The sequence below is a fragment of the Rhodococcus sp. NPDC056960 genome, assembly GCF_042674125.1.
Lineage (GTDB): Bacteria > Actinomycetota > Actinomycetes > Mycobacteriales > Mycobacteriaceae > Rhodococcus_F.
Map to the genome: position 1 here is coordinate 226504 of NZ_JBHURF010000011.1, position 57671 is coordinate 284174.

Genomic DNA, 57671 nt, shown 5'->3' on the forward strand with positions numbered 1-57671 from the left:
GGCCCCGGCGTCGATCACCTGTGCAGTGCCGGTGACGTACCGCCCGTCGTCGGAGGCCAGGTAGACAACAGCGTTGCTCACATCGATGGGGTCGAGGAAGGGAACCGGAAGTGCGTGCATGGCCTGCAGTGCCGGGAGCGCGTCGGCCTGGGTGGCACCGGCTTTGCCACCTGCGAACATCTGGTTGTACGCGGGGTTGTTGATCATCAGGGTGTTCACGTTGGTCGGGTTGATCGAATTGACGCGGATCCGAAACGGCGCCAGTTCCCCCGACAACGTCCGCATCAGCCCGTTCACCCCGTGCTTCGATGCCGAGTAGTGTCCGACGTTCAGTTCGGCGGTGAGGCCGGAGATGGAGCTGATCAGGATCATCGAGCCGCCGTTGCCGCCTTCGAGCAGAGGTGGGACCGTGGCCTTGATGGTCTTCCAGACACCGGTCAGATTCACATCGATCTGATCCTGGAACTGGCCCTCGGTCAGTTCCCACATCGGTGCGACACCATTGAGAGTGCCCGCGTTCGCAACGACCACGTCGAGACCGCCGAGCTCCGAAACGCCCTCCTGTACCGCCTTTTCAAGGCTTGGAAGGTCACGGACATCGACCGACCGGGCGACGATGCGTCGACCGAGTCCCTCGACGAGGGTCACCGTCTCGTCGAGATCGTCGGGGGTCGACATCGGATAGGGGACGGTGTCTATCTGACTGCACAGGTCGAGCGCAATGATGTCAGCGCCCTCCTCGGCAAGACGTCGGACGTGGGACCGACCTTGTCCCCGCGCGGCACCGGTGACGAGCGCAATTTTTCCTGCTAGACGTGACACTGGGTCCTCTGCTTTCGAGTCGCATTCGGATGTGGGGTGGTTCGCGCGAGCCGCGTAACCCCGGAAACGAAAACCGCCGCCGCGGGCGAAAACCCACGGCGGCGATCGAAGGAACTACTGGTGCTGCTCGTTCGCGCGTGCTTCGCGGTACTCGTCCGCACGCTCATCGGTGATGTGCGGCAGTGGCGGGAAGTCGAGCCATCCCGGCACGAACGGGCTTGCGAGGTCGCGGTCGGTCGGAACCTCGACGAGCACGGGGGCCTTGGCATCGAACGCCCGCTTGAATGTCGGCTCCAGGTCGGCGGGAGAGTCGACGCGGAAGGACTCGAGTCCGAAGGACTTGCCGAGATCCTTGAAGCTCGGGCTGTACGGCGTTCCGTCGGGACGATTGAACTCGGTGCCGATCATGCGGTCCGTGGCGTTCCGCTGCCCACCACGGATCGAGATGTAGCCCGAATTGTCCTGCACCACGAACACGACGGGGATGTCGTGCTGGATCGCCACACCGATCTCCTGCGCCGTCATGAGGAAGTCACCGTCGCCGGTGATGCAGGCGACCTGACGTTCGGGCGCAGCAAGCTTCGCGCCGAGCGCGGCCGGCACCGGCCAGCCCATCGCGGAGAAGCCGCCGGTTGTGAGATGGGTGCGGGGCTCGTACACCGGGAAGGTCTGCTTGACCGCGCCCTGCGTGTTGCCCGAACCGACGAGCACGATGCCGTCGCGGTCCATGACGTTGCGCAGTGCACCGAGCGGACGCTGGAGCGTGAACGGGAAGCGGTCCGATTCACGGCGGGCGGAGAGCTGCTCCTCCCAGTCGGCCTTACGCTCCGCGATCTCGGCCACGTACTCGGAGCGAGCCGGGGTGGACGAGGGGAGGCTGTCGACGATCGCGGCAACCGTGGGCTTCGCGTCGGCGACGATACCGACCTCCGCGGGGTATATCTTGCCGATCTCGTGGGGGTCGATGTCGATGTGGATGAGCTTCGCCGGTGGGAAGGAGAAGGACTTTCCACGGCTGTAGCTCGAGGCGGACCAGTCGGTGAAGCGGCAACCGATGGAGATGACGACATCGGCATTGGCAGCGAGGTAGTTGCCGTGGATCGTGCCCGTCTGGCCGACGCTGCCGACGAACAGCCGGTGATCCTCGGGGAAGGCGCTCTTGCCGTTCCAGGTCGTTGCTACCGGGATGTTCTGGGCCTCGGCGAGCGCGAGGACCTCGTCGGTCGCGTTTGCACTGATGGCGCCGCCGCCCACGACGATGACAGGCCGCTCGGCGCCGGCGAGGAGCGCGGCCGCTCGGCTGACGGCCTCGGGATCGGGGTACTGCAGACCGACGGGAAGCCGGCGCTCGAGATCATGGAAAGACACGTCAGCGGTCTCGGCGTGCAGATCCCACGGCACCTCGATGTGCGCAGGACCACGACGACCGGTCAGCATCGCACTGAACGCGCGGTGCATGATGAACGGCAGATCCTCGATGCTGTTCGCGACCCAGCTACGCTTCGAGACGGCCTCGGCGACCTGCGGGAAGCCGTTGTCCTTCTGACGGTCGAGTTCCTGCAGCACGCCGCGGCCGCGCATGTGGCGCGGCGGACCGCCGGTGATGACGAGAACGCTGGTCGAGTCGCTGTAAGCGGTGGCGAGACCCAGAACGGTGTTGGATGCGCCTGCGCCGATGGATGTCACAGCCGCCATCGGCTGACCCGAGGCACGGTAGAAGCCGTCGGCGAGATGCACGGCGCTCTGCTCGTGGTACGTCTGGATGAAAGGAATCTTCGATTCCTCTTCGTTGAAGGCATCCATGAGCCCCCAAATTCCATGGCCGGGGATGCCCGCGACGTAGGGCACCCCGTACTGCTTCAGAATTCGGCCGATGACTTGTCCGCCGTTGAGCCTAGGCATTGAAAATCCTCTCTAGTGGGTAGTTCCGCACCGTTGTCGGCGGCACAGGGGTCCCTTCGCTTGCATCTATTCGGCGGAATTCCGTGCCGGGCGCCGCAGGCGGTGACCGGTGCGGACGCCGGTCCGGGGCGACGCACCGCAGCGCGGATGCGCGTCCTGTCGACATCAGTTCAGTGATGTGACCACCTTCACGGGTAAGTGTGCACCGGCGTAGATTGCATTTAGAAGATGCACCGTGTGCAACAGTTGCAGTGGCTTGTTCACAGTCTGTCCAGCGAAGGTAGCGACGCCGATGACCATGACCGTTCACGCAGCCCTCGGCCTCGAGGTGTTTCGCCGTACGAATCTGAAGGTGTACGCGGGAGATGCTGCGCTGAACCGGGTGATCCGCTGGGTCCATCCCACAGAGGTCCCGGACATAGCCCGGTTCCTGAGCGGCGGCGAGATGCTCCTCACTGCGGGTCTCGGTATCGGCGCTTCGCCAGACCGGCAGCGGCAGTACATCGAGGAGGTTGCAAAAGCGGGGGCGGCGGTCCTGGTGATCGAGCTCAGCGGCCGGGCATTCGACCACATGCCCGAGGCGCTGATCGAAACCGCACAGAGGATGAACTTCCCGCTTGTGGGACTTGATGGTGAAGTTCCTTTCGTGGAGGTCTCCGCTCAGGTCCACGAGTCCATCGTCGACCAAAGAGTGGTGGACCTCACGGCGTACGAGCGACTGAACGCGGCATTCATGCAGCTGCTCCTGGCGGGCCGCGACTATGTCCATTTCACGGATACCCTTGCGCGCGAAGTGCAGTGCCCGGTCGTGCTCGAGGATTCGACGCGGCAGGTGATCGCCTACTCGGGCATAACAGATGTTGCGGACCGGATGCTGTCGGACTGGGAGCGTCACTCGCGGATAGAACATGATCAGCCCGGCACCGGCAGCTCGAACGAGGCGGGAAACTGTACGCGTCGTGCCGTTGTGCTCCGTGGTGAACGGTGGGGGTGGCTCCACGTCCTCCACGAGGGAGCGACTTTGGCGGGGACCGGTACGTACGCCTTGGATCGCACAGCAGACGGGATCGCCATTGCCCTTCTCGGTATCCGCGAGAGCGGCGCCAAAGCCGCCCAGCGGCAGAACGCCCTGGTGAGCCGGCTGCTTCTCGGAGACATCTCCGGCGGCATGTTCGTGCAGCGTGCGCTCCGCATCGGCCGTGACCTCCGTGATCGCGCCCTTATCGCAGTCCTCGTTCTCAAAGAGACGCCGCTGGGAGCGACGAGTGAAGACGCGATGGACGACTTCTGTCGAACACTTCACGTCCCGGCCGTGGTGGCCGATCTCGGCGAACACACGTTGGCGGTCATGGGCCTGACGAGGCCCGATGTGGAGAAACAGATCGTCGATCGACTGACGGAGCTGGGAGTCAGTGCTGGCATCAGCAGGCAGGTCGAACCTCCGCAGCTGCCGACCGCGATCGAACAAGCGCGAAGCGCGGTGTCGGTGGCGTCGGCGCGCCCGGACAAGGCGGTACACCGATTCGACGATCTGGGGGTGCTACGTCTGCTCGCCTCGCTCGCGCAAGGATCCGAACTGGCCCGCTACATCGAGGACGAGCTCGGACCCCTGCTCAAGCACGACGCCAAGGGTGTGAACCCGTTGCTGCCCACGCTGCGAACGTATCTTGCGTGCGACGGCAACAAGTCCCAGGCAGCGCAGCTACTGTTCGTGCAGCGTCGCACCCTGTATTACCGTCTCGACCGAATCACGGAGCTGCTCGGACGCTCGCTGGACGACACGGACGCTCGCCAGGCACTGATCTTCGCCGTCCGCGGGCACGATCTGCTGCACAGGCAGGATCGATCGACGTTCGAGTGATGTCGGACGCATTCCATTCGCCGAGGCTGACATGGGTAGCCTCGGCTAACTAGGCTGATTCGCGACCTGCGCGGACCGGATTCTGTTGCACGCACTGTGCAACCCAGGTGCCTACCTCTGCTCAGAATGCCCCTCTGAACAGCATTGATGCCGCACTAGATTCAATTCTCGACCCACAATTCTGGGCGACGGCAGATGGTTTCAGGGAGACATGTATGTCGAATGCGATTACAGCACTGCAGTCACAGGTCATCACCGATCCACCGGACATCCTCGAGTTCGACATCGCGATCATCGGATCGGGAATGGGCGGCGGAACGCTCGCCTACGCGCTCAAGGACTCAGGAGCGAAGGTTCTCATCGTCGAGCAGGGAGATTTCCTGCCTGTCGAGCGTGAAAACTGGTCGGCAGAAGCAGTTCACGCCGAAGGGCGCTACAAGAACTCGGCCGCGTGGCACGACAGGACAACAGGCAACTACTTCGTACCGGGCAACTACCACTACGTGGGTGGCAGTACGAAGCTGTACGGCGCGACGCTTCCCCGATTTCGGGAGTGCGATTTCGGGGAGATCGAGCACCCCGACGGTATCTCGCCGGCATGGCCGTTCACCTACGACGAACTCGAACCGCACTACGGCGAAGCCGAGCGGATGTTCTGGGTGCACAGCAACAAAGGCGAGGACCCGACAGACCCTTGGCGATCAACGGATTACCCGTTTCCCGGCCTCCCGCACGAGGGCGCCATGGCGAGGCTGGTCGACAGTGCGAGGCAACAGGGTCTGCATCCGTTCGCGGCCCCGCAGTCGGTCGACTGGAGGCCGGGCGGACCCTGTGTCCTGTGCGACACGTGCGACTCGTTCGCCTGCATGGTTGACGCCAAGGGTGATGCGGACGTCGCGGCCGTCCGCCCGGCCCTGCAAAGCGGAAACGTCCAGTTGCTGACCAACGCTGAGGTCACCCGTCTCGACACGGACGCCGGTGGGCGTACCGTCACCCACGCGCGGATCACCCACAACGGCAGGAACATCGCGGTCAAGGCCGGACGATTCGTGATCGCTTGTGGCGCAGCCAATACCGCGTCGCTGTTGCTCCGCTCGGCATCGAGTGCCCACCCGAACGGGCTGGCCAACACATCCGATCAAGTCGGCCGCAACTACATGGCCCACGTGACGACCTTCTTCCTGGCCATCGACCCGCGCCGAAAGAACGAGGCGGTGTACCAGAAGACGATCGGGATCAACGACTGGTACGAAGCCGGGCCCACGACCCGCTACCCGCTCGGAAACGTGCAAGGTCTCGGCAAGCTGCGGGGCCCGATGGCCAAGCGGGGCAAGCCCTGGGTGCCCATGCCGATCCTCGAGGAGGTCACCAAGTACACCCTCGACCTCTTCATCCAGACCGAGGACCTACCGCTGCCCGAGAACCGCTTGACCGTCAACAGTCGGGGACAGGTCGAGGTCGAGCGCAGGGAGACGAACCTCTCCGCCCACCACGAACTCATCAAGCGGATGAAGAAGGTCGTTCGCAAGGCCGGCTTTCCGGTCGTCCTCACTCAGAGTCTCGGAGTCGAAGCCACCTCCCACCAGTGCGGAACGGCACGGATGGGGCACGACCCAGCCACCAGCGTCGTCGACGAAAACCTGAAAGCGCACGACCTGGACAATCTCTGGATCGCCGACAGTTCCACATTTCCATCGTCGGCAGCGGTCAACCCGGCGCTCACCGTGGCGGCACTTTCCCTTCGACTCGGGCGTTCCGGTCAGCTCGCCCCCAGTAAGGAGCAGTACTCACCGGCCACGACAAGTTCCGCGTCAGCGATCTCCCGGGATCACTAAATCCCTCGACCACACAGCCAAATCCTCACAAGGAGACACGGAATGACGTCCACGATCGCCAGTACTGCAGCAACAGTGGATCCTGCGCTGGCGCCGCTCTTCGAGCCGATCACTCTCGGGAAAGTGGAGATCCGCAACCGCGTGGTCATGACGGGGCATGGAACCGGTATGGCGAAGAATCACTTGCCCTCCGACCAGCACGTCGCCTACTACCGCGAGCGCGCCAAAGGTGGCGCGGGACTGATCGGCATGGCATTCCCGCAGGTCCACCCGTCGTCGCAAAACGTCCCGAACGAGGTACGCGCGTACTACCCGGAAGTGGTCCCCGGCCTGCGCAAGATCGCGGACGCCGTACACGAGTACGGGGCGCGCATCGTCATGCAGCTCGGACACACCGGCCGGCAGAGCAGCTCGACCTGGACAGGCCGCGCGCTCATCGGACCCTCCAACACCCCGTGTCCGTTCAACCTCGAGATGCCGAAAGAAGCAGAGGTCGAGGACATCGACGAGATCGTCGCGGGCCACGCGCTCAGCGCCCGTCATGCCAAGCAGGCCGGCATCGATGGTGTCGAGATCCACTCCGGCTACGGCGGATACCTGTTGGCCTCGTTCCTCTCGCCCTTCTCCAACCAGCGCACCGACGAGTACGGTGGGTCGCTAGAGAACCGGATGCGGTTCCTGCTCCGGGTCATCGAAGCAGTACGCGAAGAGGTCGGACCCGACTACCTCGTGGGCATGAACCTGCAAGGCAGCGATTTCAGTCCCGGTGGACTCGAGATCGACGATGCGAAGAAGATCGCCCTCGCGTGCACCGCAACCGGCGCCATCGACTACATCATCGTCAAAGGGGCGACCTACCTGGAAGCCCACCAGAATGTCCCCGACATGCAGCACCCCAAGCGCATCTGGGAAAGCCTCGCCGCCGCGGTCAAGGAAGTGGTCGACGTTCCGGTGATCGCCGTCGGCCGCGTCAACGTGCCCGAGGACGCTGTCGACATCATCAACCAGGGGCACGCCGACATGGTCGCCATGACCCGTCAGCAGATCGCCGATCCGGACACGGTGAACAAGATGAGGGAAGGCCGCATCGACGAGATCCGTCGGTGCATCGGCTGCAACCAGGGGTGCATCGACCGCCTGTTCAAGCCCACACACAGTTCGTGCGTTCACAACCCCGCCGCGGGGTTCGAACGGGAACTGGGTTCCGACACGTTGGTTCAGGCGACGATCCGGCGCCGCGTCGTCGTCATCGGCGCCGGCCCCGCCGGCATGAAGGCAGCCGAGGCATCCGCACGTCAGGGCCACGAGGTCATCCTCATCGAACGACGCCCCGTCACCGGCGGCCAGTTGCGGATCGCGGACAAGATCAAGGGACGCGGCGAGATCGGATTGGTGATCGACCACCTCGACGTCATGATCCGCAAGCACGGCGTCGACCTTCGCCTCGGGTGGGCGGTAACGGCTGAAGAAGTGCTGGCGCTGGCACCGGACCACATCGTCGTCGCGACCGGGTCGGCTCCCGCCGACGACATCGTCGGCAACCTCTCTCTCGGCATCAAGTCCACGCCGGGACTCGACCAGGACCACGTGCTGTCGGTGTGGGACGTGCTCGAAGATTCCGCGCCCGTCGGCAACCATGTCGCGGTGGTCGACGACGGCGAAGGCGGCTGGAAGGGAATCGGCCTGGCCCTGCAGTTCGCGGAGGAAGGACGTGAGGTGGAGTTGCTGACGGTATTGCCGTTCGCCGGGTCGAAGCTGGGTCCGTTCAGCGCCAATCTCGCGGTGCCGCGCATCCACGACGCGGGCATCAAGACACACCCGTTCACCAGCCTCACCGCCGTCGAGGGATCGACCCTGCAGATCAACGAAAAGGGGCGAGAGGAGACACTCCACGACATCGACACGGTTGTTCTCGCCGGTTGGCACCGACCCGTCAACGACCTGTACTTCGCACTGAAGAACAGCGGGGTGCCAGTCGAACGCATCGGTGACGCGGTGGCGAGCCGAACGATGCTCGAGGCGGTCCACGAGGGTGAGCGCGCTGCACGCCGTGTCGGCGTGCTCGCCTGACAGCGGTCGGGCGGCGAGCCGCGACTGCCGGTCCGGCCCGGGCGCGGACGGACCGGCAGCAGCCCGCGCTCCGATCTCCAATTGAAACCAGAATCGAAACGGAATCATGGCTCCAGTCACACAGACGATTTCTCCAGCCCTTCGCAGGGCGCGCGTCTCAGTGTTCGCGCTCTTCATCGTCTTCGGGCTGGCCGTGTCCACGTGGGCGGTCCACATACCCTCGATTCAGCAGCAGACGGGCATCTCCACGGCGATACTGGGAACGATGCTGCTCGTGCTCGGGGCGGGGGCCCTCGTCGGCATGCAGATCACGGGACCGATGATCACCCGGTTCGGCGGCGGCACCACGGGGGTCGTCGCCGGGGCGGCGATGTCGATCCTGTTGGTCGGACCCATGCTGGCGACCGACGAGACCGAACTGCTCGTCGGTCTGACGCTCTTCGGGCTCGCCATGGGCGGCACGGACGTGTCCATGAATGCTCAGGCGGTGGTGGTCGAGCAGGACTACGAGCGGTCGATAATGTCGGCGTTCCATGCGGTCTTCTCGGTCGGCAGTGTCATCGGATCCCTGATCGGGGCGGCGACGCTTGCCGTCGAATGGAGCATGACCACCACAGCGGTCGTGATGTCCGGGACGTGCCTGTTGATCACACTGGCGGTAGCGACGCACCTGGTCCGATTCAGCCGTCCCACCCGGCCGGTGGACGAGACGGGTTCCACTCCTGTCCGCACCCGTACCGTGCAACGCCGTCTCGTCGTCCTCGGCGCACTAGCCTTCCTGCTGTTCCTCTCCGAGGGCGCCGCAATGGACTGGAGCAGCGTCCATGCGCAGGAGCACCTGGGTGCGTCCGAGGCGGTCGGGGCACTGACGTTCGGCGCATTCGTGACGATGATGACGGTGGGCCGGTTCAGCGCCGACCGTGTCGCCCAGCGCCGGGGCGGGCAGTGGGTGGTGCGTGTCGGATGCGCGGTCGGATGCGTCGGGATGGGAATCGTCCTACTCTCGCCCGTCGTGCCCCTGACAATGGTCGGCTGGGCGATCTTCGGACTCGGACTGTCGGGAAGTGTTCCCCAGGTTCTGTCCACCGCCGGCAACCTCGACGGAACGTCGGGAACCGACTTCTCCCGCGTCGTCGGCCTCGGGTATGGAGCACTGCTCGCCGGGCCGGCGCTGATCGGATGGTTGGCCGAGCACGTACCGATCAACACCACCATGCTGATTCCGCTGTGCGCCATCGCGATCTGCTGCGCAGCGGCCGGGAACATCGGCCGCTAGGGGTGTCCGCTCCATTGTCCGAATTATCCAACGGATCCGCCCGTTCGGCAGCGCTCGGCGCGGTGGTGCTGAGTGGAGTGTCTTTCCAGAGTGGTGCTGCAGTCGGCGCGCTGATCATGCCGACGGTCGGATTCGTGGGTGTAGTGGCGATCCGCATGATGGTGGCTGCGCCTGTACTGCTGCTCGTGGGGCGTCCGCGACTTCGAGAGTTCTCGCGGAGACAGCTGATTCAAGTCATCGCACTGGGTGTGGTGATGGCAACGATGAGCCTGACCCTCTTCGCCTCGATCGAACGCATTGGTCTGGGACTCGCAGTAACAATCGAGTTTCTCGGACCGCTCACGGTCTCGCTCGTCGCATCCCGACGCACGCGAGATGCGCTTGGTGCTCTCGTCGTCGCCGCTGCCGTGGTACTGCTGGCGGGCGCCGACGGGCGTGTCGACCTCGTTGGAATACTTCTCGCATTCAGCGCCGCGACATGCTGGGCCACCGCAATCACCCTCAACGGATCGGTAGGCAAATCGATTCCCGGAAACGCGGGACCAGCAGTAGCCATGACCGTGGGCGCCGTCTTCGTCGTTCCCGTGGGCCTGGCAGCCACCGGAGCCAACTTTCTCGACGTGCACGTGCTCTGGGCGGGTGCCGGCACTGCCCTTCTGGCATCGGTGTTTCCGCCCTTGTTGGAACTGTTTGCAATCCGGCGGCTCAGCCGCGCCGCGTACGGCACCTCGATGGCGCTGTATCCGGCAGTCGCGGCACTGTGTGGGTGGGCCATCTTGGACGAAAGTCTCAGCATCGTCAAGTGGTGCGCGGTGTCGACGATCTGCCTGGTCAGTGCTCTCGCGACAAACCCGGCCTCCGGGCAGGGCAAACAACGGACTATGCCAGACACGAACTCCCGCTCGACGCCGGCATCGAGTGCATGATGCGGCAGAGTTGCGCGTCTAACTGTTATATCTATTGCACCACAGAGTGATTGGAGAAGAGTATGGTCAGCTCACAGCCTGCAGGCGTACCGACACTGCGGTCGGTCGACCACGTGGCGTTCACCGTCCCCGTTCTCGCCGACGCGGTGGCGTTCTTCGTGGACCACTTCGGCGGTGAACTGGTCTATGAGGACGGGCCGTTCGCCGACGCTGCGTCGGACGGGATGTACAGACGTCTGCACGTGGATCCGAAGGCGGTCTGTCGGATCGCGATGGTTCGGATCGGCCTGCACATGAATATCGAGCTCTTCGAATACGATGCCCCGGAACAGGCTCCGGCGCCGCCCAGGAACAGTGATATCGGTGGACACCATCTGGCCTTCTATGTCGACGACATCGATCTGAGCTACGAGTATGTGAAGTCCATTCCGGGCGTCGAGGTGATGGAGGGACCGAACGGTGTCGACGAACGGGCCCCAGTCGCGGGTCAGCGGTGGTTCTATTTCCGGACACCCTGGGGCATGCAGATGGAACTGACCACCTGTTCGACCGGAGGGTTCTACGAGGGACTTCCTGGTTCACGCATGGCGCCGCCGGCGGACCGCTGGCGGTAGCAACTGTCGCGGAACGATGGGGGCCGGGAGCATGGCTCGCGGTGCGCTCCCGGCCCCGTTCCCGAACTCAGCGTCCGCGGTGCTCCCGGAGAACTTCCACCACCAGTGCGTGGTCCTCTTCTTCGGCGAGCCCGGAGACGCCCACCGCGCCGACCAACGATCCCTGGACTCTCAGCGGCACCGCGCCGCCCGCGACAGCGAATTTGCTGCGGTCGTAGCCGTTGTCGGCATAATAGTCGCCACCAACTGCACGCTGAGCGCAGCCGATCGCGTACGAGGCAGCGTTGTGTCGGCGCACGACTCGGAACTTGCGGTCAAGCCAGTCGTCGTTGTTGGCGGACGACCCGGGCAATGCCGCGTGGAACACTCGCTGTTCTCCGAAAACGACGGCGATGGCGACCGGATGGTGTCGTTCGCGAGAGATATCCATGAGACGCCCTCCGACCGCCCACGCATCGTCGTATCCAAAACGCTCGAACGAGAGCCCGTCAACCTCTGCCATCACATTCGCGTGGATCAATTTCCACTGAGTTTCGGACTGAATCGTGTTCTTGATCAATGCTTACAGCCTTTCTCGACTGACTTTTCGGACGGCAGCGAAGCCTGACGCGGTGCCATATGGCGGACGCCCTCGGACAATGGCCGCGAAGACGATACAGCGTGGCCGGCATTCTCGACGAGGCTGAGAACATACCACCAAAGTGAGAGTTGCGCTCGACAATTCGGACGACTCGGCCGCCTGTGCGGAAGCGATTCTCTCGGTGTGACAACCCGGACAATGGGTGAAGTGCGGCGCCCGCGAATTGCACGGATTGGGTATGCCGAAGGTGCCGATGGCAGTGCGAGATTGAACAAGTGACACCCGTCATATTCGTCAGCATCGGTGAATCGCACCCGGTCCTGTGCCGTGAGCACAAGTAGGCGACGCCACCGCACAGGGCGGGTGCCGGCACACGGATCAATCGGTGTCGGATCCCGCCGGCCCTCAACTAACACCGCATCCATCCATGAGGAGCAAGATGTCAACAAGTAGTTCAGGACAGCCGCTGTCCGGTGATGACGCGCATCTGCGCGTGCTGGGTTACGAAGAGAATTTCGACCGCAAGATCGGAATGTGGTCGAACTTCGCCCTCGGATTCCTCTACCTGTCACCGCTCGTGGCGGTGTTGTCCATGTTCACTCAGGCCCTCACCACTGCAGGTCCACCGTCGATTATCTGGCTGCTCGTCGCCGCCGGTGGCCAGCTGCTCGTCGCCATGGTGTTCGGCGAGATCGTCTCCCAGTTCCCCATCGCGGGCGGGCTGTACCAGTGGGCCCGCCGACTGTGGAACGGGAAATACGCCTGGATCCTCTCGTGGATCTACATCTCCGGGGTCGTGGTCGGATGTACTACGACGGCGATGTTCAGTGCGGACTTCGTCCTCGCACTGTTCCACGGCGATTCGGACATCTCCTCTACTCCGGGTCAGAAGCTCGTGATCGCGACGATCATGGTGCTCATCGCCCTCGTACTGAATTCGACCGGAAGCAAGACGTTGGCGACGATTGCGAAGGTGGGTCTGGCGGCGGAACTCGCGGGGATCATCCTGGTCGGACTCTTCCTTCTGATCTTCCATCGCGAGAACGACTTCTCGGTTCTCTTCGACACCATGGGCGCCGGCGACGGTGACTACTTCAACGCATTCGTCACCGCGGCGATCATCGGGTTGGTCCTCTACTACGGGTTCGAGGCCTGCGGGGAGGTCGCTGAGGAAACACCGAATCCGAGCCGCATGATTCCCCGTTCGATGATGTTGACCGTAATTCTGGGTGGCGCCGCGGCCCTCTTCTCCTTCGTCGGCTACATCCTGGCGGCACCGAATCTGCAGGGAATCGTTGACGGGGAGGTTGCCAACCCGATCACCGCAATCTTGAACGACACCCTCGGAACGTTCGGCACCAAGGTCTTCCTCGTCGTGGCACTGACGTCCTTCCTCGCGTGCGTGATGGGTCAGCAGGCGGCAGGTAGCCGGTTGATCTTCTCCTTCGCTCGCGACGACATGTTCCCGGGAAGCCGCGTATTCAAGAAGATCTCCGCGCGCAAGGTGCCCGTCAACGCCACCATCGCCGTCGCCGGACTCCCGATCGTCCTGTTCTTCCTGCTGTACTTCATCCCCGATGCATTGTTCCGCGTGGCGGCATTCCAGATGCTCGCCGGCTACTTCGCGTTCCAGATGGTGGTGTTCGCCGCGTTGCGTGCGAGAACCAAGGGATGGAAGCCCGGCGGAAGCTGGACTCTCGGCAAGTGGGGATGGCCTGTGAGCGTCGGCGCGCTCATCTACGGTGTGGCCTCGATGATTCTTCTCGCTCGACCGAACGGCGACACCAGCCTCCCGTTCTACGATCGCTGGATCGCGCTGATCGGCTTCGTGATCGTCGCAGTCATCGGGCTCGTGTACATGACGGTCGCAAAACCGTACGAACGATCGTCGGCCCCTGAGGGCGACGCCATCGAGATCGCCAATCGTCTTCGTGGACATCATCGCAGCAGGAGCGACGAACCCGATCGCGATCAGGAACTGGTCAGAGACTGAGAGACGAGAGCGTGCCTCCGGCCCGGACATTCGGTCCGGGCCGGAGGCACGCTCGACTCATCGCCGACCGTCGAGAAGTGATGCCTGAGGGAGCGATTCCTCGGTGACGCAGATCGACTAGCGGGGTGAGGACCGGCGCGACACGACGGAGGACCCCTCCAACAGGTCGAGACCCTTGACCGCCAGCAACAAGCTCTGGCGGGTTGCCGCGTCGTCGAGTGACTTGCCGAGGATCTCCGAGATTCGCGTGAGTCGGTTGTAGAGGGTGCGGCGCTGGATGAACAGGCTCTCGGCCGCCTCGGTCTTGCGACCGTCCACCTCGAGGAACGCGCGCAGCGTAGGCAACAGGGGAGCGGAGGAGCGGGCGTCCTTCGTCAGCAGCGGACCGATCTCGTCCTCGACGTAACTCGCCAATTCCGGCCCCTGGGCAAGTGCGACCAATAACCGTTCCACTCCGAGGTCGTCGAAGTCGAGAATGGGGGTGCTCGGCAGCGATCGGGCGACCGCGGCGGCACTCTTGGCCTGCGTGACCGCTACGGGGAGCATCTGTGCTGCCACGGCACGGCTCACTCCGCCACCCTGCGCTGCGTCGCCCAGGTATCCGAGCAGGCTCTCCCGGTCGGTCTTGGCGGACGTCACGGCCACGGTGTACTCGCCCAAATCCGCGCTGATCACCGCGACGTCGTCCCGGCGGGGGAACCGGGTGCCGGTCGAGGCATCATCTCGGTGATCTTTGTTGGCAATGGCGACGAGGATGAGGCCCGAGCCGAGTTGACAGCCGAGGCGGCTCGCCTGCTCGACGAACTCGACGCCCGTCAGGTCGCCCAGCAGCAGCCGCGTGATGAGCGACGTACTACGTTGGTCGTCGCGTGCCTCACGGCTCCGATCGGTCAAGAGAGAGATCGCGACCGCGGCCGCCCCCCGTTCCACCGCGAACACCACGCCGTCGCGATCGGCGGACGCACCGAGCAGGACGTGGATCCACCCCCACGGTTGGCCGCGCATCAGTACCGGCCGGCGTACGCATTCGGCATCATCGCTGTGGAGCCCGCGCGCGTGGCGTTCCCACGCTTCGATCTCCACCCCGTTCAGGTCCCCGACGTAGGCCGTCACCCTGTTCACGATGTTCTCGAGCACGACCGCGCCACCTGTGAGACGGGACAGTGTTCGAACGATCGCGAGTGAGTCCGCCCCCATCAGCAGAAGCTCGGAGAAGGTCGACTCCACTTCTCGCTCACGCGTGAGTGCGCTCAGCCGAATGTTCGTGAGGATCTCGTGGACCTGCGCCGAGACGCCTGCGAACGGTACCTCTTGGGACAGTGCCACAATCGGAAGCCCGCACGTCGCGCCTTCCTCGATGACGGCGTCCGGGACGCGGTCGAACATCCGCCCCGACTCTTCGATGACGAGGGCAGCGGCCCCCGCTCGCGCCACGGCGCGAACGAAGACCTGCTGGAGGGCTGCGGTGTTCCCCATCCCGAGTCCGGCGGTGAGGAGGAGCTCGCCGCCGCGAAGAAAGCGCGCGATGTCCGAAATCTCCGACGAGTGCACCCAGCGGACCTCGCGATCGAGGTTGTCACCACCCGTCAGTACTCGAGCACCTGCCTTCTTCAGGAGGTCGAGTTCGAGTGCGTCGGCGACCGTGAAATCCATCTCTCACCCACATGCAAAGTGTGTAATCCAGAATGCGAACCGGCCTCGGCCTCTCGCTACGGGTTCCCGCGACGCACTCATCTAGCCATGGAAGATTCTGCGCGTCAGTCGTTTTCGGATGGCTTCGTCGCGCGGGCGGCGTAGCGCAATCCCTGCTTGGTCAGACGGCGGATGCTCGGGTCTGCGAGGTCGGCGGGCGTGTGGCCGATCGAGTGGTAGAAGACCCGTCCCGTGCCCCAGTCGCGCACCCAGGAGACAGGGCTGCGCAGTCCTTCCAGCCACGGCAGGTGCTCGCCCGTGAACACTGTTTCGGCGAGAACATGGTTGTTGGGGTCGACGTGCATGTAGTACTGCTCGGACGCGACGTCGAAGTCCTCGACATCCGCGGTGACCTCGTGGTCCCGGTCGGTGATGGTCACCCGGTACGGCTGCGGGTACGCCTCGCCCCCGGGGTGTTCGATGAAGTCGCCGCCGAGGAGGAAGTGGTACTTCAGGCTTGCCCGGAACGCGGCGGCCGCGCCGTGCCAGGCGGCGACGCCCGTTCCCGCCGCGACGGCGTCGAGCAGGTTCTTTTCCTGGGAGTCGCTGAGGTCCTCGGTGGTCAGTGCGTTGTTCCATCCGAGCACGATGAGGTCGTAGCCCGACAGGTCGCGGTCCAGAGTGAAGATGTCCTGCGACTCCTCGACGTCGAAGTCGAGTTCATCGAACAGGTCGCGGGACCAGGCCGCGATGTCGTAGGGGTAGTGCCCGGGCCAGCCGCCGTACAGGTACAGGACATTGGTCATCGTACGAACTCCTTTAGTGATACGGTTCACCTTTGGTGGTGAATCGTATCACCTCGTTGATTCGGGTCAACCCCACTTGCGCTCGTCTGGCAAATAATCCCGACGACACGCAGAAGGGCTCTCATGCAGAAATGTTCTATGCCGCAGCGTCAATGACGCTCCGGCTGGGGATCCGGTCGAGTCGCGCTGGATCAGCGGGCGATCAGCGACATTCGGTTTCGAGGTCGAGTCGGCGTTGTTCGACGACTGCCAGTGCAGCGAGGAACAGGTACACGGCCGGAACGATGACGATGGGGACACCTACGAGAACAGCGATGATTCCCAAAGCTTCCATGAGCTACTCCACCAGTGGATCGGACGGTAATCGAGGGAGAAACGCAGACGGTCGTGCCGAACGCCGACGCCGGTCCTCTACTGGGCCGCTGCGGCGATCTCCGGGGCCACCCGGAGGGCGTTGGCGGCGATGGTCAGCGCCGGATTGAGTGCGGCGGACGAGGGGAAGAATGAACCGTCCACGACCCACAGGTTGCCGATGTCGTGGCTGCGGCACGTGGGATCGAGGACGCTCGTCGATGGGTCGATCCCGGCGACCGCGGTCCCGCACATGTGCGAGTTCGTCGCGATCCCCATGCGTTCGGTAAGGATGATCGGATACCCGGCCTTCCTCACTGCCGCCGACACCCGGCGTACCAGTTCTCGATGCGGGGCAACGTTGTTGGGAGTCCAGTCGACGACGATTCGCTCGCCGTCGACGCGGACCCGATTGGTCGGGGTCGGTAGGTCTTCGGTAGTGAGGTAGATGTCGAGGCTGCGGTCGGTGACCATGCTCAGTGCCCACATCGGCGCCCACGGACGAGCGCTCTTGACGTGCGCGGCCTGAAGCTTGCCGAGCATCTGTAGGTTGCCGAGCGGGTACTCGTTCGCCGGACCTGCGACGTACCAGTCGTTGATGCCCAACGTCTTCTGCCATGCGGTCGTGTTCTTCCGCAGCGGGTTGAGGCCCATGAAGAACGTGCTGTTGTGCACCATGTAGTTTCGCCCCAGCAGACCGGACGAGTTGCCGAGGCCGTTCGGATTCTGTTCGTTCGCCGAGCGGAGCAGTAGCGCGGCCGAGTTCACCGCGCCTGCCGAAACGACGAACTGGTTCGCGACGATCCGGAGAGTACGTCCACGGAACGCTGCTTCGGCGGCGACGATTCGAGATCCGGTTGGATCGGTGAGTAGCCGTGTCACCTTTGCCTCGGTGAGCAGGCGTACCTTCTCCGACTCGAGGGCCGGGCGCAGCGCCCGGTTCTCCGCCTCGCTCTTGTGGTCGGTCTGCGACGGTGTACCGTCCGCTGCTGTTGCCTGTCGCCGTTGTTCCTGCGTCGTCAGGTTCATTGCGTTCGGTGAGTGGAACGGATGCAAACCCTGCGCGCGCAGCGACGTAGCGAACCGTTCGATCGTCGGTTCGTGCGGCAAGGGCGGCAGCGGGTACGGCGACGACCGCGGCGGTTCAGTCGGATCCTCGCCGTCGTTCCCGTGCACCTGGTACAGCCGTTCCGCCTCGGCGTAGAACGGTTCGAGGTCTTCGTAGTGGAACGGCCATTTCGGGGAGATCCCATCGTAGTGCTGGGTTTCCTCGAAGTCCGATGCGCGGAACCGGGGCAGGCTGCCACCGTAGAACTTGGTGTTGCCGCCCACCCAGTAGTAGACCCCCGGTTGGAACGACTCCCCAGTCTTCCCGTCGAACCAGGGTTCGGCCGTCTTGTAGCGGCCTGCGAGGAACATTTCGGCGGCCTGCGAGTTCTCCGCCTCGCGGGGAAGGAACCGCCCGCGCTCGACGACCAGGACGTCGACGTCACGGTCACGCAGTTCCCATGCGAGCGTGGACCCGCCCATGCCGGATCCGATGATTACCACGTCGGCGGTGACGGTGTCGGTATCGCCTACCTCGAGCACCGCACCGGTGCGGAGTGGGTCGTACGCGTCGATCTGATCGTGCCCGGTGGTTCTCACAACTGCTGTTCCTTGTCTCGGATGGCCTGAGTGCTCGTCTACCCCTCGTCCTCGATGTACGGCGGCACGAGGGAAGTCCCACCTGCGGGCCTCGGGGGCCGCCCGCTACGTCCTGCCGGAACCCGGGGTGCCCGCAACCGTCTCCTTGTTCGAGGCGTATCGAGACGAGGATCGGTGTCCGAGATGCGAGGAGCGGGAGGCATTCAATGATTAGTTAATCGTATCACTAGTAGTACGCGAGTCGATATGTTCACGGCAGCCCTTCGATGTCTGTCGACCGCCTGCCGAATCGCTACAGCGTCGACGAGGCGGACCACATATCGAGTGCAGCACTGTCTTCGGCGTACTCGTCGATGGCGGCCAGCTCGTCTGCGGTGAAAGTGGTGTGTGCTGCGGCCGCGATGTTCTCGTCGATCTGCTCGACGGTCGAAACACCGACGAGCGCGGAGGTGACGCCACCCGGGCGCAGTGCCCACGACAGGGCCATCTGTGCAAGTGACTGGTCTCGCTCACGGGCGATCCCGGACAGGGCACGAATTCTTCGCAGCATGTCGTCGGTGAGCATCTCGGACCGCAGGGTGGGACGGTTGACGGCGCGGTCCGGTCGAGTGTTGTCGACGTAGCGGTCCGACAGCAGACCCTGTGCCAGCACGCTGAATCCGATTGATCCGATCCCGTTGTCGCGCAAGACTGTCAGGAGGTCGCGTTCGACCCAGCGGTTGAGCAGCGAGTACGCGGGCTGGTGCACTACCAGTGGCGTGCCGAGTTCTCGGGCGACTTCGATCGCCTTGCCCGTCCGCGCGGCCGAGTAGGACGAAATCCCGACGTAGAGGGCTTTGCCCTGCCTGACCGCCGTGTCGAGCGCGCCGACGGTCTCCTCGACGGGGGTGTCGGGGTCGGCACGGTGGGAGTAGAAGATGTCGACGTAGTCAACGCTCATCCGTTCCAGCGACGCGTCGAGGCTGGCAAGCATGTACTTGCGAGACCCGCCATTGCCGTAGGGCCCGGGCCACATGTCCCAGCCGGCCTTGGTCGAGATGATGAGTTCGTCGCGGTAGGACTTGAAGTCCGTTCGCAGCATCCTTCCGAGGTTCTCTTCGGCCGATCCGTACGGAGGGCCGTAATTGTTGGCCAGATCGAAGTGAGTGATTCCGCGGTCGAATGCGTGCCGGAGCACCTCGCGCTGGCTGTCGAATGTCCGGTTGTCGCCGAAGTTGTACCACAGCCCCAGGGAGATTGCCGGAAGCAAGAGCCCGGTATTTCCCACCCGTCGATAGTCGAGGTGTTGGTATCGGTCTTCGGCCGCGGCATACGGCCGGTGAATGTCGGGTACGTGTGCGGCGTAATACGGTGACGGGCGGTCCACTTTGGCTCCAGCGGTGATCGGAAGCGCGGCAGGCGAGAAGATGTGTGCAATCGACAGGTAGGTGCTGCGGATAGCCGATGGGTGAGGCGGTCGACGACGCCGGATGCCCGGCCGCGGCCGATAGTTCGCTCTGCGGCCGGGCATCCGAGTGACTCGGGAGGGCTGGGGTCTCAGGACTTGACGATGAATCCAGCGTCGATCGGCAAGGCGGTAGCGGTGATGTACCGGCCGGCGTCCGAAACGAGGTACAGGATGGCCTCGCTGACATCCTTGGGCTCGATCCACGGCACGGGCAGAATGTGAGTGCCGGTGAATGCGCCCTCCACATCTGCACGGGTGGGCTTCTCGAGGTCCGGCCGGAAGAGGCCGTAAACGAAGTCGTTGTTGATCATGTTCGTGTCGACGCAGGTCGGGTTCACCGAATTGACCCGGATGTTGTACTCACCGAGTTCGCGTGCCAACGAGGTCATCAACCCGGTCACGCCGTGCTTGGATGCGGAGTACGACGAGATGTTGGCGGCGCCCTTCAGTGCCTCGGTCGACCCGGTGAAGACGACCGAGCCGCCCTCGCCTTGCTCGATCATCTTCGGCACCGCAGCCTTGATGGCGTGCCAGACGCCCGTGAGGTTGATGTCGATCATCTCTCGCCATTCGTCCTCGCCGAGTTCCCAGGTCAGACCTCCTGAGCAGATGCCGGCGTTGGGAAGGACGATGTCGACACGACCGAACTGCTCGATGCCGGCGTCGAAGGCGGCCTTGACCTGGTCGAAGTCTCGCACGTCAGCTTGGGTGACGACGATTTCCTGTCCGGTCTCCTTGATCAGGCGGACAGTCTCCTGCAGATCCTCATCCGTTGCGCCGGGGTAGGCGGTGGAGCCGAGTTTGCGGCACAGATCCAGGCCGATGATGTTCGCACCCTCGCGCGCCAGTGTGAGGGCGTGTGATCGTCCCTGCCCGCGAGCGACACCGGTGATGAAGACGACTTTTCCATCCAGCTGACCCATGGTCTTCTCTCATTCGTTTTGTTGCGAGTTGTGGTGGCGGGCGTGGGATGCCCGTGGGTAATCGAAGTCCGCTTCGACCACCTTCTGGCCCGGTTGCCTCGAAAGGCTGACTGGCGGGCCGTTATTCGGTAGTGAATCGTATCACCTAAAGGTGATTCGTCAACGGGTGTTCATTGGTTCGAGAACGGGATTGACAGGCTCACGTGTGGTGATACGCTTCACTAACGCCTGGTGAAGCGTATCACTAGGATGTGCCGGCGAGCTAGCGCAATCTACAAATGGAGTGAGAATTCTCGGATGGCGATCCATCGGCGCGCTGCTGGTTCTGCCATCCGCCGACCATCCCACTGGGCGGATCAACCGTCCTCGTTAGGAGTGACGATGTCGAAACTACTTCTGATCGACTCTTCGGCCGACCTGGACACGTCGGTGTCCAGGCAGCTGACGCAGCTGTTCGCCGAAACCTGGGCGACGGCCGATCCGGCGAACACCGTCGTCCGGCGAGACCTGCATCGGCAGCCGCCGCCGCACCTGCCGCACCCCGCACTGCACTGGGCGCCTCGTCTTCGTTCGGCGCAGCCGACGGTCGACGCGGGAGTCGAGTCGCTGCAGCGCGAGCTGATCGACGAACTCGTCAGTGCTGATGTGGTGGTGATCGGAGCGCCGATGTACAACTGGTCTTTGCCGTCGACGTTGAAAGCGTGGATGGACTACGTGCACGTTCTGGGCACGACTACTCCTTTCGATGACGAGTCTCAGCCGTTGGCGGGCAAACCCGCCGTCATCGTTTCCAGTCGCGGCGACCAGTACGGGCCCGGCACTGCCAACCCGGATGCCGATCACGCGGTCCCTCCTCTGGTGCTCCTCCTCGGGGAAGCCTTCAAGATGGAGGTCGAAGTGGTCACTGCCGAACTCACCCTTGCGGAGACCATCCCGGAGCTGAACGGCTTCGTCGCAGACGCACAGCGCAGTCTCGCTTCGGCGCGCGAATCGGTCGTCGCAGCAGCGACGAGGCTGGCGAAGAGCTGATCGATCTACCGGTTGGTGAATGAGCGGATGCTCAATCGAATATTCCTGACCCTCGCGGCGTCCCCGCGGGGGCAGTCGCAAATTGGACAGCTGTCCATATGTAACAATCGGCAATACGATGGACTCAGGCCCGAAAGTGCGTTCGGCGACCGAACGCGCACGGGTACCGAGAAACATGTTGTCGACCATCGGCAAAGAAGCGAGATAGGGGACTGCAGCTGTGGTCACGATGAAGGATGTTGCAGCGGCGGCGGGAGTCTCGCTGGCCGCTGTGTCGTACGCCTACAGCAACTCTCCGAAAGTGTCCCCGCAACGGCGAGCGCACATCTATGAGATCGCCGGCCAGATCGGCTACACGGGCCCACACATCATGGGTAGCAGCCTGCGGTCTGGACGCGTGGGAGCTGTCGGCGTCATGGTCACCGACTCGCTCGTCCACGCACTCGACGACCCGTCGTCCACACTGTTGATGAAAGGCATCGTCGAAGTCGGCGAACTCGCAGACGTGGCCTTGACGTTGCTGCCGCTCGCAGGTGGCGACCAGTTGATCACCGAGCACAAGTCGCCGGCAGTGCGCGGGTTGGTCGACGGGGTCGTCATTCACAACGTCCCGATAAGCCATCCGATGATCGACGTGCTGATCGAGCGGGGTATTCCAGCCGTGGCCATCGACTCTCCGAAGTCGAGCAAGTTGCCGTACGTGGGTATCAACGACCGCAAGGCCGGATGCGCCCAGATGTCCCATCTCCTCGAGCTCGGTCACCGCAGGATCGCGGTGATCGCGGACCGGCTTCATTACGGGGGAGGTCCGGGACCGATCCTCCCCGAGCGCGTCAAGGGTGCCACAGAACGAGTGGTCCAAGAACGACTGCTGGGATACTTCGACGCTTGCCGTGAGTACGGGATAGCGGCCGATGACCTGATCATCGAAGGAGCCGGGGGCATCGACCGGAGCAGTGGCACGCTGGCCACGGAGCGGATCCTCGCGCGCGCTCAGGTCACCGGAATCGTCGCCACATCCGACGTTCATGCGGCAGCTGCGCTCGAGGTACTCCACCGGCAACAGATCAAGGTGCCGGAAGAAATCTCCGTCATCGGATTCGACGATGCGCCGATCGCTGAAATGTGGCGTATGACCACCATTCGGCAGCCTTTGGTGGAGAAGGGGCGAAGGGCCGCATCCATGCTCCTGGAACAGATCGACGGAACCGGAACCCGCCGGCGGGTCACCCTGGACACGGAGCTCGTCGAGCGCGAGACCACAGGAAAGCCCCCTATCGGCTGATTCGGGGCGCCCCTGAAGTGTCTGGGCGCTCGGGACTCCGCCGAGTTGCACACAATGTGCATAAGTCCGTGGAGCTTCGCCCGGATTGTGTCTAGCCCTGGCACCCGGAATGGTTGAGGCTTAGGTCACAAGGTGAAACGATTATCTTCTGCCCTGATCGGATCACCCTCACGCAAGAAATCCATTCGCCATGATCCTTCCAGGCGACAACTAGCTGGAGCACATCAATGACTAGTCCTGACATTTCGCCGTCAGAGGCGAAGACCCTCGACGCTGACGAGGCGTATCTGAAATCTCTCGGATACGAGCAAACCTTCGAGCGGAAGATCAGCCTGTGGGGCAACTTCGCTCTCGGATTCGTTTACCTCTCACCGATGGTCGGTGTGGTCGCCATGTTCGGTGTGGGCCTCGCCATCGCCGGCCCGCCGGCGATCTTCTGGATCATCCTCGTCGGGATGGGGCAGTTCCTCGTCGCCTTGGTCTTCGGCGAGATCGTCTCGCAGTTCCCTCTCGCCGGCGGTATCTACCAATGGGCTCGGCGCCTGTGGGGCGGGAGGTACGCGTGGCAGATGTCGTGGCAGTACATCTGGTGCATCATGATCGCCATCGCGACCACCGCCCTGTTCGGGTCGGACTTCGTGGTCAGCCTGTTCAAGGGCACGGCAGACGAGCCGAGTGTCACGGCCACACCCACCGAAAAGCTGTGGATCACGCTCGCCATGCTCGGTATCTGCCTCCTGTTCAACTTGACCGGGACACGCACCCTGGCGCTGATCGCGAAGATCGGGCTGGCCGGCGAGCTGATCGGCATCATCGTGGTCGGGTTGTACCTGCTGGTGTTCGAACGTAAGCAGGAATTCTCCGTCTTCTTCGACAGCTTGGGCGCCGGCGGTTCCGACGGTTACATCAAAGCGTTCCTGGGTGCATCTCTCGTGGGGCTCCTCCTCTTCTATGGCTTCGAAGCGTGTGGTGAAGTCGCAGAAGAAACCCCCAACCCCGCGCGTAGCATCCCCCGCGCAATGCAGATGACCGTTGGGATCGGTGGGGCAGCGGCACTACTTGCCTACGGCGGCTTCGTCCTGGCGGCGCCCAACCTCCCGGCAATCATCTCCGGAGACGACAGCAACCCGATCCCGACGATCATGCAGGACTCCATCGGCACCGTGGGAACCAAGATCTTCCTCGTGGTCGCTCTGACTTCCTTCCTCGCCGGGGTGATGAGCCAGCAGGCCGCCGCCAGCCGGCTGGTCTTCTCGTTCGCTCGCGACGACATGTTCCCCGGTAGCCGCATCTTCAAGAAGGTGTCGGAAACCCGGCACCACCTCCCGGTGAACGCGCTTCTCGCGATCAACGTCGTGCCGGTCCTGCTGACGGTGTTCAACTACTTCTCACCCGACGGATTGCTTCGCATCGCAGCCTTCCAGGTGCTGGCCGGTTACGTCGCCTTTCAGATGGTGGTTCTGGCCGCACTGCGGGCCCGGATCCGAGGTTGGCGGCCGGCAGGCATCTGGAACCTCGGCCGCTTCGGGATGGTCATCAACGTCGCTGCGCTCGCCTACGGGATTCTCGCGTGCATCATGCTTGCCAAACCCACTGGTGCGGCCAACCTTCCATTCTTCGACCGATGGACCGCGCTGCTCGGCTTCATCATCGTTTCCGCCCTGGGCTTGACATACATGCTCATCACCAAACCTCAACTGAAATCGAATGCTCCCGAAGGTGACGCGATCGAGGTCGCGGACCGAATTCGGGTGGCCCGTCAGCACCTCACGGAGAACGCAACAGCGCGCTAGACCGGCAGCAATACGGAAGGCCTTCGCAGAGCCGGGTCGCCAGTAGCTTTCTGGGGCCCGGCTCCTTCCGTAGCGACCTCGATGAGGAGGACGTCTCCATGAGAGAGCAATTCGCCACACAGGCCGGTGCGGGATCCGGCGCAGGACGCACCGACGGACTACTGCAGTTGATTCGCGTGCTCAGGGACCACGAACTTCCCGACGACGAGGCTCGCGACCTCGCGCTGACATCCGCTGTGCGACTCCTCACCGAATCTCCGACTTCGCACAGATCCCGGAGCAACTCACGCCGGGAATTGTCCGCAGTCGCACTCGAGTCCCTGCGCACCGAACTGCAGCCCTTGCAAGTCAGCCAGCAGGTGCGCATCGATTATCTACTGGATGCAAAATCGGTAAGCACCGTCGACAGGCGAGCTGCGGGCACGGCGGGCCGCTTCGTCACTCAGGCGGTCTACCTGCTCTGTACTCAACCGCGGGTCAAGCGGTTCCACATCACGTGGTATGTCGGTACAACCCAGCTGATCGTCACCGTTCGCGATGACGGTCCCGGCGAGCTCGACGAGCATTGGCTACGAAACGAAATCGATCTCGGCGGTGTCCCCCGACCCGACCGCACCGATGTACGCTGCACACCCCGGTGGGGAACGGAAATTGTGATGACGCACATCATCGGACAACAGACGCTCAGCCGCGCGCATCTTCCGCGCGAGCATCCACTGGCCGTTCTGAACGACCGCGAGTGCGATGTGCTCAACATTGTCGCCCGAGGAGAGCGGAACAGATCCATCGCCGAGAAGCTGGGCATCAGCGAGAACACGGTTCGATTCCATGTCGCCAACATTCTCAAGAAACTGAATGTCACCAGTCGGCAGGAAGCGGCGGCGAAGCTGATCGACGTGCGATGAGCGCACTCACAGCGAGGTCGTCTCGCCTTGCCCCGCGACCGACTGGGCACCCGCACACGGTCGTTGATGAAGACGTCTCTCGTCGTCCGTTCGAGCACGGCCCGGCTGCGGGAATCGTGACGATGCCCGGCGCAGGCCGGACGTCATCCCTCATGATGGATCGATGACGAGTGCGGTGCCGCGACTGGGCGTGACGTTCATCCCGACGATCGAACCCGAGCGGCTGAGGGATTTCGCGCGGGTCGCCGAGGAGAGTGGTCTCGACGAGATCTGGCTGTGGGAGGACTGTTTCAAGGAGAGCGGCATCGCGTCGGCGGCCGCCGCGCTCGCGTGGACGGAGCGAATCCACGTCGGCGTGGGGTTGATGCCCGTCCCGTTGCGCAATGTCGCTCTCACCGCGATGGAGATCGCCACGCTCTCCCGGTTGTTCCCCGGCCGGGTGATCGCGGGCGTCGGGCACGGCGTGCAGCGTTGGATGGAGCAGGTGGGCGCCCGCGCGTCGTCGCCGATGACCCTTCTCGAGGAGTACACCGTGGCGTTGCGGGCGCTGCTCGACGGCGAGACGGTGAGCACGCAGGGGCGGTACGTCCGGCTCGACGGAGTGAAACTCGACTGGCCTCCCACCGAACGGGTTCCGTTGATGCTCGGCGGCGAGGGCCCCAAGTCGATACGCCTCGCGGCGCGTCTGGGCGACGGCAACCTGGTCACGTCCGCCGTCAGCGACGCCGACATCCGCGACACCCGCGATCTGATCGTGGAGGAGATCGGCGTCGACCGGGTGTCGTCCCATCCGATGGTCGTTCCGAAGATCGCCGCGACCGGCGACGGCGCGCAGCGGCGGGTGGACGAGGAAGTGGCGCGGTGGGAGAAACCGGTCGACGCGGGAATCGGGGTCGCGGGGGCCGCGGCTACCATCGCCGCGGAGGTGCGCAGGCTCGCCGGGCTCGGCGCGACCTCCGTGGCGATCGCGCCGACCGAGGACGAACCGGATCTGCTGGGATTCGTCGAGTTCCTCGGCCGCAGTGTCCGCCCCCTCCTCCCCACGTGAGTGGGAAAGAGTGCCGGAGCACGCTTTCCCACTCACATGGTCAGGGGGCGGTCGGCCAGGTGTCGGACAGGGTGTAGCCGGTGGGGAACGGGTCGGCCGGGTCGAGCCCCACCTGGCTGAGTTCGGTGATGTACGCCTGACCGCTCACGCGGGGGACCACGGCGTCGTACGTTCCGACCTTCGTCAGTCTGTCGATCCGGCTCTCGAAGCGACTGCCGATCACCGATTCGTGCACGAACTTCTCCCCGACCTCGACGAGGCCCTTCGCCTTCAGCACCGCCAGCCGAGCGGACGTGCCGGTGCCGCAGGGCGAGCGGTCTAGCCGGCCGGGGGAGACGACCACGGCGTTCCGGGCGGTCAGCACCCCGTCGGTGCGGGAGAGCGGGCCGACGAATTCGGTCTGGGTGATGCCGGCGAACTCGGGATTGGTCGGGTGCACCACGGGGATCTGCTCCGCGGCGGCGGTCTTGAGTTTCTGCCCGAGGTCGCAGATCTCGCGCGCCTCGTCGGGCTGCAACTTCAATCCGAGCTGGTCGGCGTCGGCGAGCACGTAGGCCATGCCGCCCCACGCCACGTCGACGGTGAGGGTGCCGTAGCCGTCGAGTTCGAGCGGCACCCCGATCTCGTAGGCGAACGCGGGCTGATTCTCGAATTCGACGCTCGTCACCTTGCCGTTCTCGCAGGTGCAGCGAATGCGGATGAGCCCGGCGGGTGCCTCCAGCACGATGTCGGTGACCGGTTCGACCATGGGAATCATGCCGGTCTCGAGCAGCGCGGTGGCGACGCACATGGTGTTGCTGCCCGACATGGCCGGGTACTCCGTCGACTCGGCGATGACGTAACCCATCTGGGCCTCGGGGTCGGTCGCCGGGACGACGAAGTTGACGCACTGGGTCACCGAGCCCCGCGGCTCGTGGAGCAGCAACTGCCGAAGGTCGTCGCGGTGCTCGCGGAAGTGCTTCATCTTCTCGAAGACCGTGGAACCGGGGACGTCGCCGATTCCGCCGGTGACGACGTTGTTGATCTCGCCGCCGACGTGACACTTCACTACGTTGACTACTCGACTCCAGCGCACGATCTTCCTCCGGGTGTTCGTCTGTGTTGCGGTGGCCTGGTTCCAGCCTGCCAGGGCTGAACTTCTTTTCGCCTGCCGGCGAGAGGCGAGGCCGGCAGCAGGGGTGGTTGCTGCCGGCCTCTGCGCACGTGTCGGGGAAGGGTCACTCCGTATGAACGCGCGCGGTCTGGGTAACGAGCCCTAGCTGCGGGCGTAGGTGAGTCCGGTCTCGGCGATGAGCTTGGTGAGTTCTTCCTTCTTGTCCGCGGGCAGCTCACCGTACGGAGCCCGGGGCACCCCGAGGTCCACGCCGACGGCCTGCGCGGCAGCCTTGGTGGCCACCGCGTAGCCCTCCTTGCCGAGGAAGTCGAGGACGTTCCACAGCCGCTTGAAGATTTCGAGGGCCTCGGTGTACTTGCCGGCCTTGGCGAGTTCGAAGATCGCGACGCACTCCCTGGGCGCGAAGTTGGGCGCACCCCAGATGGAGCCGGCCGCCCCGGCGGAGAAGGCGGGCAGCACGATCGTGTCCCAGCCGACGAACGTGTCGATGGCGTCGCCGAGGTTGAAGATGAGGTCGAAGGCCTGCTCGATAGAGCCGGACGTGTCCTTGATGTACTTGACGGCGTCGGTGCGTTCGAGCAGTTCACGGTAGAACGGGCGGTCGAGGTTCATGCCCGTGACACCGGGCAGGTTGTACACGATCACCGGGACGTTCGCCGCCTCGCCGACGGTGGCGAAGTACTCGATGACCTCGTGGCGCGTGGGGGCCTCGTAGAACGGCTGCACCAGCAGGACGGCGTCGGCGCCGGCGTCGGCCGCGTGCCGCGACAGTTCGATGGCCTCCGCCGTCCGGGTGGATCCGGTCTGCGGTGCGACGGGCACGCGACCGGCGGCCTGATCGATGACGACCGTGTTGACGAACTTGCGCTCGTCGAGCGTGAGTGCGGCGAACTCTCCGGTGCTGCCGCCGGGGACCAGGCCGTGCAGTCCGTTCTCGATCAGGAAGTCGACGTGGTTGCGCAGTGCACCCTCGTCGACGGAGCCGTCCTGGGCGAAGGGAGTGGAGACGGCGGCGAGGATGCCACCCAGCTTCTTGGTCATGTCGTGTCCTTTTCGGTGGTGGGGGAATCGAAGATTGTTACATTGACGATTGTCGACAAGAGGACGATGTCAAATTTATGGTCGATTTTCGGTGGTGTCAAGGGGTTGTGCGGACGCTATTCGCCGACGGTGAGGGGATCGCGGCGGAGAGGTTCCGCTTCCACCCTCGCATCGACTGTTCGGCCTGCGGTTTCGTGCAGCGTTGCCGCCGCCACGATGGCCATCACGCCCGTCACGATGAGGATGACCGACGGCGACAGCGGACTGCCGGTGGCCGCGATCAAATACGTTGCCGCATACGGTGCGGTGCCGCCGAAGACTGCGACCGAGATGTTGAATCCGATCGAAAAGCCGGCGTACCGAACGCGACTCGGGAAGATCTCCACCATCGCAGCGCCCGACGCCGACATGAACATGGCGAGACAGATCCCCATCGCGGCGTGGGCCACCACGATGGCGGGGACATTCCCCGTGGCGAAAACCAGGAACGCGGGATAGACGATCAGCGTGCTCGAGACGGCGCCGAGGATGAGCACCGGTTTGCGTCCGTAGCGGTCGGAGAAGCGGGCGAACACGAAGATCGCGACCGCCGCCGAGCACAGGCAGGTGACCGTCGACGCGGAGGCCAGACCGAACGAGAATCCCACCTCCGACTGCAGATACGTCTCCATGTAGACGAAGATGAAGTAGAAGGCCGCCGCCTGCAGTGCAATACAACCGACGACCTGCAGGATCTGGCGGTGACTGGTCGAGAGTGCGTCCTTGACCGGCGTCCGGCTGACTTCACCCGACGACTGGAGTCGTTCGAATTCTGCTGTGTCGCTGAGCTTCAGGCGAATGTAGAGTCCGACCAACCCGAGCGGTCCGGCGATGAGGAAGGGAATGCGCCAGCCCCACTCGAACATCGCAGCCTCGCTCAGTGCGGCGTTGAGGCCGAGGACGAGAACCGACGCCGCGGCGTTGGCCAGGTAACTCGAACAGTGCCAGAAACTGACGGTGCGCGCCCGCCGTCCGCGTCGCGCGGATTCGACGAGGAACGTGGCCGCGCCGCCGGGTTCACCGCCGGCGGCGAAACCCTGAATGATCCGCAGCGTCACCAGCAGGGCCGGGGCCGCGAGGCCGATGGTGGCGTAACCCGGCAGCAGTCCGACCGCGAACGTCGACAGCGACATCAGGATGATCACCGTCGCGAGGATCTTCTTGCGGCCGACCTTGTCTCCGAGCCTGCCGAAGACGAAGCCGCCGATGGGATTCATCAGGAACGCGACACCGAACGCGGCGAACGTCGCCAGCAGACTCGTCGCCGGATTCTCGGACGGAAAGAAGATCCTGCCGAGCAGGACGGCGAGGAATCCGTATGCCGCGAAATCGAACCAGGTGATGAAGTTTCCGATGGCGGCGGCCGTGATGGCCCGCCGCATCTCGGAGCCGTGCAAACCGCCCTGTACTTCCGTCATGGGTGTTCCGATCGGTCGAGGGGAAGAATCGGCACTCTGAACTCGTATCTCGCTGTCGGGTCGTCGACCCGCCACACGTCGACGTTGCCGTCCCACAGCGTCACCAGCCAGCACTGGCGACCTCGCGACGGCACGACCATGGTGGCGTGCGCCCAGGGCGAGATCGCACCGCTCCGAATGTCTATCCGTCGAATATGCTGTCCGACGGCGGCTTCCGGTTCGCAGGCGGGGCGAGCGGTGTCGTGGCGGCTCGGCGCCGTCACGACAGGCTCACGATGACGTGCTTGATCCGGGTGAACTCCTCGAGTCCGGCGGCGCCGCCCTCCTTGCCGTAGCCCGAGCCCTTGAAGCCGCCGAGCGGTCCCTCCGGTCCGACCGCCATGTGGTTGTTGACCCACACGACGCCGGACTCGATCGCGTTGACGTTCCGCAGCGCACGACCGATGTCGCGGGTCCAGACCGACGCGGCGAGTCCCTGCTCGACCGCATTGGCCTTCTCCAGCGCGTCCGCCTCGTCCGTGAACGTCTGGACCGTCGCCACCGGTCCGAAGATCTCTTCCTGCACCAGCCGATCGTCCTGCTGCAGACCGTCGATGAGGGTGGGCTCGTAGAAGTAGCCCGGACCGTCGACGATTGCGCCGCCGGTCACGACCCGAGCGTGGTCGGGCCGGGAGTCGACGAGTTCGGCCACCCGGGCCCGCTGGCCTTCCGAGATGAGCGGGCCGAGCACAGTCGAACTGTCGGCGGCGTCGCCGATCCGGGCCGCCCTCAAGCTGTCGGCCAGTGCCGCGACGAATGTGTCGTGGAAGGTTTCGCTCACCAGCAGCCGGGTGGCCGACATGCACTCCTGACCGGCGTTGAACAGGATGCCGTTGGTGAGGATCGGCAGAGCGGCCTCGAGGTCGACGTCGTCGTAGACGATGACGGGGGCGTTCCCGCCCAGCTCGAGCACGAGTCGTTTGGGCGCGGCGCCCGCGGCCTCGGCGATCCGCTGTCCGGCCGAGGTCGAGCCGGTGAACGACACGAGGTTGACGTCGGGGTGACGGACGAGAGCGTCTCCGACCACACTGCCCTTGCCGTGCACGACGTTGAGAACACCCGGGGGCAGCAGTTGCTGTGCGAGTTCGGCGAAGCGCGTGGTGGCCAGCGGAGTCAGCTCGGCCGGTTTGATCACCACGGTGTTGCCGGCGACCAGCGCGGGGGCGAGCTTCCAGATCGCCTGCCAGAGAGGGAAGTTCCACGGCGTGATGCCGAGTACGACGCCCAGGGGTTCGCGCCGGACGAAACTGGTGTTGCCCGCGGTGAAGTCACCGGCGGCCTGCGCGGTCAGCGCCCGGCCCGCGCCGGCGAAGTGCCGGAAGGCCGCGACGATGCCGGGGAGTTCGTCACCCTTCGCCGCCGTCGTCGGCTTGCCGGCGTCCAGGGTCTCGAGGTCGGCGAGTTCGTCGAGGTTCGCCTCGAGGAGGTTGGCGAGGTCGTGCAGAATCTGCGAACGCTCGCCGGGCGTCTTCGCGGCCCACGCCGGGAATGCTGCCCGGGCCGCGTCGACGGCACGGTAGCCGTCCTCGACGGTCGATTCCTGGAGTTCGGCGACGACCTCGCCGGTGGACGGGTTACGGACCTGTCGCACCTGCTCGGAGGATCCTGCCACGGCCTTGCCGTCGATGATGTTGGTGACGGAACGAAGCGTCGAGGACATGAAGTTCCTTTCGGATGGAGATCGGTTGTCGGGGGAGTGGGTGGTCAGAGATGCCCGGACTGGGTGTCGATGGACCTTCCGCGCCTGCTCTTGGGGATCAGCATGTAGATGACGGCGCCCGACGCGATGACCAGCAGCATGCCGAGGCCGACATGGGTGGGATCGGAGTAGATGAGGAGTGCGCAGAGCACGACGGACCAGGCGATGGCGAGGACGAAGATGACCGGGCTGACGATGCCGTAGTGCCACGGGTGGGCCGGCAGCTTGCGCTTGATCAGCCCGTAGAAGCCGACGACGACCACGACACCGTAGGCCATACCCCAGGCGAGTGCCGTCATCGCTGCGAGCACGGACAGAAGCGACGACCACAGTGCGAACACCACGGAGATCGCGAAGATCGTGAGGGTCGCGTTGATCGGGATCTTCTGGGCGCTGACCTTGCGCAGCCAGGAGGCCGCGGGGATCTGGCCGTCGCGTGCCTGCGACCACAGAACGCGAATGCCGGTGAGCTGCAGCATGACCAGGGCGGCGAACAGGGCGACGATCGCGACGGCTTCGAAGATGTTCGCGAACGCGGTGCCCACCGCGGTGTCGAGGATCAGTTTGACCGGGGTGGTGCTCTCCATGACCGCGGGGAGGTCCTGAATGGCGAGCATGATCAACGCGATCATGAAGATGCCGACGACGTAGGAGGAGACGTTGGCCATCACCGATGCCATCGGTGCCTTGCGGGCGGCGTCCTTGGTTTCCTCGGAAGCGTTTCCGGTGGCGTCGAACGACGAGATCGCATATGCGGGAAGGATCATCGCGAGAAGGAAGGGTACGAACCAGTTGCCGCCGGTGGTCGTTCCGCCGGACTCGTTCAGGAACGACAGCGGCTGGGTCGGATGCTTCACCACCAGCAGCACCCCGACCAGTGCGACGACACAGAGCACCTCGGCCACCACGCCGATGTTGTTGAGCACGGCTGCGACCTTGACGCCGGCGATGTTGATCACGGTGCCGAGCACGATCAGGCCGAGTGCCCAGGGCAGGGCGTCGGTGTTGTTCTCGAACGTGACGCCGAACCAGCCGGCGACGAAGGGGGCGATGCTCACGGCGACGGTGGTGACCGCGACGGTGTGCGCGATCAGCAGCCACCACCCGGTCTGCCAGGCCAGCCACGGCTTCCCGGTGATCCGGCCGGTGATCTGATACACGCCGCCGGCCAGGGGGTAGGCGGAGACCAGCTGCGCGACCGCGAGCCCCACGGTGAACACCTGGAGGCCGCCACCGACGAGGAACGACCAGAACGACGCCGGTCCGAAGAACCCGAATCCGACGATCAGGGTGGTGAAGATGCCGGAGGCGATCGCGATCGACGTGAACTGGACTCCGAAGGCGGAGAACAGCCCCAGCGTTCGGTTGAGTTCCTGCTTGTAGCCGAGCTTCTCCAGATAGGCGGAATCGGAGTCCGCTCCGGAATCGAGGAGCGGACGTTCGGGCTCGGTGGGCGGTTGAGTGGACACCGGGTGCTCTTCCGGGGTTATGGCCATCGTGACCTCGCTGGTCTCTGTCGCGGGCATCTCGGCGGGGATGTGCCGAGACGAGGTTCGGTTGTCGTGGAAGAAGGTGACGGGATGCGTCTCGCTTGTTCTACTGTCGACAATCTACCACAAATCGGTGTGATCTCAATCACCAGTTGTGTCGATTTCGGGAGAGAAGGGCGGTCGGAGACCACGCGGAGGCATCGCAACGACCGACGCCGGGCGGGCCGCCCCCGTGATCACGGAGGCGGCCTCACTCACGGTCGCATCGGGGGCGGGCGCCTGCCCGCGGAGAAGGTCGTATTTACGCGGTCGACGGCGACGAACCGCCGGCCGCGGCCGGGGCGGCGTCGGTCGAACCGTGGACGTGCCGGTCGATCTCGCGGGTGATCGCCTCGAGATCGCCGGTGTCGATGATGCCGAGCAGGCGCTCGTGTTCGGCGACGACGTCGTGGAGGTCGGGGAACGACTGGTGATCCGCCGAGAGGAACAACTGCAGCTGGGACTCCCAGCTGCGCCACAGGTCCAGCAGGAGGGTGTGCTCGGACAGTTCGTAGATCACCCGGTGGAAGCTCATGTGCGCGTCGATGGTCCGGGTCATGTCACCGTCGTCGGCGCCCCGGGCCATGTCCTGGAGGGTCCGGACGATCTTGGTCCGGCCGGCGCCCGACAGCCTCGGCAGTGCCAACTCGATCGCGTAGGGCTCGAGCCGTTTGCGCAGGCTGGCGATCTCGGCCATCCCTTTCGCGCTGACCTCGGCGACGAACGCACCCTTGTATGCGATCTTCACCACGAGGCCCTCGTCGGCGAGGATCCCCAGGGCCTCCCGCAGCGGAGCCCGGCTCACGCCCAGGTCGGCGGCGATGTGGGCCTCGCGGAGCTGACTGCCGGGGGCCAGGGTGCCGTCGAGGATGGCCGTGCGCAGCACGCCCGCGACCGTGCCGGGAGTGGTGCGCTGATGGATCCGCCCGAGGGAGATGTCGCTGTCTTCGCGTCGACCCACGGTCGATCCCGGTGGACGATTCGGTGACAGAGTCATCGGGCTGTCCTTTCTGATGGCGGTTGATTTCGACGTTCACCACGCCGGGAGCCTCTTGTCGACAGTAGATCAACAGTGGTGGATGAGGGGAGCGCGTGCGCGGTCTACTCGCCGTTCGCGGACACGTAGAAGTGGCCGCGTTCGAGCACCGGATCGAGTATCCCGGTGTCGAGCTCGTTGGCCGCATCCTCGAACCCGGCGGCGTCGCGGTGCTGCCCGGGGTACCCGATCAGTGCCTTGACCTGCGGAGTCATGAAGTAGGCACCGGCGAGGATCGACGACAGCGGATCGAACGTGACCGTGTCTTCGGCCCACATCCGCTTCAATTCCGCGCGCAGATCGCCGCCGTGCAGACCGGCCGCCTTGTCGACCGCGGACAGGACGGCGTCGAAGACGTCGGCCCGGGCGGCCAGCGCCAGATTCAGGTAACGGAGGTACTCGTCGGCCTCGCTGGCGGCGGGGTTCTCACCGGACGCCGGGATCAGGCAGTCCGCGATCCGCAGCAGCGTCGTCAGTTCGGAGTCCGTGAGCGGCCGGGGCGGTGCCGTGTGCCTGCCCGGAACCGACAGTCGTCGCTTCGGTGCCGACTGCAGGTCGAGGGATGTGGTGCTCATGCCGATGCCTTCCGTGCGGTGACGTCTTCGACGACCTTCTTGCCCACGCGGAGGGCGAGGGCGCTGATCGTGCAGGTCGGGTTCGCGGAGCCGGACGTGACGAAGATGCTGCCGTCCGCGATGTAGAGGTTGTCGACATCGTGGGCCCGGCCGTGCGAATCGACCACGGACGTCGCCGGGTCGTCGCCCATCCGGGCCGTCCCGAGGAGATGTCCGGGCTGGTCGACCCACAATTCCTGGGTGAAGATCTGTTTCGCGCCCGCCGCCTCGTGGAGTTCGACCATGCGCTCGACGGTGTATTTCAGGATCTTGCGGGTGTTCTCGCTGACCCGGTACTCGACCTTCGGTGCCGGCAGCCCGTCGGCGTCGAATTCCTCGGTGGAGAGGGTGACCCGGTTGTGTTCCTCGGGCAGATCCTCCACGTTGGCCGCCCAGAGGATTCCGTTGGACGCCGCCCGTGCGACGTCGTGGATGGCCGGCCCCCACAGGTCGTCGAAATCGAGTTGCCGGTGGGTCTCGATCGTGTTCAGCGGTCCCGGGGTCGGGAGGGCGTGCAGCTTGGCGCCCCGGACGAATCCGCGGGAGGTGTCGGTGTCGTAGAACTGCATGGAATGAATGAGCTGTCCGGCCGGTCCGCGCCAGCTCTCGAGGTTGTCCTCGTAATACCCGACGGCGGTGCAATTGGGATGCAGCATGAGGTTCCGGCCCACCTGCCCCGATGAATTCGCGAGGCCGTCCGGGTGCTTCTCGTCGGCCGACAGCAGGAGCAGCCGCGGTGTTCCGATGCCGTTCGCGCAGACGATCACGGCCCTGGCAGGCTGGAAATGGACGGCGCCGGTGCGGTCCACCCATTCGGCGCCCGAGGCACGGCCGTCGTCGCCGGTGACGATCCGGCGGACCCGCGCACCGGTCTCCACGCGGGCGCCGGCCTGCTGTGCCTGCGGCATGTAGATCAAGTCGAACGAGGCTTTCGCGCCCTGCGGGCAACCCCATTCGCAGACACCCCAGCGACCGCACTGCTCGAGGGTCTTGTTCTTCTGGCTGGGAATCGCGTTGGTGCCCGGCCACCAGTGCCAGCCGAGCGTGTTCGCGGCCTCGGCCGCTTTCATGCCGGGCTTGCCCAACGGGTGTGGCGGCAGCGGGTATTCGAGACCCTCGGGGTAGGCGGTGTCGCCGTCCACTCCCGACACACCGATGAACTGGTCGACCTCGTCGTGGTACGGCTTGAGGTCGTCGTAGCTGATCGGCCAGTCGTCGGCGACGCCGTCGAGGGTCTTGACCCGGAAGTCCGACGGCAGCAGTCGCGGCCATTCGGCGCCGTAGAAGATGGAACTACCCCCGACGGCATTGAACATCACCGGCCACATGTCGGAGTCCGTCACGTCGACCGGGTAGTCGGACGGCAGGGCGCGGACATTCGGATCGTGCGCCCAGTCGTGCTGGATGAGCAGTTCCCACTCGGGATGGTTGGCGGGGAAATCGCTGGGATTGACCCAGTCGCCCTGCTCGAGGCAGAGGGTGCTCAGCCCCGCCGTGGCAGCGGTGTGCGTGACGACCGCGCCGGACGGACCCGCGCCGATCACCAACACGTCGACAACGTCGTGCTGGGTGACACCGGAGTCAGTGAAAGTCATCGTGGTCGACCTCGTTTCGTCTATTGTCGACATTACGTCAATGGTGATCGGCGTCACGTCGGCTGTCAAATGGAATTGCGGTGGGAGCCCGAGGCGGCAGGGCTCCCACCGCAGGACTGAGGGATCAGGCGCCGGCGAGAACGCCGCCGTCGACGACGAATGCCGTCCCGGTGATGGCCGTGGAGTGGTCCGACAGCAGGAAGGCGACGGAGTGCGCGATCTCGATGGGCAGGATGGCGCGTCCGATCGGCTGGAAGTCGGGGAGCCCGGCCTCGAGTTCCGCGCGTCCGCCGAGTGCCGTGTAGTGCGGCACGTTCAGCGGGGTGTCGACGAAGCCGGGGCAGAGGGTGTTGGCCCGGATGCCCTGCGCGCCGAAGTCCAGGGCGATGGCCTTGGTCAACGTGAGCACGGCACCCTTGCTCGCCGTGTACGTCGTGAGCAGCTTCTCGGCGCCGATCGAGTTGATGGAACCGAAATTGACGATCGACCCGCCGCCCACCTTCAGCATCTCGGGGATCGCGTACTTCGAACCCAGGAACACGCCTTTCACGTTGACGTCGAACGTCTTCTGGAAGTCCTCGACCGACGCGTCCAGGATGGTGCCGGGCTTCAGGATGCCGGCGTTGTTGACGATGCCGTCGAGCTTGCCGAAGGTCTGGACCGTGACGTCGACGAGGTCCTTGACCTGCGCCTCGTCGGTGACGTCGACGACGCGCCCGATGAGGCGGTCGTCGTCGACCTTCAGCTGGGGAAGGCTGGACTCGGAGTGCACGGTGGCGACCACCTGTGCCCCCTCGTCGTGGAGATGCAAGGCGGTGGCGAGGCCGATGCCTCCGCCTGCGCCCGTGACGATGACTGTCTTGCCCTGCAGCAACTGGCCCATGGTGTTCTCCTCGGGGTCCGGTGAATGTGGAAGTGTGATCTCGATTGACTATTTGTCGACAATCGACCAGATGAGTGTGCGCCCGACTTTGTCGATCGGTCAAGGGTCGCGCCGGGATTTCGCGAAACCTTGACCTCCGGTTGCGAGCGTCCTACATTTTTAGTCGATTGTCGACCAGAGCACATTCTGTGTCCGGTGCGCTCTGTCGCACACCCTCCCGTCATCGATCGAAGGACGAACTCAATGGCACCGAAAACCCGATTGCTGCACGAACGCCTGGCCGCCGTCGTGAGCCAGCTTCGGCACGGCGAGATGATCTACGTCGCGGACGCGGGAAGCGGCACGTCGTCCGCGAGCCTCGTTCCGTTGTCGCCGCAGGTCGAGACCATCGATCTCGGCATCGCACCGGGACTGCCCTCGGTCGGAGATCTGCTGTCGGTGCTGTGCGAGGTGGGCGATTTCGAAGCGGCGATCGTCACCGAGGACATGGTGACCGCCAACCCCGACGCCCGGAAGCTCGTATCCGTACTGGTGGGGGAGGAGAACGTCCACGAACTGCGGTACCTTCCCGAGTTCTACCGGCTCCGCGACCGAGTGAAGGTCTTCGTCCAGACCGGCGACTATTCGGTGCACGGCAACGTCGTTCTCGTCGCGGGCTACCCGAGCCCACCGATTCCCCTGAACTGGCTCACGTCACCGGCCTGGTTCGAGGACTTGCACACCGCGGCGCCGTCGACCGGCCCGGGAAGCCGGGAGGCCTGACATGCCCTTCTTCGACGGCGTCAGGAATACGGTCTACTACCGTCACTGGGATACCTCGCGGCCCTGGGCGCGGATCCTGCTCCTGCACGGATTCGGTGAGCACTCCGGTCATTATCATCGGCTCGCGGGGCAGCTGAACTCGGCGGGTCTGGACGTGTGGGCACCCGATCACCTCGGCCACGGTCATACCGGCGGACCGGCGGGGCTCTTTCCCTCGGTGGACGAACTTGCCTCCAACGCAGGGGTTCTCGTCGAGATCATGACCGGCGACGAACCCGACCTACCGGTAGTCGTCGTGGGTCACTCGCTCGGCGCGCTGACGGGGGCTCTCCTCTCGGTCCGCACCCCGTCCCTGCGCACCGGACTGATCATGACGGGAGCGCCCCTGTGGGGTCTGCCGCGCGCGGCGGAGGGCCGGACGGACCTCGTCATGGCGAAGGACCGGTCGTACCTCGATGCGCTCCAGAACGATCCGCTCGGTTTCGACACCGCTCCCGCGGAACCGGACCTCTGGCGGGCACTCACCGTGGCGGGAGGGAAGGTGCGGGCGTGTCTGCCTGCGATGACGATGCCGATCCTGTTGGTCAACGGCGAATTCGACGTGTTCGCGGCGCCCGACCGGGCCGCGGAATTCGCCCGGGAACTTCAGCACGGACGGAGCGTCGTCATCCCGGGCGGCTACCACGACATTCCGAACGACGTCGCTCACCGGGAAGTCGCGGCGCTGATGATCGAGGCGATCTCGGGATGGTGCCGGGCCGGGCATCCACTCGAAAGTTGCGCGGTTCGCTGACGGTCTGTCGACTCCGCATGCCCGGCCGTCGTTTCCGTGGGACGGTGGACGGGTAGCCGACCGGTGCGGTGTGGAGACGAGATGACGACGGAGGACCATGAACCCCGAGATCCATCACGAGCCCAGCGAGATCAGTTACGACGAGCAGTTCTACCCGGCGCGGCCCCGGCCGTTGAAACCGTCGGTCCGTCGTGCCGCCCGGGTGGATGCGCAGCGGGGTGAACCGGTTCCGGACAACCCGGATTACGTGGAGTGGCTGATCAACCAGTCGATCCTGCACGATGCGAAGTTGATCGCGGAGCAGCTGTCCGGCAAGGGCAGCATGTGGCAGAACCCGTATGCCGACCCGAATCCGCGGGCAGCGGTGGAGCGGGGTTCGGTGTGGTTCACGGCGTACCCGATTTCGATCATCACGGCGCCGGGCGCCAGTTTTCTGAGTTCGCTCGGCGACGAGGCGTTGTGGCAGGCGTTCTCCGAGGTCGGGGTGACGGCGGTGCACACGGGGCCGGTGAAGCAGGCGGGCGGGATCAACGGGTGGCGGGCGACGCCGTCGGTGGACGGCCATTTCGACCGCATCAGCATGCAGATCGACTCGGCGTTCGGGACGGAGGACGAGTTCCGCAAGCTCTGCGTCGTCGCCGCGGCGTACGACGGCATCGTCATCGATGACATCGTGCCCGGTCACACCGGTAAGGGCGCCGATTTCCGGCTCGCCGAGATGGCGTACGCCGACTACCCCGGCATCTATCACATGGTGGAGATCGAACAGCAGGACTGGCATCTGCTGCCCCGGGTGCCGGACGGCCGGGACTCGGTGAACATCGACGCCGACACCGAGGCGCAACTCGCCCGGGCCGGCTACATCATCGGTCAGCTGCAGCGCGTCATCTTCTACGAACTCGGGGTGAAGGAAACCAACTGGAGCGTCACCCCCGCGGTGAAGGGGGTGGACGGCGTCGAGCGCCGGTGGGTGTATCTGCACTATTTCAAGGCCGGGCAGCCCTCCATCAACTGGCTCGATCCGTCGTTCGCGGGCATGCGCCTGGTCATCGGGGACGCGTGCCACTCCATCGCGGATCTCGGCGCCGGCGCGCTTCGCCTGGACGCCAACGGTTTCCTCGGGGTGGAACGGCGCACCGAGGGTCTTCCCGGCTGGTCGGAGGGGCATCCCCTGTCGGAGGCGGCCAATCACCTGATCGCCAGCATCGTGCGGAAGATGGGTGGATTCACGTTCCAGGAGCTGAACCTCACCATCGACGACATCAAGGCGATGGGTACGACGGGGGCCGACCTGTCGTACGACTTCATCAACCGTCCCGCCTACCATCACGCGCTGGTCATGGGGAACACCGAATTTCTTCGGCTGACGATGAACCTCGCCCGCGACCACGGCGTCGACGCCGCCTCGCTCGTCCACGCGCTGCAGAACCACGACGAGCTCACGTTCGAGCTGGTGCATTTCGCGACGCTGCACAAGGACGACGAGTTCGACTACGGCGGCGAGACCGTGACCGGGTCCGACCTCGGTGACCACATCCGCAAGGACCTGTGTGAGCGGCTCACCGGGCGGTGGGCACCGTACAACCGGACTTTCACCACCAACGGGATCGCCTGCACCACGGCCAGCGTCATCACCGCGACGCTGGGCATCCGCGACCTCGACCGGATGGACGCTGCCGACATCGACACCGTCAAGCAGGCCCACCTGTTGCTGGCGATGTTCAATGCGCTGCAGCCGGGCGTCTTCGCTCTGTCGGGCTGGGATCTGTGCGGACTGCTTCCCGTGCCGTCCGAGGACGTCGCCGATCTTCTCTCGGAGGGGGACACGCGCTGGATCAACCGGGGTGCGCACGACCTCATGGGGGTCAACCCGGACGCCGAGCGGTCGGAGTCGGGCGTCCCGCGCGGGCATAGCCTGTACGGGAGTCTGCCTGTGCAACTGCAGGATTCGGCCTCTTTCGCCCGCCGGCTCGCCGGCATCATCGACATCCGGAACCGATTCGGGATCGCGACCGCGGTCCAACTCGACGTGCCCACCGTGTCGCACAAGGGTCTACTCGTCATGGTTCACGAGCTGGCGGACGCGAGTCTCGAGGTCACGGTTCTCAACTTCACGTCCGAGGAGATCGCCGCGACCGTCCAGTCCCAGTTCCTGCCCGCCGGATCGTCCGCGGTCAACCTGTTCACCGACGAACAGATCGGCACCGTGGACGAACTGCACAGTTTCCCGATCACCCTCGCGCCGTACGAGGGCGTCCCGGTCCAGGTGCGGCCCGAATCCGTGTGACCCGGACCCTTGACTCGGATAACAACTGTCGGAGTAAACTCGGACAGGACTTATCCAAGTAAAGGAGCGGGACGTGAAGATCGTCATTTTCGGAAACGGGCTCATCGGACGCCAGGTCGCGGCGAAACTCGCCGACTCGGGGCAAGACGTCGTGGCACTCGGTCGTGAGGCCGGCATCGACACCACCACCGGCAAGGGCGTCGCGGAGGCCGTCGAGGGCGCCGACGTGGTCGTGGACCTGACCAATTCACCGTCGTGGGCGGACGACGACGTCCTGGCGTTCTTCCGCGATTCGTCCAAACACATGCTCGCCGCGGAGGAGGCAGCCGGCGTCGGGCACCACGTGGTGTTGTCCATCGTGGGCGCCGACCGGCTGCCCGACTCGGGGTACATGCGAGCTAAGGTCGCCCAGGAAGATGTGGTCAAAGCAGGCCCGGTGCCGTACTCGATCGTGCGATCCACCCAGTTCTTCGAGTTCATCGCCGGCATCGCCGACGCCGGGACCGTCGGCGACACCGTGCATGCGACACCGGCGCACCTGCAGCCCATCGCCTCACGCGACGTCGTGTCCCGGGTGGCGGAGGTGGTCACCGGTGCCCCGTTGAACGGCACCGTCGAGATCGCCGGCCCCGAGCCGCTGGGTATCGACGAATTGGTGCGACGACTGTTCGCGTCGACCGGCGACAAGCGGTCCGTGACGTCCGATCCCGACGCCGGCTACTTCGGTGCGAAACTCGACGACGCGGCGATCACGCCGACACCCGGCGCCGGCGCCTGGATCGCCCCGACCACACTGGACGAATGGCTTCGCAAATAGGGTCGTGAGCATGAAGATTTCCGGTGGTGTGGAGTGGTCGCTCCACTGCTGCGTCGTGCTCAGCCAGGCCGAGGACCCGGTGCCCACGGCCCGGCTGGCGAACCTGCACGGAGTGTCGAAGTCGTATCTCGCGAAGCATCTGCAGTCGCTGGCCCGTGCCGGCCTCGTCCACCCGACCGAAGGTCGCGACGGCGGGTACGTCCTGACGCGGGCACCCGGGGACATCACGGTGCTCGACGTCGTGCAGGCGGTCGACGGCACGGGGCCGGCATTTCGGTGCACCGAGATCCGGCAGCAGGGGCTGCTCGCCGCGCCACCGGAACAGTGCACGACCCCGTGCGGCATCGCGAAGGTCATGGCCGATGCCGAGCGGGCGTGGCGTGATTCCCTGTCTTGTGTGACGATCGCGGATCTCGCGGCGACGTTGGACCTCGCCGCTCTCAAACAGACGCTGCAGACGTCCTACTGAAACCGAGGGTCGCGGTTGCCCTGACGTTCGACCCCGGCGAAGACTGGACCCATGGCCGAGATACGAGGCGAGGCCGAATTCCATCGGTTGCGCACGCCACGGGCCGCGGCAGTCGCCGGTGTCGTCTTCGGAGTGCTGTTCGCGTCCAGCATCGTCCTGCTGCGCACCGCGCTGCCGGGCGCACCGGGCGATCCGTGGGTGAACCACCAGAGGCAGATCACGACGGCCCTGCTCCTCGCGCCCTTCGCGGGCATCGCGTTCCTGTGGTTCATCGGCGTCATCCGCGACCGGCTCGGGGATCTCGAAGACCGCTTCTTCTCCACCGTCTTCCTCGGCAGCGGGCTGCTGTTCCTCGCGATGACGTTCGTGTCGATGGCACTCGCCGGTGGGATGCTCGCCATTTCGCGGCTCACCACCGTTCCGCAGAACGACCTCGTCTACTTCGGGCGCGAGGTGATGTTGCATGTGAACAACGTCTACGGCGTCCGCATGGCCGGGGTGTTCATGATTTCGCTGGGAACCATCTGGCTGCGCACCGGACTGATGCCGAGATGGCTCGCCGTCGCCACCTATCTGTTGTCGTTCGCCTTGCTGGTGGTCGTCAGTTTCAGTCTCTGGGTGACGCTGGTCTTCCCCGCGTGGGTGATGGTGATCAGCGTGTACATCCTCACGGTGGATCGGTCGCCGTCGCTCCCGCCGGACTGACGACGGGCTCCCTGCGCGGTCTCACCCCGTACGGGTGATGTGGCGTCGATGCGTCGCGAGCAACGTCAGGACTGCGATGTCGGTGGGGGTACCGGAATCGCTTTCGCCCGACGATGCGAGGAGAGACAGATGACGGACGCGCAACCCAACATCCTGGTCATTTGGGGCGACGACATCGGAATCACGAACCTCAGCTGCTACAGCGACGGACTGATGGGCTACCGGACACCGAACATCGACCGTCTCGCCGACGAGGGCATGAAATTCACCGACTCCTACGGTGAGCAGAGCTGCACCGCGGGCCGCGCGTCGTTCATCACCGGCCAGAGCGTGTACCGCACCGGTATGAGCAAGGTCGGAATCCCCGGCGTCGACATCGGATTGTCGCCCGACGACCCCACCATCGCCGAACTGCTCAAGCCTCTCGGATACGCCACCGGACAGTTCGGGAAGAATCACCTCGGCGACCTGAACAAGTATCTGCCGACCGCGCACGGCTTCGACGAGTTCTTCGGGAACCTCTATCACCTGAACGCCGAGGAAGAACCGGAACTCCCCGACTATCCCAGCGCGGAGGACTATCCCCGACTGCACGAGGTGATGATGCCTCGCGGAGTCCTCCACACGTGGGCCACCGAAGAGGACGCCGGCGAGGTCGATCCGCGGTACGGACCGCTCGGGAAGCAGCGCATCGAGGACACCGGGCCGCTGACCAAGAAGCGGATGGAGACCATCGACGACGAGACGGTCTCCGCGGCAATCGACTTCATCACGCGGCAGAAGGAAGCGGACACGCCGTTCTTCGTGTGGATGAACACCACCCACATGCACCTGCGGACGCATACCAAACCGGAAAGCCTCGGCCAGGCCGGGCACTGGCAATCGCCGTACCACGACACGATGGTCGATCACGACAAGCACGTCGGACTGCTGCTCGACGCCGTCGACGAACTCGGTCTCGCCGAGAACACCATCGTCATCTACAGCACCGACAACGGGCCGCACGCCAACACCTGGCCGGACGGCGCGACCACCCCGTTCCGCAGTGAGAAGGACACCAACTGGGAGGGCGCGTTCCGCGTCCCCGAGGTGATCCGCTGGCCGGGCAAGATCCCTGCGGGCAGCGTGTCCAACGAGATCGTCCAGCACCATGACTGGCTTCCCACCTTCCTCGCCGCGGCCGGCGCCCCCGAGGTCGTCGAGCAACTGAAGGCCGGCTACGACGTCGGTGACAAGACGTTCAAGGTGCACATCGACGGATACAACCTGCTCCCGTACCTCACCGGTGAGGTCGACACGTCCCCGCGCCGGGGAATGGTCTACTTCTCCGACGACTGCGATGTGCTGGGTATCCGTTTCGACAATTGGAAGATCGTGTTCATGGAGCAGCGGGCGCAGGGCACCCTCGGACTGTGGGCGGAGCCGTTCACCCCCCTGCGGCTGCCGAAACTGTTCAACCTGCGCACCGACCCGTTCGAGCGTGCCGACATCACGTCGAACACGTACTGGGACTGGTTCCTCGACCACGACTACATCGCCATCTACGGAACATTCATCACGACGCAATTTCTCGAGACGTTCAAGGAATTTCCGCCGAGGCACGAGCCGGCGAGTTTCACGATCGACCACGCGGTGGCGAAGTTGCACGCCTTCCTGGCGAAGGACTGACGGTCATGGGGGCCGGGCTGGGTGGTTCCTGGGCGGACGGGTCGACGCGGTCGGCGATCGAGGATTTCGTCGCACGGGTGACGGAGCCGGGCGGGCCGGATTTCGTCGAGCCGCCGGACCGGGTGGCCGTGTTCGACAACGACGGCACATTGTGGTGTGAGAAGCCGATGCCCATCCAGCTCGACTTCACCATCCGGCGTCTGGCCGAGATGGCCGAGCACGATCCGGCACTGCAACAGAAGCAGCCGTGGAAGGCGGCGCACGAGCACGACCTGAAATGGCTCGGGGCCGCGATGGTCAAGCACTATCACGGCGACGACGGCGACCTGAAGTTGTTGATGGGGGCGATCACCGAGGCGTTCGACTCGGTCAGCGTCGAGCATTACGACGCGCGAGTCCGGGCCTTCTTCGACGGCGCCGACCACCCGACGCTGGGCCGCCCGTACCGCGGGTGCGGCTTCGCGCCGATGGTCGAGTTGCTGCGCTATCTCGAGGCGAACGGCTTCACGAACTACATCGCGTCCGGCGGTGATCGGGACTTCATGCGCCCGGTCGCCGGAGGGCTCTACGGGATTCCGCCGGAACGCATCATCGGCAGCGCCCTCGGCCTGTCGTACCGGGAGGGGGCGGACGAAACGGAGCTGCTCTACAAGGCCGCGATGGACTTCTTCGACGACGGGCCGGAGAAGCCGGTCCGGATCTGGAGCAGGATCGGACGGCGGCCGATCCTGTCGGCCGGCAACTCCAACGGCGACCTGCCGATGCTCGCGTTCTCCGGGCTCCCCGACCGCGCGTCGCTTCGGATGCTGATCCTGCACGACGACGCCGATCGCGAATTCGACTATGTTGCGGGCGCCGAACAGGCCCTCGATCAGGCCCGGGAAAAGGACTGGACCGTGGTAAGCATGAAGGACGATTGGACGAGCGTCTTCGCGCCGGCCGACACCTGATCGGGAGAAGGGAAGGCTTCGTGGAAACCCGGACCGTCTCCGAAGTCCGTCGCATCCCCGCCCAGACGTTCACCATGGGCTCCGATCGGCACTATCCGGAGGAGGGTCCGGCGCATCGTGTCGCGGTCGATGCCTTCGACATCGAGGCGCGGCAGGTCACCAATGACCAGTTCACGACGTTCGTCCGGGACACCGGATACGTGACGGTCGCCGAGCGCCCGCTCGATCCCGCCGATTTCCCCGGCGCTCCCGCGGAGAATCTGCAACCCGGATCCATGGTGTTCACCCCCACTCGGGGCCCGGTCGATCTCCGTCACCTCAGCCAGTGGTGGACCTGGACCATCGGCGCATCCTGGAAACGTCCCACCGGGCCCGCGTCGACCATCACCGGCCGCGAACAGCACCCCGTCGTCCACGTCGCCCACGAGGACGCGGCCGCCTACGCGCAGTGGGCCGGACGGTCCCTCCCGACCGAGGCTCAGTGGGAGGCCGCGGCGCGGGGCGGCCTCGACCAGACCGAATTCACCTGGGGCGACGGCCCCGAACGCGAGCCGTCGGCGAACTACTGGCACGGGGACTTCCCGTGGCGCGCCGACGCCGGATACGGGTCCACGACCGCGGTCGGGAGTTATCCGCCCAACGGATACGGCCTCTTCGACATGGCGGGCAACGTGTGGGAATGGACCGCCGACTGGTACTCGGAGCGTCACAGCGACACGGCCGAGTCGTGCTGCGCGCCGCGCAATCCGCGCGGTCCCGGCATGTCGGCGAGCTTCGACCGACGTCAACCGCAGTTCCGGGTGCCGCGCCGGGTGATCAAGGGTGGTTCGTTCCTGTGCGCCGACAGCTACTGCCGGAGGTACCGGCCCGCGGCGCGGCGACCGCAGATGGTCGACACCGGGATGAGCCACATCGGATTCCGCTGCGTCACGGCCCTGTCCGGGTCAGAGTAGGACCACCACCGCGAGCAGCGCGAGCACGGTCACGACGCTGGACGTGACGACCGCGGTGAACGTCGCCGGAGCGAAGACCCCGGACTCGATCTGCTTGCTGATGACCCGGTAACGGGCCGTGCCGTACGCGGAGACGAGCAGTCCCGCGGCGATCAGGATCAATCCGGCGGCCACGGCGTGGGCGCCGCGGTGCGGTGCGAACTTCGCCACCGCCACACCGAGTGCGGCGACACTGATCCCGGTGCGATGCCAGGCCAGGTAGGTTCGCTCGTTCGCGAGATGGTCGCGCGCGGTGCTACCGGTGTTCGGCTGGGTGGGTCCGAACATGTTGCGGCTCATGGGGTGCTACCCAGGAACCCGATCTCCGACAGCCGCGACTGATAACCGGTCTCGCCGGGCGACAGTCCTGAGATCCAGACCAGGACCCGGTCGGTGGGTGCCGGCGGCCGGGCCACGATCTGGGTGACCCCGGCGCCGAGCGTGGCCGAGGCGATCACCTCGGTGCGGTCGATGTTCGCCCACGCGACGGGAGCGGTCCGGATCTCGACGGTCGTGCCCGGTGTCGGGGAGTCGATCCGGACTTCCCGGAGATCGACGGGCCCGGGGAACGAGACGATCAGGCCCACCCCGGACTTCGACGCCGGCAATTGCTGCGGGTAACGATCGGTAGACCAGGATGTTGTGGGGTCGTTGTCGACGGCGAGGGACGCGGTGGCGCCGTTGTCGGGAAAACGCAGTGGGGAGTACACGGCCGCGGACGACGGAACGAGTGGTGCGGGGAAGACCTCCGGAACCGGCGCGGTCTGGCTGCGGATGCTGTCCGCGACGGCGGCCGGGGGAGCGTCCGAGGCGGTGAACGACGTGCCGATCGCCCACGCGCCCGCGCCGAGGGCGACGATCAGCGCGAGCGCCCCGCTCACCGTGGGAAGCGGCGCCGCGGGTCGCGCGGCCCGGTCGCCGGGCTTCGGGTGGGCGCGCGCCGCGGCGTCGGCGAACGCGGAACCCGCACGCGCCCGCGCCTCCGACAGGATCCGGTCGAGGGCGTCGACGACCGATTGCGCGGTGTCCGCGCCGGGTTCGAGGGTGAGCGCGTTCATGGCCACGTCGGACAGCGTGCGCGGAATGGCCGGTCGCACCCGGTGCGGTGCGACGACGGAACCGTCGCCCCGGCGGGCGGCCGCGGGCAGTCCGACCGCCGGGGTGGCGCCGGGTGAGGACAGCGGCCACGTCCCGAGCAGCAGGGCATACAGCAGTGCGCCCAGTCCGGCGACGTCGTCGGCTCTGCTCCCGTCCGCCAGCGTGGCGGGGAAGGCGAGAACGGCGATTCCCTCCCACGAGATCCGAACCCGGTTGGGATGGTCCAGTGCGATACGGGCGCCGTGATGGTGTGCGTCGGCGGTCGCGGCGGCGAGGTACCGCACGGTGCGCGCCGCATCCAGCGGACGTGGAACCGTGCGCGCGAGATCCGCGACCCGCCACCCGGGCGTCCACTCCGCGACCACCGCGATCCGGTCGCCGACCGCGGCGATGTCGTAGACCTGGGCGATCCGCCCCTCGTGACTGAAGCTGGTTCCGGTGGTGTTCCGGAAGAACCGTGCCAGCGGGTCCGCGCCGCTGTCGGTGGCGTGGAGGTGCGCCGAGTCGACGAGGCTCAGCGAGACGTCCCGGCACAATTCGACGTCGTGAGCGTGCCACCATTGCACCCAGTCCGGGCCGGCGAAACGTCCGAGGAGCCGGTAGCGGGCGGCGACGAGCATTCCCGGGGCCAGCTGATCCCCGCCCGGCCGCGAGTGCGGCGGGTTTCCGGACACCGGCATCGCTGTCATGTGCTCTCCCGGGCTCCTCCCCGACCCCGAAAATCTCTGTCAGGCAACAATTACCCGGACAGCACATTTCACGATTCGCACGGCACCGGGCCTCATCTTCATGATCCTCGGATGCGGCTCGGATCGGGTGCTTTTCGCCGACCTAACCCAGGACGTGTTCGGCGTATCTCGCCACCGCGAGAACCAGGTCGTCGGAGTGCCGGGGCCCGATGATCTGCAGGCCGACCGGCAGACCCGCCGCGGTCCGGCCGACCGGGATGCTGATGGCCGGCTGCTGCGTGAGGTTGAACGGATAGGTGAACGGTGTCCACTGCGGCCAGCTGGTGAAATCGCTGCCCGGCGGAACGTCGTAGCCGGCCTCGAACGGCGGAATCGGGACGGTCGGGGTGAGCAGCACGTTGTGGGTCAGGTGGAATTTGCCCATCGTGATGCCGACGTCCGCCGCGACCGCGCGAGCATCGAGATATTCGACCGCGCTGAACTTCTCGCCGCGTTCCCAGGCCCTCCCGAGCCCGGGATCGACCTTGTCGCGCGCACCCTCCGGGAACTTGTTCAGCATCGCCGCGGCCCCGCACGCCCAGAGCAGTTCGAAAGCCTCGATCGGATCGGCGAAACCGGGGTCGGCGGCGGTGACCGGCAACCCCGCCGAGTCGAGCGTCTGCACGGCCCGGTCGACGATCGCCCGGACCTCCGGGTCGACCGTCACATAACCGAGCGTCGGGGAGTAGGCGACTCCGAGTCCGACGACGTCGCGGCCGATCTCGCCGCGGAAGGTGGTCGGGAACGGGGCGAGGGACGTCGGGTCGCGCGGGTCGGGCAGCGACATGATGTCCATCAGCAGCGCCGCGTCCTCGACGTTGCGGGTGAGGGGACCGGCGTGGGCCAGCGGTCCGAACGGGCTCGCCGGGAACAGGGGAATTCGACCGTGGGTGGGTTTGAACCCGACGACGCCGCAGAACGAGGCGGGAATCCGCACGCTGCCGCCGCCGTCGGTGCCGACGGAGCACGGGCCGAGGCCCGCCGCGACCGCGGCCGCGCTGCCACCCGAGGACCCACCCGCCGTCTTCGCCGGGTCGGCGGGGTTGCGGGTGATGCCGCACAGGGCGCTGTCGGTGACGGCCTTCCACGCGATCTCGGGGGTGGTGGTCTTGCCGAGGAACACCATGCCGTCCTCGCGGAGCCGCGCGGCGACGGGACTGTCGACGTCCCACGGCTGGTCCTCGTCGATGGCCTGCGACCCGCGGAGCGTGGGCCAGCCGTCGGTGAGGAAGATGTCCTTGATCGAGATCGGGACGCCGTCGAGCAGACCCTTGGAGTACCCGGTGTTCCAGCGCTCCTCGGACTTCCGAGCCTGCGCGAGCGCCCGCTCCCCGTCGACGAGGCAGTACGAATTGATGGCACGGTCCCGCTCGTCGATGGCGTCGAGCATCGCCTGCGTCGCTTCCACCGGCGACAACTCTCCGGACGAGTAGGCCGTGACCAGTTCGACGGCGGTCATGTCGGTGGGATTCATGAGAACTCCTTCAGCCTGGTCGTTCGGGCCCTGTCGTCAACGGCTCGGTACGTACCCGAGGTGCTTGTCTACTACGTTCTCCAGCGGGTACCCCGCTGTCCAGCGTTCGAAATTGTCGGTGAACACGGTAACGAGGGCATCTCGCCAACCGGCGAAATCTCCCGAATTGTGGGGCGTGATCGAGACATTCGGCATGTCCCAGAGCGGATGGCCCGCGGCGAGCGGTTCGGTGTCGAACACGTCGAGTGCGGCGCCGGCGATCGTCCCCGCTCGCAGGGCGGCCACGAGGTCGTCGGTGCGGACGAGTTCACCACGACCCACGTTGACGAACCGGGCGCCCGGCTTCATCGCGGCGAACGTCGAGTCGCGGAACATGTGCCGGGTCTGGTCGGTGAGCGGTGCCACCGCGATCACGTAGTCGGCGACGGCGAGCGCGGAAGGGAGGTCCTCCGCTGCGGTGACCGTCCCGAAGTCGGGGTCGGCTTCTCGTGCGGTCCGACCCGAGCCGCTGACCTGCATTCCCGCGGCCCGCAGGAGACGGGCGACGGCGCGACCGATGGGTCCGGTGCCGACGACGAGGGCGGTGCGGCCCGCGATCCGCTCGGACTCCCGGTGCTGCCACGTGTGGGACTGCTGCAGGCGGAGCGAACCGGGCAGATCCTTCGCGAAGGAGAGCACCTGCGCGAGGACGTACTCCGCGATCGCCCCGTCGAACACGCCCCGGGAGTTGGTGATCGTGACGTCGCTGTCGCGGGCCTCGGGAAACATCACGGGGTCGACACCGGCCGCGGCGATGTGCAGCCACTGCAGCGAGTCGGCCGCGTGCCAGGCGCCCGGCACCGCGTCGGTGAGGAAGTCGTAGAGGAAGAGGACGTCCGCGCCGTCGAGGGCAGTGCTCAATCCCGCCCTGTCGGTGTAGCGAACTTCGGCACGGGACGAGACCGGTGCCATGAGTTCGTCGCTCGGCAGGACGTGGGCATGTAGCACCGCGACGATCGGGTTCCGACTCACGTTGACACCGTATGAGTAACTCGTATGATTGTCAACAATCTGATAATGCTCGGGCGTGGCCGCAACGAAGGTGAGGCCTGGTGTTGGAACTGAACATTCCCGAATTCGAGGGCCCGATCGCGCAACGGGGGATCGGCATCATCGCCCCGTTCGACCTGGCGCTCGAACGAGAGTTGTGGCGTTGGGCTCCCCTGGAGGTGAGCCTGCACCTGGCGCGCACGCCGTACGAACCTGTGCCCGTCAGTCTGGAGATGGCCGAACTCGTGTCCGAGCGAAGACACCTCATGGCCGCCACTCGCGACGTCCTGCACGTGGAGCCCGAGGTCGTGGCCTATCTGTGCACGTCCGGGAGTTTCATCAAGGGTCTCGAATACGAGCGCACCCTGTGCGACGCGATCTGCGAGGCCGGCGCCCAGCACGCGGTCACCACGTCCGGTGCGCTGGTCGAGGCGATCGCGCACCTCGAGCTGAGCAGGCTGTCGGTGATCACGCCCTACGACGCCCCGCTGACCGAACGACTGCACGCGTTCCTGGACGAGGCGGGCGCCGAAGTGGTGCGCTCCGACCACCTCGGCCTGGGCGGCGGCATCTGGAAGGTCAACTACCGCACGATCGCCGAGCGGATCATCGCGGCCGACGACCCAAGATCGGAGGCGATCTTCGTCAGCTGCACCAACCTGCCGACCTACGACGTGATCGCCCCACTCGAACGTGAACTCGGCAAACCGGTCCTCACGGCCAACCAGCTCACGATCTGGGCCTGTCTCGGCCGGATGAAGCTGCCCATGACAGGCCCCGGCAAATGGCTCCGCAACGTCTTCTGACGGCAACCCGCACGACGGAAAGAGGAAAAGCATGACCAGCACGCCGACCCCCACTGTGGGTTTCATCTACCCCGATCACGCCGCGGAGGACGACTACCCCTTCGCCGCGGAGATGCTGGGAGTGGATCTGCCGGTCGTGCACATCTACGGCACCGACCTGCACGCCGTGCCCGAACTGCTGGACCTCGGAAGCCCCGAGAAGCTGGCGGGCGGAGCCGCGCTCCTCGCCGACGAGAAGCCGGACGCCGTCGTGTGGGCGTGCACGTCGGGCAGCTTCGTCTACGGACCCGACGGCGCGAAACAGCAGGCCGAGACCCTCGCCGCGGCCACGGGTGTGCCCACGTCCAGCACCAGCTTCGCGTTCGTCAACGCCCTCCACGCCCTGGGGATCACCCGGGTGGCCGTGGCCGCGAGCTACCCGGAGGACGTCGCGACCCTGTTCGTCGAATTCCTCGCCGCGGCGGGCATCGAGGTGCTGTCGATGTCGAGCGCGGGTATCGACACCGCCGCCGAGGTGGGCCGGCTCAGCCCGGAACGCGTCGTGGAACTCGCCGTCGAGAACGACCATCCCGACGCCGAGGCCCTGCTCATCCCCGACACTGCGATGAGGACGCTGGGTGCGCTGAGTACTCTCGAGCAGCGCCTCGGCAAGCCGGTACTCACGGCAAACCAGGTCACCATCTGGGAAGGCCTGCGTCTTGCGGGCCACACGGCGGTGCAACCGTCGTTGGGAATTCTGTTCGAGAAAGGCCACAGTCATGGCTCTGACTGACCTGGAACCCGTCAGTCGTCAATCGACTGCCGAATTCATCGCGGACCGCCTGCGGGTCGCCATCATGAAGGGTGCGCTCGAGCCGGGCGCACAGCTGGGCGAGGCGGAACTGGCCGCGCACTTCCAGGTCTCGCGTGGGCCGCTGCGCGAAGCCATGCAGCGGCTCGTATCCGAGGGCATCCTGCACAGCATCCGTCACCGCGGCATCTTCGTGACGGAGCTGACCCTCGACGACGTCGTCGACGTCTACCGCAGCCGGTCGGTCATCGAGCGCGGTGCCCTCGAGATGATCCTCGCCGACGGGCGGCGGGAAGCGACGTACATTGCGCTCGAACCCGTCGTGCTCGTCATGCAGGCCGCTGCCGATCGCGGCGACGCCGCCGCCGTCTCGGACGCCGACCAGCAGTTCCACCAGATCCTGGTGGAGAGCGCGGAGAGCCCCCGGCTCATTCGCGCGGCGCGGACGCTGCTGATCGAGACCCGGATGTGCCTGGGTGCGTTGCAGACCACCTACGACGACATCCGGGAGCAGGCGCAGGAACACAAGACACTGCGTGAGGCGATCCGCACGGGTACAGCTGAAGAGGTGCAGAAACTGCTCGCCGAGCACCTGGACGACGCTGTCCAGCGGCTGCGCGCCGATCAGAAGACACTGTCGCCGTAGCAACAGTGCAGTAGAGGCAAGTGTCGAGGAGGGGTAATGACTCAGGTAGCTGAGGTTCAGGGAGACACCAACCGTCACGATCGCTACCCGACTCGGATCGCCGCCGAGCCGTCGATGCTCCACAGGACCGAACCGGCCGTGTGGGGGAGACCCTCGGACGGGCCCTTCGATGCGGCGGCCCTCACCGGACACGAATCCCGCGGCTACACGATCCTCGAGAACGTGCTGGACGCGGGCGAGGTGATGTCCTGCCGGGAGGAACTCGACCGGCTGTCCCGGGATCCGGCCATGCGCGACAGCGGACGCGTCATCACCGAACGCGGCACCGACGAGGTCCGGTCCGTCTTCGACGTGCACCGGCGCAGCGACGTGGTCGCCGAACTGATCCGCGACGGCCGGATTCTCGACCGCGCGCGCCAACTGCTCGGCTCCGACGTCTACATCCACCAGAGCCGGATCAACTCGATGCCCGGCTTCGAGGGCACCGGCTTCTATTGGCACTCGGACTTCGAGACCTGGCACGCCGAGGACGGTCTCCCCGTTCCGCGGGCCGTCAGCTGCTCGATCACGCTCACCGAGAACTACCCGTTCAACGGGTCGTTGATGGTCATGCCCGGTTCGCACACGCGGTTCGTCCAGTGCGTCGGCGCCACCCCGGACGACAACTACACGTCGTCGCTCGTCGCGCAGGAGGTCGGGGTTCCGCGCCGGGAGGACGTGACCCGGATGGCCGCGGAGTTCGGGATCGACCAGTTCACCGGTGCGGCCGGCACCGCACTGTGGTTCGACTCCAACGTCATGCACGGGTCGGGCAACAACATCACGCCCTACCCGCGGTCGAATCTGTTCCTCGTCTTCAACAGTGTCGAGAACACCCTCGTCGAGCCGTTCGCGGCACCGCGCCCGCGGCCGGAGTACATCGCGTCACGCGATTTCACCCCCCTGTCCTGACCCCAGGTGAGTGGCAACGTGTGCTCCGGCACGCATTGCCACTCACCTATGCGGGGAGCTCGTGCAGAGTGCGGGCGAGATGGGCGAGCTCGGGAATCTCGGCGGCCCGGTCGAGCGCCGCTTCCAGGGTGGCGTCGTGGGTCGGACGCGCCTCGTCCAACGCGCCCCGGCCCGCGGGTGTGAGCTCGGTATAGATCCCCCGGCGATCGTCGTCGCAGAGAATGCGCGTGAGCAGTCCGCGGTTCTCCAGCCGGTTCACCAGCCTGGTGGTGGCGCTGCTGCTCAGTGCCGCCGCGCGGGCCAGCTGGGCCATGCGCATGTGCCAGCCGTCCTGGCGGCTCAGTGCGTCGAGCACCGTGTACTCGACCACCGAGAGGTCGTGGCCTCGCTGCAGAGCCCGCTCGAGTTCCGCCTCGAGCAGTCCGTGCAGGGCCGCGAGTGTGCGCCATCCCTGCGACCGGATCTCGACGGCGTCGTCAGCGACTGCCATGGGCCACCTCCCGTGAATACGACTGCACAGCCAGAATACCAGCTTGCGCACATAGCAGGCGTATGCAACTATTTATGAGGCGCTTGCAATTACTGCACACGCGGTATTCGAGCCAGCGCTCTTGTTTCCAATCTGTACGAAAGGAGTGGCTGCGATGCCACTGGGTCTGCTCGCCCTCGCAATGGGCGGCTTCGGGATCGGTCTCACCGAATTCGTCATCATGGGGTTGCTGCCGGAGGTGTCCGCCGATTTCCAGGTGAGCGAGTCGGTGGCCGGCTACCTCATCTCCGGCTACGCCCTCTCCGTCGCCGTCGGGGCGATCGTCATCACCGCGGCGGTCACCCGCTTCGATCGCAAACGTGTTCTCGAGGCGTTGATGGTGCTGTTCATCGGCGGCAACCTGCTGTCCGCGCTGGCCCCGACCTACGAGGTCATGATGGGCGGACGCGTCCTCGCGGCCCTGTGCCACGGTGCGTTCTTCGGCATCGGCTCGGTGCTCGCCGCCGACCTCGTGCCCGCGAGCAAGCGGGCCGGCGCCATCGCGACGATGTTCGCGGGACTGACGATCGCCAACGTGCTCGGCGTCCCGTTCGGCACGTTCCTCGGTCAGCAGTTCGGCTGGCGGTCCACGTTCTGGGCCATCACCGTCATCGGCGTCATGGCGTTGATCGGTATCGCGACGCTCGTGCCGGCGATGTCCCGCACCGAGGACGCACCGGAATCCGGTGGTCTGCGGAACGAATTGCGGGCCTTCCGGTCTCCGCAGGTGTGGTTCTCGATCGCGGTCACGATCCTCGGATTCGGCGGCATGTTCGGCGCCTTCACCTACATCGCGTTCACCCTCACCGAGGTCGGCGGATTCGCGTCCAGCAGCGTCCCGTGGCTTCTCGTGCTCTTCGGTGGCGGCCTGTTCGTCGGCAACTTCCTCGGGGGACGGGCCGCGGACAGGGCGCTCACCCGCACTCTGATGACGATCCTCGCCGTGCTTACCGTCGTGCTCGTCGTGTTCGCCCTCACCGCGGGCAGCAAACCCATGACGATCGGTGCCCTGTTCTTCATGGGCGCGTTCGGTTTCGCGACCGTCCCCGGACTGCAGATGCGCATCATGAACTACGCGGCCCAGGCCCCGACCATGGCGTCCGGCGCGAACATCGCCGCCTTCAACGTGGGCAACGCGCTCGGGGCGTGGCTCGGCGGCATCACCATCGCCGCCGGACTCGGCTTCACGTCCCCGATCTGGATGGGAGCGGCCCTCACCGCCGCCGCGCTCGGTGTTCTCGTAGTCGCTACCGCGCTCGACCGACGGTCGAAAGACCGGCAGACCGAGGAGGATCCGGTGGTGGTGCCGGTCTGACGACGCCGGCGCAACCGAATCCCGTACCGCGTCCGGGGTACTGACCGGAGGTCAGCCGGTCGCGTCGCCTTCGGCGACGACCTTCGTCGGCAAATCGATGCGTCGCGGAGTGCCTGCTTCGTCGCAGATCACGGTGACGAATGCCGGGAACACCATTCGCCAGACGCCGGCGACGGGGGACAGCGCACTCGCGGAGAAGTCGGCCCACGCGGTCGGCGGGAGGATCACCGGTCCGTCCTGATGCCACTGCGGCGTCGGGATGCGCGGGTTCTCTTCTTCTGCCGGGTCGATCACGAACCGCACGTTCGTCGCGGTTCCGGCTCCCACGTTGCGGAGCCGGAACCGGTCGATCGGACCGCGGATGCGCAGAACGTCGAAGTCGACGTGCGGTGGGATGGCCGGCCGGGCGGCTTCGACCATCTGCGTCAGCGCCGCGACTTGCTCCAGCGCGGCGTCCCGCTCGGCCTCCGCCCGGAGCCTCGCCTGATCGGCACGGTTCGCCTTCCGCCACGCGACGGCCGCGACAGCGCCGGCCAGCACCGTAGTCCCGACGGTCACCCACGATGCGGCATTCATGCGCGGAAACTTACCCGACCACCGCAGGGGCGCTCGGTGCGGACGTCCCGGACGCCCCGGGCTACTGAGCGGCCGGCGCATCCGGCAGTGGGGGCAGTGGCCTGGAGGCGACGTCTCGGGCCTCGTCGGGGGGGACGCCGACCATGGACAGCATGGTCTGGGCGAAGATTTCGTCGGCACCGTCCTGGGTGTGCGCCGACACGACATGATGCAGCGTCGACAGCAGGGCGCCGAACACGCACGACGTGGCGATCTCCACGTCGGGGATGGTGAATCGTCCACTGTCGACACCCTTGCGCAGGTCGCGCGCGGCGCGCGGGCCGAGAATGGCGATCAGCTGCGGGTGGGCAACGCCGAGTCGCACCACGAACCATCCCCACAGTGGATCGCTGATCGCGTGGCGCACGAGGTGACGCAGTGACGAGGAAAATACCTCGGCGGCGTCGGTCATATCGGCGGTCATCGAATCCATTCTGGCGCCGAGTGATTCGATCGATTCCTCGGCAACGGCCTCGACGATCTCGTCCCGCGAAT

At 65.6% G+C, this 57671-nt stretch carries 51 protein-coding genes (2 of these 51 only partly in view); 26 read left to right on the forward strand and 25 right to left on the reverse strand.

Annotated features, from left to right (window positions below; all coding sequences use genetic code 11):
- Both ACFTWF_RS19550 and ACFTWF_RS19555 read right to left on the reverse strand, forming a co-directional pair.
- Positions 1-822, reverse strand: partial view of a mycofactocin-coupled SDR family oxidoreductase gene (locus ACFTWF_RS19550; RefSeq protein WP_378462829.1) — the 5' portion only. 36 nt of this gene lie to the left of the window's left edge; the window shows 822 of its 858 coding nt (coding positions 1-822); the start codon lies at positions 820-822; its stop codon lies beyond the left edge, outside the window.
- Between the two features lie 114 nt (positions 823-936).
- Entirely contained in the window at positions 937-2724 is a 1788-nt protein-coding gene (locus ACFTWF_RS19555) for a thiamine pyrophosphate-binding protein (protein WP_378462830.1), read from the reverse strand.
- A gap of 292 nt (positions 2725-3016) precedes the next feature.
- Here ACFTWF_RS19555 and ACFTWF_RS19560 point away from each other — a divergent pair, with 292 nt between their 5' ends.
- The 6 genes from ACFTWF_RS19560 (at position 3017) to ACFTWF_RS19585 (ending at position 11306) form a co-directional block, all read left to right on the forward strand.
- Positions 3017-4585 carry a PucR family transcriptional regulator gene (locus ACFTWF_RS19560; protein WP_378462831.1) on the forward strand — a complete coding sequence of 523 codons (1569 nt, stop codon included), beginning with the start codon at positions 3017-3019 and terminating at the stop codon, positions 4583-4585.
- 215 nt (positions 4586-4800) lie between these two features.
- On the forward strand, positions 4801-6420 hold the full coding sequence (locus ACFTWF_RS19565) for an FAD-dependent oxidoreductase (protein ID WP_378462832.1): 1620 nt from the start codon (positions 4801-4803) through the stop codon (positions 6418-6420).
- Between the two features lie 42 nt (positions 6421-6462).
- Positions 6463-8490: an FAD-dependent oxidoreductase gene (locus ACFTWF_RS19570; RefSeq protein ID WP_378462833.1), complete on the forward strand. Its 2028-nt coding sequence runs from the start codon at positions 6463-6465 to the stop codon at positions 8488-8490.
- A gap of 160 nt (positions 8491-8650) precedes the next feature.
- Positions 8651-9766 (forward strand): MFS transporter, encoded by a 1116-nt coding sequence (locus tag ACFTWF_RS19575; RefSeq protein ID WP_378462834.1) that lies wholly within the window; start codon positions 8651-8653, stop codon positions 9764-9766.
- A 77-nt stretch (positions 9767-9843) separates the two neighbouring features.
- Positions 9844-10692, forward strand: a complete 849-nt coding sequence (locus ACFTWF_RS19580; RefSeq protein ID WP_378462835.1) for a DMT family transporter — start codon at positions 9844-9846, stop codon at positions 10690-10692.
- Between the two features lie 62 nt (positions 10693-10754).
- Entirely contained in the window at positions 10755-11306 is a 552-nt protein-coding gene (locus ACFTWF_RS19585) for a VOC family protein (protein WP_378462836.1), read from the forward strand.
- A gap of 67 nt (positions 11307-11373) precedes the next feature.
- On the opposite strand, the gene ACFTWF_RS19590 is transcribed toward ACFTWF_RS19585, so the two are convergent.
- The gene (locus ACFTWF_RS19590; protein ID WP_378462837.1) at positions 11374-11865 is read right to left on the reverse strand and encodes a heme-degrading domain-containing protein; all 492 of its coding nucleotides are present in this window, start codon (positions 11863-11865) and stop codon (positions 11374-11376) included.
- Positions 11866-12325: 460 nt separating this feature from the next.
- Here ACFTWF_RS19590 and ACFTWF_RS19595 point away from each other — a divergent pair, with 460 nt between their 5' ends.
- Positions 12326-13879 (forward strand): APC family permease, encoded by a 1554-nt coding sequence (locus ACFTWF_RS19595; RefSeq protein WP_378462838.1) that lies wholly within the window; start codon positions 12326-12328, stop codon positions 13877-13879.
- Between the two features lie 117 nt (positions 13880-13996).
- On the opposite strand, the gene ACFTWF_RS19600 is transcribed toward ACFTWF_RS19595, so the two are convergent.
- The 6 genes from ACFTWF_RS19600 to ACFTWF_RS19625 form a co-directional block, all read right to left on the reverse strand.
- Complete coding sequence (locus ACFTWF_RS19600) at positions 13997-15532, reverse strand: PucR family transcriptional regulator (RefSeq protein ID WP_378462839.1); 1536 nt, start codon at positions 15530-15532, stop codon at positions 13997-13999.
- Between the two features lie 104 nt (positions 15533-15636).
- On the reverse strand, positions 15637-16317 hold the full coding sequence (locus ACFTWF_RS19605; RefSeq protein WP_378462840.1) for a ThuA domain-containing protein: 681 nt from the start codon (positions 16315-16317) through the stop codon (positions 15637-15639).
- 202 nt (positions 16318-16519) lie between these two features.
- On the reverse strand, positions 16520-16651 hold the full coding sequence (locus tag ACFTWF_RS19610; protein ID WP_378462841.1) for a hypothetical protein: 132 nt from the start codon (positions 16649-16651) through the stop codon (positions 16520-16522).
- Positions 16652-16728: 77 nt separating this feature from the next.
- Positions 16729-18315 (reverse strand): FAD-dependent oxidoreductase, encoded by a 1587-nt coding sequence (locus ACFTWF_RS19615; RefSeq protein WP_378462842.1) that lies wholly within the window; start codon positions 18313-18315, stop codon positions 16729-16731.
- Positions 18316-18607: 292 nt separating this feature from the next.
- On the reverse strand, positions 18608-19681 hold the full coding sequence (gene mgrA / locus ACFTWF_RS19620) for an L-glyceraldehyde 3-phosphate reductase (protein ID WP_378462843.1): 1074 nt from the start codon (positions 19679-19681) through the stop codon (positions 18608-18610).
- A 170-nt stretch (positions 19682-19851) separates the two neighbouring features.
- The gene (locus tag ACFTWF_RS19625) at positions 19852-20685 is read right to left on the reverse strand and encodes a mycofactocin-coupled SDR family oxidoreductase (RefSeq protein ID WP_378462844.1); all 834 of its coding nucleotides are present in this window, start codon (positions 20683-20685) and stop codon (positions 19852-19854) included.
- A 381-nt stretch (positions 20686-21066) separates the two neighbouring features.
- Here ACFTWF_RS19625 and ACFTWF_RS19630 point away from each other — a divergent pair, with 381 nt between their 5' ends.
- The 5 genes from ACFTWF_RS19630 (at position 21067) to ACFTWF_RS19650 (ending at position 26745) form a co-directional block, all read left to right on the forward strand.
- Positions 21067-21714: an FMN-dependent NADH-azoreductase gene (locus ACFTWF_RS19630; protein WP_378462845.1), complete on the forward strand. Its 648-nt coding sequence runs from the start codon at positions 21067-21069 to the stop codon at positions 21712-21714.
- Positions 21715-21943: 229 nt separating this feature from the next.
- Positions 21944-22999: a substrate-binding domain-containing protein gene (locus ACFTWF_RS19635; protein ID WP_378462846.1), complete on the forward strand. Its 1056-nt coding sequence runs from the start codon at positions 21944-21946 to the stop codon at positions 22997-22999.
- 227 nt (positions 23000-23226) lie between these two features.
- Entirely contained in the window at positions 23227-24792 is a 1566-nt protein-coding gene (locus ACFTWF_RS19640; RefSeq protein ID WP_378462847.1) for an APC family permease, read from the forward strand.
- Positions 24793-24968: 176 nt separating this feature from the next.
- The gene (locus ACFTWF_RS19645; RefSeq protein WP_378462903.1) at positions 24969-25697 is read left to right on the forward strand and encodes a helix-turn-helix transcriptional regulator; all 729 of its coding nucleotides are present in this window, start codon (positions 24969-24971) and stop codon (positions 25695-25697) included.
- Between the two features lie 163 nt (positions 25698-25860).
- Complete coding sequence (locus ACFTWF_RS19650; protein ID WP_378462848.1) at positions 25861-26745, forward strand: LLM class flavin-dependent oxidoreductase; 885 nt, start codon at positions 25861-25863, stop codon at positions 26743-26745.
- A gap of 40 nt (positions 26746-26785) precedes the next feature.
- Here ACFTWF_RS19650 and ACFTWF_RS19655 read toward each other — a convergent pair whose 3' ends face one another.
- From ACFTWF_RS19655 to ACFTWF_RS19695, 9 genes are all read right to left on the reverse strand, one after another.
- Positions 26786-27820: a proline racemase family protein gene (locus ACFTWF_RS19655; protein WP_378462849.1), complete on the reverse strand. Its 1035-nt coding sequence runs from the start codon at positions 27818-27820 to the stop codon at positions 26786-26788.
- Positions 27821-28000: 180 nt separating this feature from the next.
- The gene (locus tag ACFTWF_RS19660) at positions 28001-28900 is read right to left on the reverse strand and encodes a dihydrodipicolinate synthase family protein (RefSeq protein WP_378462850.1); all 900 of its coding nucleotides are present in this window, start codon (positions 28898-28900) and stop codon (positions 28001-28003) included.
- 116 nt (positions 28901-29016) lie between these two features.
- The gene (locus tag ACFTWF_RS19665) at positions 29017-30357 is read right to left on the reverse strand and encodes an MFS transporter (RefSeq protein WP_378462851.1); all 1341 of its coding nucleotides are present in this window, start codon (positions 30355-30357) and stop codon (positions 29017-29019) included.
- A gap of 259 nt (positions 30358-30616) precedes the next feature.
- Positions 30617-32056 carry an aldehyde dehydrogenase family protein gene (locus ACFTWF_RS19670; RefSeq protein ID WP_378462852.1) on the reverse strand — a complete coding sequence of 480 codons (1440 nt, stop codon included), beginning with the start codon at positions 32054-32056 and terminating at the stop codon, positions 30617-30619.
- A gap of 44 nt (positions 32057-32100) precedes the next feature.
- Complete coding sequence (locus tag ACFTWF_RS19675; protein ID WP_378462853.1) at positions 32101-33564, reverse strand: APC family permease; 1464 nt, start codon at positions 33562-33564, stop codon at positions 32101-32103.
- A 322-nt stretch (positions 33565-33886) separates the two neighbouring features.
- Complete coding sequence (locus ACFTWF_RS19680; protein ID WP_378462854.1) at positions 33887-34621, reverse strand: GntR family transcriptional regulator; 735 nt, start codon at positions 34619-34621, stop codon at positions 33887-33889.
- 104 nt (positions 34622-34725) lie between these two features.
- Complete coding sequence (locus ACFTWF_RS19685; protein WP_378462855.1) at positions 34726-35235, reverse strand: hypothetical protein; 510 nt, start codon at positions 35233-35235, stop codon at positions 34726-34728.
- Entirely contained in the window at positions 35232-36869 is a 1638-nt protein-coding gene (locus ACFTWF_RS19690; RefSeq protein WP_378462856.1) for a GMC family oxidoreductase, read from the reverse strand. The genes ACFTWF_RS19685 and ACFTWF_RS19690 overlap by 4 nt, the downstream gene beginning before the upstream one ends.
- Positions 36870-36993: 124 nt before the next feature.
- Entirely contained in the window at positions 36994-37752 is a 759-nt protein-coding gene (locus ACFTWF_RS19695) for an SDR family NAD(P)-dependent oxidoreductase (protein WP_378462857.1), read from the reverse strand.
- Between the two features lie 243 nt (positions 37753-37995).
- Between ACFTWF_RS19695 and ACFTWF_RS19700 the strand changes: the two genes are divergently transcribed.
- The 9 genes from ACFTWF_RS19700 to ACFTWF_RS19740 all read left to right on the forward strand — a co-directional run bounded on the left by ACFTWF_RS19700 (position 37996) and on the right by ACFTWF_RS19740 (position 47156).
- Positions 37996-38514, forward strand: coding sequence for an RbsD/FucU domain-containing protein (locus ACFTWF_RS19700; RefSeq protein ID WP_378462858.1), 519 nt, complete (start codon positions 37996-37998; stop codon positions 38512-38514).
- Position 38515: 1 nt separating this feature from the next.
- Positions 38516-39307 (forward strand): alpha/beta fold hydrolase, encoded by a 792-nt coding sequence (locus tag ACFTWF_RS19705; RefSeq protein ID WP_378462859.1) that lies wholly within the window; start codon positions 38516-38518, stop codon positions 39305-39307.
- A gap of 97 nt (positions 39308-39404) precedes the next feature.
- The gene (treS, locus tag ACFTWF_RS19710; RefSeq protein ID WP_378462860.1) at positions 39405-41594 is read left to right on the forward strand and encodes a maltose alpha-D-glucosyltransferase; all 2190 of its coding nucleotides are present in this window, start codon (positions 39405-39407) and stop codon (positions 41592-41594) included.
- Between the two features lie 73 nt (positions 41595-41667).
- Entirely contained in the window at positions 41668-42411 is a 744-nt protein-coding gene (locus ACFTWF_RS19715) for an SDR family oxidoreductase (RefSeq protein WP_378462861.1), read from the forward strand.
- Positions 42412-42421: 10 nt separating this feature from the next.
- On the forward strand, positions 42422-42880 hold the full coding sequence (locus tag ACFTWF_RS19720) for an RrF2 family transcriptional regulator (RefSeq protein WP_378462862.1): 459 nt from the start codon (positions 42422-42424) through the stop codon (positions 42878-42880).
- A 51-nt stretch (positions 42881-42931) separates the two neighbouring features.
- On the forward strand, positions 42932-43585 hold the full coding sequence (locus ACFTWF_RS19725; protein WP_378462863.1) for a hypothetical protein: 654 nt from the start codon (positions 42932-42934) through the stop codon (positions 43583-43585).
- Positions 43586-43714: 129 nt separating this feature from the next.
- Complete coding sequence (locus ACFTWF_RS19730) at positions 43715-45253, forward strand: arylsulfatase (protein ID WP_378462864.1); 1539 nt, start codon at positions 43715-43717, stop codon at positions 45251-45253.
- Between the two features lie 5 nt (positions 45254-45258).
- Positions 45259-46203 carry an HAD family hydrolase gene (locus ACFTWF_RS19735; RefSeq protein WP_378462865.1) on the forward strand — a complete coding sequence of 315 codons (945 nt, stop codon included), beginning with the start codon at positions 45259-45261 and terminating at the stop codon, positions 46201-46203.
- 74 nt (positions 46204-46277) lie between these two features.
- A complete protein-coding gene (locus ACFTWF_RS19740; protein WP_378462904.1) occupies positions 46278-47156 on the forward strand; it encodes a formylglycine-generating enzyme family protein in 879 nt (292 codons plus the stop codon).
- Here the strand turns inward: ACFTWF_RS19740 and ACFTWF_RS19745 are convergent.
- The 4 genes from ACFTWF_RS19745 to ACFTWF_RS19760 all read right to left on the reverse strand — a co-directional run bounded on the left by ACFTWF_RS19745 (position 47148) and on the right by ACFTWF_RS19760 (position 51506).
- Complete coding sequence (locus ACFTWF_RS19745; RefSeq protein WP_378462866.1) at positions 47148-47495, reverse strand: YidH family protein; 348 nt, start codon at positions 47493-47495, stop codon at positions 47148-47150. The two genes, ACFTWF_RS19740 and ACFTWF_RS19745, sit on opposite strands and share 9 nt — an antisense overlap.
- Entirely contained in the window at positions 47492-48982 is a 1491-nt protein-coding gene (locus ACFTWF_RS19750; protein ID WP_378462867.1) for a hypothetical protein, read from the reverse strand. The genes ACFTWF_RS19745 and ACFTWF_RS19750 overlap by 4 nt, the downstream gene beginning before the upstream one ends.
- 142 nt (positions 48983-49124) lie before the next feature.
- A complete protein-coding gene (locus tag ACFTWF_RS19755; RefSeq protein WP_378462868.1) occupies positions 49125-50495 on the reverse strand; it encodes an amidase in 1371 nt (456 codons plus the stop codon).
- Between the two features lie 36 nt (positions 50496-50531).
- Entirely contained in the window at positions 50532-51506 is a 975-nt protein-coding gene (locus tag ACFTWF_RS19760; RefSeq protein WP_378462869.1) for a D-2-hydroxyacid dehydrogenase, read from the reverse strand.
- Between the two features lie 80 nt (positions 51507-51586).
- On the opposite strand from ACFTWF_RS19760, the gene ACFTWF_RS19765 reads away from it, so the two are divergent.
- From ACFTWF_RS19765 to thpD, 4 genes are read left to right on the forward strand one after another with little or no spacing between them, the layout of a single operon-like run.
- The gene (locus ACFTWF_RS19765) at positions 51587-52330 is read left to right on the forward strand and encodes an Asp/Glu/hydantoin racemase (RefSeq protein ID WP_378462870.1); all 744 of its coding nucleotides are present in this window, start codon (positions 51587-51589) and stop codon (positions 52328-52330) included.
- A gap of 31 nt (positions 52331-52361) precedes the next feature.
- A complete protein-coding gene (locus ACFTWF_RS19770) occupies positions 52362-53102 on the forward strand; it encodes a maleate cis-trans isomerase (RefSeq protein WP_378462871.1) in 741 nt (246 codons plus the stop codon).
- Positions 53089-53766: a GntR family transcriptional regulator gene (locus tag ACFTWF_RS19775; RefSeq protein WP_378462872.1), complete on the forward strand. Its 678-nt coding sequence runs from the start codon at positions 53089-53091 to the stop codon at positions 53764-53766. The genes ACFTWF_RS19770 and ACFTWF_RS19775 overlap by 14 nt, the downstream gene beginning before the upstream one ends.
- Positions 53767-53802: 36 nt before the next feature.
- Positions 53803-54717: an ectoine hydroxylase gene (gene thpD, locus ACFTWF_RS19780; protein WP_378462873.1), complete on the forward strand. Its 915-nt coding sequence runs from the start codon at positions 53803-53805 to the stop codon at positions 54715-54717.
- Between the two features lie 46 nt (positions 54718-54763).
- Here the strand turns inward: thpD and ACFTWF_RS19785 are convergent, their stop codons facing one another.
- Positions 54764-55207: a MarR family winged helix-turn-helix transcriptional regulator gene (locus ACFTWF_RS19785; RefSeq protein WP_378462874.1), complete on the reverse strand. Its 444-nt coding sequence runs from the start codon at positions 55205-55207 to the stop codon at positions 54764-54766.
- Between the two features lie 154 nt (positions 55208-55361).
- Here ACFTWF_RS19785 and ACFTWF_RS19790 point away from each other — a divergent pair, with 154 nt between their 5' ends.
- A complete protein-coding gene (locus ACFTWF_RS19790; RefSeq protein WP_378462875.1) occupies positions 55362-56561 on the forward strand; it encodes an MFS transporter in 1200 nt (399 codons plus the stop codon).
- A 51-nt stretch (positions 56562-56612) separates the two neighbouring features.
- Here the strand turns inward: ACFTWF_RS19790 and ACFTWF_RS19795 are convergent, their stop codons facing one another.
- A complete protein-coding gene (locus ACFTWF_RS19795) occupies positions 56613-57137 on the reverse strand; it encodes a hypothetical protein (RefSeq protein ID WP_378462876.1) in 525 nt (174 codons plus the stop codon).
- Between the two features lie 61 nt (positions 57138-57198).
- Positions 57199-57671, reverse strand: partial view of a TetR/AcrR family transcriptional regulator gene (locus ACFTWF_RS19800; protein WP_378462877.1) — the 3' portion only. Its footprint extends 193 nt past the window's final position; only the last 473 of its 666 coding nucleotides appear in the window; its start codon lies beyond the right edge, outside the window — the gene reads right to left on this strand; its stop codon occupies positions 57199-57201.

Coding starts and splice junctions, on each gene's coding strand:
- ACFTWF_RS19555 (WP_378462830.1), bottom strand. CDS start 2,724: ATGCCTAGGCTCAACGGCGGACAAGTCATCGGCCGAATTCTGAAGCAG.
- ACFTWF_RS19560 (WP_378462831.1), top strand. CDS start 3,017: ATGACCATGACCGTTCACGCAGCCCTCGGCCTCGAGGTGTTTCGCCGT.
- ACFTWF_RS19565 (WP_378462832.1), top strand. CDS start 4,801: ATGTCGAATGCGATTACAGCACTGCAGTCACAGGTCATCACCGATCCA.
- ACFTWF_RS19570 (WP_378462833.1), top strand. CDS start 6,463: ATGACGTCCACGATCGCCAGTACTGCAGCAACAGTGGATCCTGCGCTG.
- ACFTWF_RS19585 (WP_378462836.1), top strand. CDS start 10,755: ATGGTCAGCTCACAGCCTGCAGGCGTACCGACACTGCGGTCGGTCGAC.
- ACFTWF_RS19595 (WP_378462838.1), top strand. CDS start 12,326: ATGTCAACAAGTAGTTCAGGACAGCCGCTGTCCGGTGATGACGCGCAT.
- ACFTWF_RS19600 (WP_378462839.1), bottom strand. CDS start 15,532: ATGGATTTCACGGTCGCCGACGCACTCGAACTCGACCTCCTGAAGAAG.
- ACFTWF_RS19605 (WP_378462840.1), bottom strand. CDS start 16,317: ATGACCAATGTCCTGTACCTGTACGGCGGCTGGCCCGGGCACTACCCC.
- ACFTWF_RS19610 (WP_378462841.1), bottom strand. CDS start 16,651: ATGGAAGCTTTGGGAATCATCGCTGTTCTCGTAGGTGTCCCCATCGTC.
- ACFTWF_RS19625 (WP_378462844.1), bottom strand. CDS start 20,685: ATGGGTCAGCTGGATGGAAAAGTCGTCTTCATCACCGGTGTCGCTCGC.
- ACFTWF_RS19630 (WP_378462845.1), top strand. CDS start 21,067: ATGTCGAAACTACTTCTGATCGACTCTTCGGCCGACCTGGACACGTCG.
- ACFTWF_RS19635 (WP_378462846.1), top strand. CDS start 21,944: ATGAAGGATGTTGCAGCGGCGGCGGGAGTCTCGCTGGCCGCTGTGTCG.
- ACFTWF_RS19640 (WP_378462847.1), top strand. CDS start 23,227: ATGACTAGTCCTGACATTTCGCCGTCAGAGGCGAAGACCCTCGACGCT.
- ACFTWF_RS19650 (WP_378462848.1), top strand. CDS start 25,861: ATGACGAGTGCGGTGCCGCGACTGGGCGTGACGTTCATCCCGACGATC.
- ACFTWF_RS19660 (WP_378462850.1), bottom strand. CDS start 28,900: ATGACCAAGAAGCTGGGTGGCATCCTCGCCGCCGTCTCCACTCCCTTC.
- ACFTWF_RS19665 (WP_378462851.1), bottom strand. CDS start 30,357: ATGACGGAAGTACAGGGCGGTTTGCACGGCTCCGAGATGCGGCGGGCC.
- ACFTWF_RS19670 (WP_378462852.1), bottom strand. CDS start 32,056: ATGTCCTCGACGCTTCGTTCCGTCACCAACATCATCGACGGCAAGGCC.
- ACFTWF_RS19680 (WP_378462854.1), bottom strand. CDS start 34,621: ATGACTCTGTCACCGAATCGTCCACCGGGATCGACCGTGGGTCGACGC.
- ACFTWF_RS19685 (WP_378462855.1), bottom strand. CDS start 35,235: ATGAGCACCACATCCCTCGACCTGCAGTCGGCACCGAAGCGACGACTG.
- ACFTWF_RS19690 (WP_378462856.1), bottom strand. CDS start 36,869: ATGACTTTCACTGACTCCGGTGTCACCCAGCACGACGTTGTCGACGTG.
- ACFTWF_RS19695 (WP_378462857.1), bottom strand. CDS start 37,752: ATGGGCCAGTTGCTGCAGGGCAAGACAGTCATCGTCACGGGCGCAGGC.
- ACFTWF_RS19700 (WP_378462858.1), top strand. CDS start 37,996: ATGGCACCGAAAACCCGATTGCTGCACGAACGCCTGGCCGCCGTCGTG.
- ACFTWF_RS19705 (WP_378462859.1), top strand. CDS start 38,516: ATGCCCTTCTTCGACGGCGTCAGGAATACGGTCTACTACCGTCACTGG.
- treS (WP_378462860.1), top strand. CDS start 39,405: ATGAACCCCGAGATCCATCACGAGCCCAGCGAGATCAGTTACGACGAG.
- ACFTWF_RS19720 (WP_378462862.1), top strand. CDS start 42,422: ATGAAGATTTCCGGTGGTGTGGAGTGGTCGCTCCACTGCTGCGTCGTG.
- ACFTWF_RS19725 (WP_378462863.1), top strand. CDS start 42,932: ATGGCCGAGATACGAGGCGAGGCCGAATTCCATCGGTTGCGCACGCCA.
- ACFTWF_RS19730 (WP_378462864.1), top strand. CDS start 43,715: ATGACGGACGCGCAACCCAACATCCTGGTCATTTGGGGCGACGACATC.
- ACFTWF_RS19735 (WP_378462865.1), top strand. CDS start 45,259: ATGGGGGCCGGGCTGGGTGGTTCCTGGGCGGACGGGTCGACGCGGTCG.
- ACFTWF_RS19740 (WP_378462904.1), top strand. CDS start 46,278: ATGGGCTCCGATCGGCACTATCCGGAGGAGGGTCCGGCGCATCGTGTC.
- ACFTWF_RS19745 (WP_378462866.1), bottom strand. CDS start 47,495: ATGAGCCGCAACATGTTCGGACCCACCCAGCCGAACACCGGTAGCACC.
- ACFTWF_RS19750 (WP_378462867.1), bottom strand. CDS start 48,982: ATGACAGCGATGCCGGTGTCCGGAAACCCGCCGCACTCGCGGCCGGGC.
- ACFTWF_RS19755 (WP_378462868.1), bottom strand. CDS start 50,495: ATGAATCCCACCGACATGACCGCCGTCGAACTGGTCACGGCCTACTCG.
- ACFTWF_RS19770 (WP_378462871.1), top strand. CDS start 52,362: ATGACCAGCACGCCGACCCCCACTGTGGGTTTCATCTACCCCGATCAC.
- ACFTWF_RS19775 (WP_378462872.1), top strand. CDS start 53,089: ATGGCTCTGACTGACCTGGAACCCGTCAGTCGTCAATCGACTGCCGAA.
- thpD (WP_378462873.1), top strand. CDS start 53,803: ATGACTCAGGTAGCTGAGGTTCAGGGAGACACCAACCGTCACGATCGC.
- ACFTWF_RS19785 (WP_378462874.1), bottom strand. CDS start 55,207: ATGGCAGTCGCTGACGACGCCGTCGAGATCCGGTCGCAGGGATGGCGC.
- ACFTWF_RS19790 (WP_378462875.1), top strand. CDS start 55,362: ATGCCACTGGGTCTGCTCGCCCTCGCAATGGGCGGCTTCGGGATCGGT.
- ACFTWF_RS19795 (WP_378462876.1), bottom strand. CDS start 57,137: ATGAATGCCGCATCGTGGGTGACCGTCGGGACTACGGTGCTGGCCGGC.